The sequence below is a fragment of the Planomonospora corallina genome (assembly GCF_042650625.1).
GTDB lineage: Bacteria > Actinomycetota > Actinomycetes > Streptosporangiales > Streptosporangiaceae > Planomonospora_B > Planomonospora_B corallina.
Map to the genome: position 1 here is coordinate 1 of NZ_JBHSBM010000011.1, position 52,738 is coordinate 52,738.

Annotated in this window: 38 protein-coding genes, 1 pseudogene and 2 CRISPR repeat arrays; of the genes and pseudogenes, 29 read left to right on the forward strand and 10 right to left on the reverse strand. The window is 71.6% G+C overall.

The features are described 5' to 3' along the window. Positions 1-26 precede the first annotated feature (26 nt). A CRISPR array of direct repeats spans positions 27-1,211; the repeat unit is 29 nt; unit sequence CGGCTCACCCCCACGGGCGTGGGGAGGAC. 209 nt (positions 1,212-1,420) lie between these two features. From cas3 to ACFOWE_RS05000, 11 genes and pseudogenes are all read left to right on the forward strand, one after another. Further along, positions 1,421-4,141: a CRISPR-associated helicase Cas3' gene (gene cas3 / locus ACFOWE_RS04950; protein WP_377285692.1), complete on the forward strand. Its 2,721-nt coding sequence runs from the start codon at positions 1,421-1,423 to the stop codon at positions 4,139-4,141. A 36-nt stretch (positions 4,142-4,177) separates the two neighbouring features. Further along, on the forward strand, positions 4,178-5,731 hold the full coding sequence (gene casA, locus ACFOWE_RS04955; RefSeq protein ID WP_377285694.1) for a type I-E CRISPR-associated protein Cse1/CasA: 1,554 nt from the start codon (positions 4,178-4,180) through the stop codon (positions 5,729-5,731). Beyond that, positions 5,728-6,375, forward strand: a complete 648-nt coding sequence (gene casB, locus ACFOWE_RS04960; RefSeq protein WP_377285695.1) for a type I-E CRISPR-associated protein Cse2/CasB — start codon at positions 5,728-5,730, stop codon at positions 6,373-6,375. The genes casA and casB overlap by 4 nt, the downstream gene beginning before the upstream one ends. After that, the gene (gene cas7e, locus ACFOWE_RS04965; RefSeq protein ID WP_377285697.1) at positions 6,372-7,493 is read left to right on the forward strand and encodes a type I-E CRISPR-associated protein Cas7/Cse4/CasC; all 1,122 of its coding nucleotides are present in this window, start codon (positions 6,372-6,374) and stop codon (positions 7,491-7,493) included. The genes casB and cas7e overlap by 4 nt, the downstream gene beginning before the upstream one ends. Next, entirely contained in the window at positions 7,490-8,230 is a 741-nt protein-coding gene (gene cas5e / locus ACFOWE_RS04970) for a type I-E CRISPR-associated protein Cas5/CasD (RefSeq protein ID WP_377285699.1), read from the forward strand. Before cas7e ends, cas5e begins: the two co-directional genes overlap by 4 nt. After that, on the forward strand, positions 8,227-8,853 hold the full coding sequence (gene cas6e / locus ACFOWE_RS04975) for a type I-E CRISPR-associated protein Cas6/Cse3/CasE (RefSeq protein ID WP_377285701.1): 627 nt from the start codon (positions 8,227-8,229) through the stop codon (positions 8,851-8,853). The genes cas5e and cas6e overlap by 4 nt, the downstream gene beginning before the upstream one ends. Beyond that, complete coding sequence (gene cas1e, locus ACFOWE_RS04980) at positions 8,850-9,824, forward strand: type I-E CRISPR-associated endonuclease Cas1e (protein ID WP_377285703.1); 975 nt, start codon at positions 8,850-8,852, stop codon at positions 9,822-9,824. Before cas6e ends, cas1e begins: the two co-directional genes overlap by 4 nt. Positions 9,825-9,836: 12 nt before the next feature. After that, positions 9,837-10,166: a type I-E CRISPR-associated endoribonuclease Cas2e gene (gene cas2e / locus ACFOWE_RS04985; RefSeq protein WP_377286440.1), complete on the forward strand. Its 330-nt coding sequence runs from the start codon at positions 9,837-9,839 to the stop codon at positions 10,164-10,166. 13 nt (positions 10,167-10,179) lie between these two features. Then, positions 10,180-15,147: a CRISPR direct-repeat array (repeat unit 29 nt; unit sequence GTCCTCCCCACGCCCGTGGGGGTGAGCCG). 47 nt (positions 15,148-15,194) lie between these two features. Beyond that, positions 15,195-15,845 carry an HAD family hydrolase gene (locus ACFOWE_RS04990; protein ID WP_377285705.1) on the forward strand — a complete coding sequence of 217 codons (651 nt, stop codon included), beginning with the start codon at positions 15,195-15,197 and terminating at the stop codon, positions 15,843-15,845. A 516-nt stretch (positions 15,846-16,361) separates the two neighbouring features. Next, entirely contained in the window at positions 16,362-16,898 is a 537-nt protein-coding gene (locus tag ACFOWE_RS04995) for a hypothetical protein (RefSeq protein ID WP_377285707.1), read from the forward strand. 166 nt (positions 16,899-17,064) lie between these two features. Then, positions 17,065-17,226, forward strand: a pseudogene (locus ACFOWE_RS05000) (hypothetical protein); the annotation flags it as partial. Between the two features lie 1,131 nt (positions 17,227-18,357). Here the strand turns inward: ACFOWE_RS05000 and ACFOWE_RS05005 are convergent. Further along, on the reverse strand, positions 18,358-18,768 hold the full coding sequence (locus tag ACFOWE_RS05005; RefSeq protein WP_377285709.1) for an STAS domain-containing protein: 411 nt from the start codon (positions 18,766-18,768) through the stop codon (positions 18,358-18,360). A gap of 665 nt (positions 18,769-19,433) precedes the next feature. On the opposite strand from ACFOWE_RS05005, the gene ACFOWE_RS05010 reads away from it, so the two are divergent. Both ACFOWE_RS05010 and ACFOWE_RS05015 read left to right on the forward strand, forming a co-directional pair. Beyond that, on the forward strand, positions 19,434-20,618 hold the full coding sequence (locus ACFOWE_RS05010) for a cytochrome P450 (RefSeq protein ID WP_377286441.1): 1,185 nt from the start codon (positions 19,434-19,436) through the stop codon (positions 20,616-20,618). A gap of 16 nt (positions 20,619-20,634) precedes the next feature. Continuing rightward, positions 20,635-20,835 (forward strand): ferredoxin, encoded by a 201-nt coding sequence (locus tag ACFOWE_RS05015; RefSeq protein WP_377285710.1) that lies wholly within the window; start codon positions 20,635-20,637, stop codon positions 20,833-20,835. A gap of 134 nt (positions 20,836-20,969) precedes the next feature. On the opposite strand, the gene ACFOWE_RS05020 is transcribed toward ACFOWE_RS05015, so the two are convergent. The 7 genes from ACFOWE_RS05020 to ACFOWE_RS05050 all read right to left on the reverse strand — a co-directional run bounded on the left by ACFOWE_RS05020 (position 20,970) and on the right by ACFOWE_RS05050 (position 29,027). Continuing rightward, entirely contained in the window at positions 20,970-21,971 is a 1,002-nt protein-coding gene (locus tag ACFOWE_RS05020; protein WP_377285711.1) for a LacI family DNA-binding transcriptional regulator, read from the reverse strand. Further along, entirely contained in the window at positions 21,962-23,125 is a 1,164-nt protein-coding gene (locus tag ACFOWE_RS05025) for an alpha/beta hydrolase family protein (RefSeq protein ID WP_377285713.1), read from the reverse strand. The genes ACFOWE_RS05020 and ACFOWE_RS05025 overlap by 10 nt, the downstream gene beginning before the upstream one ends. A 3-nt stretch (positions 23,126-23,128) precedes the next feature. Further along, entirely contained in the window at positions 23,129-24,415 is a 1,287-nt protein-coding gene (locus tag ACFOWE_RS05030; protein WP_377285715.1) for a Gfo/Idh/MocA family protein, read from the reverse strand. A gap of 137 nt (positions 24,416-24,552) precedes the next feature. After that, on the reverse strand, positions 24,553-25,827 hold the full coding sequence (locus ACFOWE_RS05035; protein ID WP_377285717.1) for an ABC transporter substrate-binding protein: 1,275 nt from the start codon (positions 25,825-25,827) through the stop codon (positions 24,553-24,555). Positions 25,828-25,895: 68 nt separating this feature from the next. Continuing rightward, a complete protein-coding gene (locus tag ACFOWE_RS05040; RefSeq protein ID WP_377286442.1) occupies positions 25,896-26,738 on the reverse strand; it encodes a carbohydrate ABC transporter permease in 843 nt (280 codons plus the stop codon). A 4-nt stretch (positions 26,739-26,742) separates the two neighbouring features. Next, positions 26,743-27,738, reverse strand: coding sequence for a carbohydrate ABC transporter permease (locus ACFOWE_RS05045; protein ID WP_377285719.1), 996 nt, complete (start codon positions 27,736-27,738; stop codon positions 26,743-26,745). A 332-nt stretch (positions 27,739-28,070) separates the two neighbouring features. Further along, positions 28,071-29,027 carry an aldose epimerase family protein gene (locus ACFOWE_RS05050; protein ID WP_377285721.1) on the reverse strand — a complete coding sequence of 319 codons (957 nt, stop codon included), beginning with the start codon at positions 29,025-29,027 and terminating at the stop codon, positions 28,071-28,073. Between the two features lie 495 nt (positions 29,028-29,522). Here ACFOWE_RS05050 and ACFOWE_RS05055 point away from each other — a divergent pair, with 495 nt between their 5' ends. The 7 genes from ACFOWE_RS05055 to ACFOWE_RS05085 all read left to right on the forward strand — a co-directional run bounded on the left by ACFOWE_RS05055 (position 29,523) and on the right by ACFOWE_RS05085 (position 40,507). After that, on the forward strand, positions 29,523-30,410 hold the full coding sequence (locus ACFOWE_RS05055; protein WP_377285723.1) for an NAD-dependent epimerase/dehydratase family protein: 888 nt from the start codon (positions 29,523-29,525) through the stop codon (positions 30,408-30,410). A 23-nt stretch (positions 30,411-30,433) separates the two neighbouring features. After that, on the forward strand, positions 30,434-31,318 hold the full coding sequence (locus tag ACFOWE_RS05060; protein WP_377285724.1) for a 5-dehydro-4-deoxyglucarate dehydratase: 885 nt from the start codon (positions 30,434-30,436) through the stop codon (positions 31,316-31,318). Continuing rightward, a complete protein-coding gene (locus ACFOWE_RS05065) occupies positions 31,315-32,367 on the forward strand; it encodes a mandelate racemase/muconate lactonizing enzyme family protein (RefSeq protein WP_377285725.1) in 1,053 nt (350 codons plus the stop codon). The genes ACFOWE_RS05060 and ACFOWE_RS05065 overlap by 4 nt, the downstream gene beginning before the upstream one ends. Then, entirely contained in the window at positions 32,355-34,364 is a 2,010-nt protein-coding gene (locus ACFOWE_RS05070; protein WP_377285726.1) for a DUF6807 family protein, read from the forward strand. Before ACFOWE_RS05065 ends, ACFOWE_RS05070 begins: the two co-directional genes overlap by 13 nt. A gap of 7 nt (positions 34,365-34,371) precedes the next feature. Continuing rightward, a complete protein-coding gene (locus ACFOWE_RS05075; RefSeq protein WP_377285727.1) occupies positions 34,372-36,534 on the forward strand; it encodes an aldehyde dehydrogenase family protein in 2,163 nt (720 codons plus the stop codon). 229 nt (positions 36,535-36,763) lie between these two features. Continuing rightward, positions 36,764-39,031 carry a pectinesterase family protein gene (locus ACFOWE_RS05080; RefSeq protein WP_377285729.1) on the forward strand — a complete coding sequence of 756 codons (2,268 nt, stop codon included), beginning with the start codon at positions 36,764-36,766 and terminating at the stop codon, positions 39,029-39,031. 222 nt (positions 39,032-39,253) lie between these two features. Next, positions 39,254-40,507, forward strand: coding sequence for an ATP-binding protein (locus ACFOWE_RS05085; RefSeq protein ID WP_377285730.1), 1,254 nt, complete (start codon positions 39,254-39,256; stop codon positions 40,505-40,507). 18 nt (positions 40,508-40,525) lie between these two features. Here the strand turns inward: ACFOWE_RS05085 and ACFOWE_RS05090 are convergent, their stop codons facing one another. Continuing rightward, positions 40,526-43,276 carry a cation-translocating P-type ATPase gene (locus tag ACFOWE_RS05090; RefSeq protein WP_377285732.1) on the reverse strand — a complete coding sequence of 917 codons (2,751 nt, stop codon included), beginning with the start codon at positions 43,274-43,276 and terminating at the stop codon, positions 40,526-40,528. A 65-nt stretch (positions 43,277-43,341) separates the two neighbouring features. Beyond that, positions 43,342-43,659 carry a hypothetical protein gene (locus ACFOWE_RS05095; RefSeq protein ID WP_377285733.1) on the reverse strand — a complete coding sequence of 106 codons (318 nt, stop codon included), beginning with the start codon at positions 43,657-43,659 and terminating at the stop codon, positions 43,342-43,344. 178 nt (positions 43,660-43,837) lie between these two features. On the opposite strand from ACFOWE_RS05095, the gene ACFOWE_RS05100 reads away from it, so the two are divergent. The 9 genes from ACFOWE_RS05100 to ACFOWE_RS05140 all read left to right on the forward strand — a co-directional run bounded on the left by ACFOWE_RS05100 (position 43,838) and on the right by ACFOWE_RS05140 (position 52,696). Next, a complete protein-coding gene (locus ACFOWE_RS05100; protein WP_377285735.1) occupies positions 43,838-44,935 on the forward strand; it encodes a glycosyltransferase family 2 protein in 1,098 nt (365 codons plus the stop codon). Between the two features lie 18 nt (positions 44,936-44,953). Next, positions 44,954-46,900 (forward strand): glycosyltransferase family 2 protein, encoded by a 1,947-nt coding sequence (locus ACFOWE_RS05105; protein ID WP_377285737.1) that lies wholly within the window; start codon positions 44,954-44,956, stop codon positions 46,898-46,900. A gap of 68 nt (positions 46,901-46,968) precedes the next feature. Next, the gene (locus tag ACFOWE_RS05110; RefSeq protein ID WP_377285738.1) at positions 46,969-48,066 is read left to right on the forward strand and encodes an energy-coupling factor ABC transporter permease; all 1,098 of its coding nucleotides are present in this window, start codon (positions 46,969-46,971) and stop codon (positions 48,064-48,066) included. 40 nt (positions 48,067-48,106) lie between these two features. Continuing rightward, the gene (cbiQ, locus tag ACFOWE_RS05115; RefSeq protein WP_377285740.1) at positions 48,107-48,871 is read left to right on the forward strand and encodes a cobalt ECF transporter T component CbiQ; all 765 of its coding nucleotides are present in this window, start codon (positions 48,107-48,109) and stop codon (positions 48,869-48,871) included. Between the two features lie 49 nt (positions 48,872-48,920). Then, on the forward strand, positions 48,921-49,652 hold the full coding sequence (locus ACFOWE_RS05120; RefSeq protein ID WP_377285741.1) for an energy-coupling factor ABC transporter ATP-binding protein: 732 nt from the start codon (positions 48,921-48,923) through the stop codon (positions 49,650-49,652). Between the two features lie 120 nt (positions 49,653-49,772). Beyond that, a complete protein-coding gene (locus tag ACFOWE_RS05125; protein ID WP_377285742.1) occupies positions 49,773-50,111 on the forward strand; it encodes an STAS domain-containing protein in 339 nt (112 codons plus the stop codon). 110 nt (positions 50,112-50,221) lie between these two features. After that, the gene (locus ACFOWE_RS05130) at positions 50,222-50,995 is read left to right on the forward strand and encodes an SDR family oxidoreductase (RefSeq protein WP_377285743.1); all 774 of its coding nucleotides are present in this window, start codon (positions 50,222-50,224) and stop codon (positions 50,993-50,995) included. 8 nt (positions 50,996-51,003) lie between these two features. Then, positions 51,004-51,792, forward strand: a complete 789-nt coding sequence (locus tag ACFOWE_RS05135) for a crotonase/enoyl-CoA hydratase family protein (protein ID WP_377285744.1) — start codon at positions 51,004-51,006, stop codon at positions 51,790-51,792. A gap of 250 nt (positions 51,793-52,042) precedes the next feature. Continuing rightward, complete coding sequence (locus ACFOWE_RS05140; protein WP_377285746.1) at positions 52,043-52,696, forward strand: rhomboid family intramembrane serine protease; 654 nt, start codon at positions 52,043-52,045, stop codon at positions 52,694-52,696. Positions 52,697-52,738: the final 42 nt, after the last annotated feature.

Here is a 52,738-nt window from a genome sequence, read left to right on the forward strand (position 1 = left end):
CGGATGCCCTTGCGGTCGCGCTTCGACGGCTCACCCCCACGGGCGTGGGGAGGACTTCGCCGTGTACAGCTTGACCGCGGCGTCGGCCGGCTCACCCCCACGGGCGTGGGGAGGACCGGCGTCGTGACGGTGAGCGGAGGCCATTCGGCGGCTCACCCCCACGGGCGTGGGGAGGACGGCCTCTAGACCTAGAGGCTCGTAAGGCCACCGGCTCACCCCCACGGGCGTGGGGAGGACCTCCAGGAGGCCATGACCACCTCCGACTTCAGCGGCTCACCCCCACGGGCGTGGGGAGGACTGAGCGGCCAGCACCCGGAGCCGGGTTGCTTGCGGCTCACCCCCACGGGCGTGGGGAGGACGGAGGGGCGGGGGCGTCGTCGCGTCAGGAGGTCGGCTCACCCCCACGGGCGTGGGGAGGACGGACATGGAGCGACCCCTCCGCCTGCCTACGCCGGCTCACCCCCACGGGCGTGGGGAGGACGACCCGGCACACTTCGGAGATGCGCAGCAGGCCGGCTCACCCCCACGGGCGTGGGGAGGACGTCGCGGAGGTGCCGTTGAACGAGACGCGGATCGGCTCACCCCCACGGGCGTGGGGAGGACTGCCCGACGCCGATCCCGGCGTCCTTCGCCGACGGCTCACCCCCACGGGCGTGGGGAGGACCGCCTAAGCGATAACGTCCGGGGACGATATCGCGGCTCACCCCCACGGGCGTGGGGAGGACCTCCTCTCGTAACGGCGGACGGGGATGCCCGCCGGCTCACCCCCACGGGCGTGGGGAGGACGGCCCGGCGGCAGGACACCGCCCTGGTCGAACGGCTCACCCCCACGGGCGTGGGGAGGACTTGACGAAGTTCCCCAGCGATGACGCGGACGACGGCTCACCCCCACGGGCGTGGGGAGGACCGGGGCCGGGGGGATCAGACGGTCCGGTCGTGCGGCTCACCCCCACGGGCGTGGGGAGGACACGGAGCCCGGCCGCTTCCGGCCGGGCTCGTGCGGCTCACCCCCACGGGCGTGGGGAGGACTTCTTGAGCTGGTCTGTCATCTGGCCCGCTTCTGGCTCACCCCCACGGGCGTGGGGAGGACGCCGCGGACGTCGGCGGCATCCTGTCCGGGGTCGGCTCACCCCCACGGGCGTGGGGAGGACGGCCCCCGCTCCCGGGAAGGGAGACGGGGGCCGGCTCACCCCCACGGGCGTGGGGAGGACACTTCGCGACCTGCGACGTTACAACGACGACACCAGGTTCCCAGTCCTTGCCTTGAGCACAAGGCGAGGAGTCCAACCGAGAAAAACTTTCATATTGACCAATCTCACATGAAATGTCGTCCTGTCACTCTACAGTGATGTCTCGCCTGATGATCTAGCCGTAGGCCTGCTGTTCTTCGGTCTTCTCTCGAGAATTGCGAGGTGTTCGAGTGGACGAACCCCCGGACGTCGACTTGATGCTGTGGGGGAAGTCTCGAGGGCTTCCGGCGCGGTATCCCCTGGTGTGTCACCTGCTCGACGCGGCCGCCGCCGTGGAGGTGTTGTGGGATGACTACCTTGCACCGGGTCTGCGTACTGCCCTGGCAGGCGAGCTGGTGGTGGGAGAGGAACGCGCGCGCCGCTTATTGGCGTATTGGGCGGGATTGCATGATATTGGCAAGTGCATGTCCTGTTTCCAGGAGCAGGACGGAGATGGTTTCAGCGGGCTTGTCGGCTACCCCGAAGTGGATGGCGAGGCGAAAAGTCATGCGTTCGCCGCTCATGTCTGGCTGGGGCGGATGCTGGCCGGCTCCGGTTACACGGCGAAAAGGAAGTGGTCTGCAGCCATCCGGGTCGCTCAACTGCTGGGCGGCCACCACGGCGCGTTCTCCTCATTCCACCATCTCGAGTTCCGCGACCCGCTGGGCGCGCTGCCGGCCCTGGGAGAGGGCCGGTGGGAAGAACAACGCCGGGCCATCGCTACTGCGGTCCATGAACTGATGGATCGTCCTGAACCACCGCCAGAGGTATCGGCCGCAGGTGGGGCGCTGGCCTGCGCCGTGGTGATCCTCGCCGACTGGCTGGTGAGTCAGGATGCCTTCCTGCGCCGGCGTATCGATGCCGGTCTGCCCAGGCATGGGGACATCACCGATCTTCAGCGCCACCTGGCAGGCAGCCGGGCCGCCGTCGTTCCGCTACTACGGGAGGCCGGTCTAGGCCGGCTGACTTTCAAGCCCGGAGGGTTCAGCGAGGACTTCCCTTTCCAACCGAACGATCTGCAACGCTCCATCAGCGAACGCCTGCCGGTTCTCGTCGGCGGAGAACCTGGGCTTTTGCTGATCATGGCACCGATGGGGGAAGGCAAGACCGAGGCCGCGCTGCACGGGGGACGGCTGATGGGTGAAGCCGCAGGGATGCCGGGCTGCTTCGTCGGATTGCCGACCATGGCCACCTCCGACCAGATGCTGCGACGGGTCGATGACTTCCGCGCCCGCCGGGCGGAAGGTGCCGACTCGCTGACTCTGTTGCACGGGATGGCCTGGCTGAATACGGCTTACTCGCCCGATGGTGGGGAGGCCCGTGTTCTGACGGACGACCCGATGGCGACCCGGTGGCTGCGAGGAAGCAAACGTGGCCTGCTGGCCAACCTCGCGGTGGGCACGATCGACCAAGCGCTGCTGGCGGTCCTGCGCGGCCGGCACAACGTGCTGCGGATGCTCGGCCTGGTCGGCAAGGTACTCGTCATCGACGAGGTACACGCCTACGACGCCTACATGCAGGGCCTGCTGAAGGTGCTGCTGGAGTGGCTGGGCGCGTTGAAGGTACCGGTCGTGCTGCTGTCGGCGACTCTGCCGGTGGCGGTCGGACGGAGGTTGGCCGAGGCCTACCTGAAAGGCGCCGGCTGCCGGGAACAGAAGGTACCCGAGGTGACCTACCCCGGGTGGATCTACGTCAGCCCGCAGGCTGCGCAGGCTACGGCGGTGGCGAGCCGGGAACGGATCCTGCGGGTGGAGAGCCACCGCGTGCCGATCGGCCGTGACGGGCGCCTGGACCGGTCGGCCGCCCTGCAGAATGTTCTGACACCGGTGGCGGACGAGGGCGGGTGCGCGGCGGTCATCTGCAACACCGTCGCCGAGGCCCAGCACACCTATCTGGCGTTGCGCGACTGGATCCGGCAGCGCGGTGGCGCGCAGGTTCCGGAGATCCGGCTGTTGCACTCCCGATTCCCGGCCTATCGCCGCGAGGAGATCACCCAGGAGATGGTGGGCTGGTTCGGTAAGGACGCCGCCGGCCACCGGCCTCGGGCGGCGATCTTGGTGGCGACGCAGGTGATCGAGCAGTCCCTGGACCTGGACTTCGATGTCGTGGTCAGTGATCTGGCGCCGATCGCGTTGCTGCTGCAGCGCGCGGGTCGCTGCCAGCGGCACCCGGTGAACGACACCAGACGGCCCGGCTGGGCTGTGGGCATGCGGCTGGTGGTGCTGACCCCCGCCGACGCGCGCGGTGAGCTCGTCGTGCCGCGGGCCTGGCCGTTCGTCTATCCCACGTCGCTGCTGCGCCGCACCCACGATGCGCTCATGCGTCTGGACGAGGGCGCGGTGGCCATTCCCGGCGCCATCCAGGCCTTGGTCGATGAGGTCTATGACGAAGATTTCGGTAACGAGGTCGCGCCGCTCACCGACGATGACGTGTCGCGGTTGGCTGATGAGCAGACCAAGGACCTGTATGCGCGCATGGCCGCCATCCCGGCGCCCGAGGACGTCGAGGAGCTGAGCCAGCTCAGCGGGGATGACTTCATCAACGAGTTCTCGACCCGCCTGGGCGCCGAGTCCGGGAGGGTCGTTTGCTGTACCGTCGGCGCCGACGGCCGGTTCCTGCTCGATGGCGAGCGCCTTCCCGAGACCGGAACCAGTGGTTCCGGGAACAAGCGATGGTTTTCCAAGGAGCAGGTCCGGCTGGTGATGCGCCACACCATCCCGGTGCCGGGAACGTGGCTGCGAGGCCTGTCAGCGGACAACGCCCCACCAGCGGCGTGGGCCGACAGTGCTCACCTTAGCGATCTCACCGTGGTCACGATGTCCGGCCAGCAGCCATCCGGGCAGCTCGGCCAGCGGCAGGTGTGGCTGTCGCCGGAGCTGGGGCTGGCGGAGTTTCCCGCAACACCGAGCTGATGAGTGGCTCGTACCACCGTGCAAGAAAGGAGCGCGATGACGTATGACCTGCTGACGCGTGACTGGGTGCCCGTCCGGATCGGGGACGTGCGGCGGCAGATCGGACTGCGGGAGCTGTTCGAACACGCTCACGAGCTGACTGACATCGAGGCCGCGCCGCCGCCGGGCGCCTCGGGCTTGTGGCGGGTGCTAACGGTCATCGCGGCCCGGATCACCGGCCTGGACGACATGAGCCTGAGCGCGAAGGCGTGGGGTGAGCGCCAGGAAGCGGTCTTGGAGGCCGGATACTTCGACTCGGATGAGGCGGATAAGTATTTCGCCCGGCACGCTGGCCGGTTCGACCTGTTCGACACCGACCGGCCGTGGCTGCAAGATCCCCGTCTGCGCGAGCAGTGCCCGTCGAGCTCTGGTGTGAACAAGCTCGTCATGTTCCGGTCCGCCGGCAACAATCAGGTGTGGTTCGACCACGCGACCACGTTGCAGGTGCGGCCGATCTCCGCTAACGAGGCGGTCTTCCACCTGTTGACGCAGCTGTACTACGGCCCGTCCGGCCAGTGCACACCCCGCACTGTCGGCGCCACCCGGGGCGGCAACAGCAAGGCCGGGCCGCTGCGCAGGACGATCTCCTTCCACCCGCTGGGCCGCAACGTTTTCGAGTCGCTGGTCGCCGGGATTCCTCCCGCCTACCGGTACAACACCGGTGGAGTCGATCTCGCCCCCTGGGAGACCGATGAGCTGCCCAATCCGTTGGGAGTGCCGCCGCGGCCCAGTGGCCTGGGCGGAGTGCTGTGTGGCCGGTTCCAGCACGCGGTGCTGCTGGAGAGTTCCGACGACGGCGAGTCGGTGGCGGATGCGTGGATCACTTGGGCGTGGCGCGATCGGGAATTCCCGGCCGAGGACCCGTACCTGGTCTACCAGCAGAACAAGGAAGGCGGTTTCTACGCCCGGCAGGCCGATGCCGGGCGGGCGCTGTGGCGGGACTTCGACGCGCTGATCCTGGAAGACGCCGGAGACGACCACCGCCGCCGCCCGGCTGTCCTGGTCACAGTCGAGGACCTGCGCGGGCTGCTGCTACCGGTGCTCCGGGTGCGGGCGTTCGGGTTCGATCAGGACGGCCAGACCCGTGACAAGGAATGGACAACCGCAGTGACCCCGGCGCTGCTGGCGCTGGCGAACGAGACGCAGGTGGCGCGAGCCGTCAGCGAGATGCGGCAGACGGCCGAGAAGACCGAGCGGCACCTGCGCTGGGCACTACGCGATGTGTGGATCGCGATCAACGACCCGTCTAACGGTGACGGCAGGCCCCAGCGCAAGGACATCTCGGAAGGGCCGTGGCCAGCCCAAGGCTCGGCCCGGTACTGGCCGCGAGCCGAGCGGATCTTCTGGCAGCGGGTGCGTGAGCGCCGTTTCGACCGTGCGGCAGATGCCTTCCTGCACCTGGCACTGGAGGTCTACGACGAGGTGACCGACAGCGCGAGCGCGCGGCCCCGGATCAAGCGGGCCGTCGAACTCAAACGAGGGCTGATCTTCGCCGCGCGCGGGTCCCGCACCGCGACCGGTAAGGCGAGCAAGGTGAAGGAGCGTGCATGAATGTGATCCCGTCGATCCGCACAGCCGACAGATACGTGGCCTATCTCGACCGGGTGATCCGCACCGATCCGGGGCGCCGGGCCGCTCTCCGTCGCGGACTGGGCCGACCGGTGGACGACGCCCTGGTGCGCAGGAGCCATGCCGTCGTCGCGCGATGGCTGCCGGTGGACCGGCCGGGCCGCGCGGTCGAAAGCGCCTACTACACGGTGGCGGCGCTCATCGCCGCGCAGCCAGCCCGCCGCCAGGAGCCCGAACCGCTGCCAACGGCTGAGGCTGAGTCGGTCGATCCTCCGATCGCATCCGAGAAGCAGGAAGAGGCGGAGCGACCCACGACCAGCCTGGGCGGCACCCTGGGCGTCGCCGTGCGCGACGACAAGCTCAACCCCACCTCCGTGGAGGAGCGCCTGCATCTGCTGTGCCGCCAGGACATCAGCGGCCTGCACCGTCACCTGCCCGGCCTGGTCCGCCAACTGGCGGCCAAAGAGATGGCGCCGGACTGGGGGCGGCTCCTGGTCGACCTGAGCGGGTGGGGACACCGGCGCGACCAGATCGGCAAGTGGTGGCTGCAGGACTTCTACCGCGCTACGAACCCCGTAACGACTACTTCCGCGACTGACAACGACGCAGAGGGCGAGGACCAGTGACCATCCCCCGATACCTTGACGTGCACGTCCTGCAGACCGTGCCGTTCGCCAACCTCAACCGCGATGACCTCGGCTCGCCCAAGAGCGTGGTCTACGGCGGCGCCATGCGCACCCGCGTCTCCAGCCAGTGCTGGAAGCGCGCCGTGCGCCTGGACGTCGAACGGGCCATCGGAGATGCGGCGGTGCGCACCCGCCGCATCCCGGCCGAGGTCGCCGCGCGGCTGCGCGAGCGCGGCTGGAGCGAAGAGGCGGCGCTGGCGGCCGGAGCGCAGATCGCCCTGTCGGCCAACAAGAAGGACGGCCTGAAGCTGGAGGACAGCGGCAGCACCTCGGTGCTGGTGTACCTGCCCCAGGCCGCCCTGGACGCGCTGGCGGACCTGGCCGAGGCCCATCAGGAGGCGATCGAGCAGACCGTCGGCGTCAAGAAGCCCAAGGCGGTCCTGCCGATCGATGAGGTCGCCGCTGTGCTGACCGAACGCAACGGCATCATCAACCTGTTCGGCCGGATGCTGGCCGAGCTGCCCGGTGCCGGGGTCGATGGCGTTGTGCAGGTCGCGCACGCCTTCACCACGCACGAGGTCGCCCCGGAGATCGACTTCTTCACCGCGGTCGACGACTGCCTGCCCGCCGACGAGGTCGGCAGCGGTCATATGAACAGCGCCGAGTTCAGCGCCGGCGTCTTCTACCGCTACGCCAACCTCGACCTGCACGGCCTGCTGCACAACCTCGGCGGGGACGCGGCGATGGCGCGTGAGCTGACCGAGGCGTTCCTGCACGCGTTCGTCTCTTCTCTGCCCACCGGCAAGCAGACCTCCTCGGCCGCCACCACCCTGCCCGACCTGGTGCACCTGGCGGTGCGCGCCGATCGGCCGATCTCGCTGGCGGCCGCGTTCGAGGCGCCGGTCCGCGCCGAGAACGGCATCGCCGCCCCTTCCCGCCGCCAGCTGGCTCACCACGCTGAGCGGCTGGGCAAGCTGTGGGGGACCGGCGGCCTGCTCTACCGCGGATACGCGAGCATCGACGACAAGCCGCTCGACGGGCTCGGCGATCAGGCCGACTCCTTCGCCGACTTGATCGGCGGTGCGGTCACGGCAGCGCATCCCCAGAGCGTGGCATGAGCGGCCTGGTCCTGCGGCTGGCCGGTCCACTGCAGTCCTGGGGCGAGCACAGCGTCTTCACCCAGCGCGACAGCCTGCGCTTTCCCACCCGCTCCGGTCTGATCGGCCTGCTTGCCAGCGCCGAAGGCCTGCACCGGGGCCGCCCGCTGTCGGCGTATGAGGAGCTGCGCTTCACCGTCCGCATCGACCGGCCCGGCATCCGCATGATCGACTTCCATACCATCGGTGGCGGACTACCGCGCGGGGTTCCACGCCCGGACGGCACGCAACGGCCTCGCGACACCGCCACCATGGTCACCCGCCGCCAGTACCTGGCCGATGCGGTCTTCACCGTCGCCGTCGACGGCTCCGACCAGCGCATCGACGAGCTCGCCCAGGCGCTGCGCCGCCCGCACTGGCAGCCGTATCTCGGGCGGCGCTCCTGCCCACCGGACCAGCCGCTGCTGCTACGCCAGACCGACGACGCGGTGGCCCACCTGGAGACCAAAGTGCCGCTGGCACGCCGACTGCGCCAAGGCGAGGAACCGGTGGTCGAGTTCGTCGTCGAGGGCACCGCCGACGCCGCCGACGCGGTCACCGAAATCGCGGACGTGCCTGAGAGCTTCAACCGCTACGACCGGCGCTACCGCACCCGCAGCGTCAGCATCATCACCCGGACCTTGCCGGGACAGCTGTGCTCTGCCGGTGAGGAGTTCTGGGAGCGCCTCATCGCCTACGTCACCGAGGAGGAATCGTGACCGCCTGGCTGGTGCGGATCCTGCCGGAAGTACGACGGCGGGACGTCCAGTCCGATCTGGCCGACCCCGACCGGCTCCACAAGCGCCTGATGATGCTGGTACCCGACGAGATCGGCGAGAAGGCCCGAGCCCAGGGCGGGGTGCTGTTCCGGACCGAGGACACTCGGACCGGTCTGCAGATTCTGGTGCAGACCACCATGAAGCCCGAACTGTCGCGGCTGCCCGACGGCTACGGCGAGATCGCCGTGCGCGAGCTGGACGGTCTGCTGACGCGGCTTGTCTCAGGGACGCGGGTGCACTACCGCATCACCGCCAACCCGTCCAAGCGCCTGGGCAGGAACGCCGGCCCCAAGGCCGGAAAGATCCAGGCATTGCGGGGGGCCGCGGCCGAGGAATGGTGGGTGGCCCGCGCCGCCGCAGGCGGGCTCGCCGTCGCCACCGTGACGTCGCAGTCACAGCAGGACATCCGCGCCAAGGGCACCGTCCGGCACGCCGCCGTGCGCTTCGACGGCACCGCGACGGTCACCGACGCCGACGCCCTGCGCGCCGCTGTTCTGGGCGGTATCGGCCGCGGCAAGACCTACGGCTGCGGCCTGCTCAGCCTTGCCCTGGCCCGCTCATGACAAGTACGGCCCGGCGGAAACTCGCCGCCCCCACCCTGGCGATGCTGCCCCGCATCTCCGACTCGCTGTCGTTCCTGTACGTCGAGGCAGTCCGGATCGTCCAGGATGACACCGGCGTCTGCGCCCAGGTCGAATCCGCCCGCGGAACCGACCGGGTCTACCTGCCGACCGCGGCCCTGGCGTGCATCCTGCTGGGGCCCGGAACATCGATCACCCAGCCGGCCATGGCCACGATCGCCCGGCACGGCACCTCGCTGGTGTGCGTCGGCGCGGGCGGCGTACGCAGCTACGCCGGGATCATGCCCGCTTCACTGACCACGGCATGGCTGGAAAAGCAGGTCCGCGCCTGGGCGAATGACGAGAGCCGGCTACAGGTGGCGACCCGGATGTACGAAGCGCGCTTCGGTGCCGCCCCGCCCGGGGCGTCACTGGCCCAGCTGCGTGGCATGGAGGGCCAGCGCGTCAAAGCGCTGTACCGGCTCCTGGCGACGAAGCACGGGATCAAGCGCTTCAAACGCAACTACGACCCCGAGGCGTGGGACGACCAGGATCCCGTCAACAAGGCCCTGTCCGGAGCCAACTCCTGCATGTACGGCGTTGTTCACGCGGCCGTCCTGGCACTCGGCTGCTCTCCGGCGCTGGGCTTCATCCACAGCGGCACCCAGATGGCCTTCGTCTACGACGTCGCCGACCTGTACAAGGCCCGCATCACCATCCCGCTGGCCTTCTCCCTGCACGCCTCCACCGATCCCGAGCGGGAAGCCCGAAGACGCCTACGAGAGGACTTCAGGGCGTTCAAGCTCATGCCGCAGATCGTCGCCGATATCCAGGCATTGATCGACCCGTCCGCCGACCGGCCTGCTTCAGCTGAGCGCGGCAGCGACCTGGTGCATCTGTGGGACCCCCACGCCGGAGCACTGCCGGCGGGTGTGAACTACGGGTCCGATGCCTTCGACTTCTCTTTGGAGTGACCGATGGCTTCAATGATCGTCATCTCCACGACCGCGGTCCCTGATCACGTCGGAGGAGCGCTGTCGCGCTGGCTCATCGAGCCCTGCCCTGGCCTGTTCGTGGGTACGGTCTCAGCTCGCGTGCGGGACGAGCTATGGTCGGCCGTCAGTGCGAATGTGGGCGACGGCATGGCGGTTCTCGTCCATCCAGCGGACACGGAACAGGGCTTCCTGATACGGACGGCGGGACAACGCCGACGCCATGTGGTCGACTTCGACGGCCTACAGTTGATCAGATTCGCTGCCGATAGCTTAAGTAGCGGATCTTCGTCAGTGGAAACTTCAAGTGCGATTGTGAAGTAGCAGGTCAGGAAGTGTCCTCCCCACGCCCGTGGGGGTGAGCCGTCAAGCCTTGACTGTGGCGTGGTGAGGGGCTAGTCCTCCCCACGCCCGTGGGGGTGAGCCGTCGCGGTGGCCCTTGACCGCGCCGGCCACGCCGTCCTCCCCACGCCCGTGGGGGTGAGCCGGCGATGGAGAGCGGCGAGGGCCTGAAGGAGGTGTCCTCCCCACGCCCGTGGGGGTGAGCCGGTGACCCGCGACGTGCGGATCATCGCCCCCACGTCCTCCCCACGCCCGTGGGGGTGAGCCGCCGAAGTGTCGCGCCGCGCCAAGGAGATGGACGTCCTCCCCACGCCCGTGGGGGTGAGCCGGGATCGTTTGTCGTCATGCGAGGAGATGAGGCGTCCTCCCCACGCCCGTGGGGGTGAGCCAGAACGACGCAACGCCCAGACCTGCCTGCGCGAGTCCTCCCCACGCCCGTGGGGGTGAGCCGCCCCGCAACGCGCGTGAGGCGGAGTGGGGTGAGTCCTCCCCACGCCCGTGGGGGTGAGCCGCCGGGATGACGCTCGCCGAGCTGGCCGCGTTCGTCCTCCCCACGCCCGTGGGGGTGAGCCGGGACCCCAGCCCATGACGACCGTGACCATCAGTCCTCCCCACGCCCGTGGGGGTGAGCCAGCATCGTACGATGCTTTGTGTCGTACGACGCAGTCCTCCCCACGCCCGTGGGGGTGAGCCGCCCGCGACCGCGCCCTGGACGACGCCATCCGCGTCCTCCCCACGCCCGTGGGGGTGAGCCGTACGTCCCGGAGGCGAAGGGCGGCGAGCTGGCGTCCTCCCCACGCCCGTGGGGGTGAGCCGCGTCACCCGGACCTGGGCCTCCGCCGGGGGAGGTCCTCCCCACGCCCGTGGGGGTGAGCCGGCACCCTGCCCTCCCCCCTAGTAGACGAGCGCGTCCTCCCCACGCCCGTGGGGGTGAGCCGCCGCTCGGCGCCCCGACTCTGTCGGGCGGGCAGTCCTCCCCACGCCCGTGGGGGTGAGCCGGCTCTGCATGCGCGGATCGACGTCGGGCGGACGTCCTCCCCACGCCCGTGGGGGTGAGCCGTAAATCGAAGTAAATCATTGTCATGACTAGTCGTCCTCCCCACGCCCGTGGGGGTGAGCCGTCCGGACCGGCGATGTCGTCGCTGCCGCCGCAGTCCTCCCCACGCCCGTGGGGGTGAGCCGCGGCCGGGCTCGGGGCGGTGGGCTGGTCAGGCGTCCTCCCCACGCCCGTGGGGGTGAGCCGGCCATCGAGCTACTCCAGAGCCAGGGCCTTGTGTCCTCCCCACGCCCGTGGGGGTGAGCCGCAGCTGCGCGCCGCCGCCCTCCGCGCGCTCGAGTCCTCCCCACGCCCGTGGGGGTGAGCCGCCGGCGGATGACGTGCGGGGTGAGTGGCCGATGTCCTCCCCACGCCCGTGGGGGTGAGCCGGCCGATGAGGACCGCGACGAGCTGGTCATGGTGTCCTCCCCACGCCCGTGGGGGTGAGCCGGCACTGGCGGCGGCCGCCGGAGCCCTGATCCAGTCCTCCCCACGCCCGTGGGGGTGAGCCGGTGGGGAGGATGGCGGGCTGGTCGTCGCTGCCGTCCTCCCCACGCCCGTGGGGGTGAGCCGACCGGCGCGCCTGTCACCCAGTCGTCCGGGGCGTCCTCCCCACGCCCGTGGGGGTGAGCCGCGGACACCTCTGCCCAGGACCACGCGGGGGTGGTCCTCCCCACGCCCGTGGGGGTGAGCCGCCTCAGCCGACCAACATGATCGCTGGTCATGCGTCCTCCCCACGCCCGTGGGGGTGAGCCGATCACGTTCGGGCCGGACCGGCCGGAGATCAGTCCTCCCCACGCCCGTGGGGGTGAGCCGACGGACCCGCTCGTCTTGGCCAGCTTGACGGAGTCCTCCCCACGCCCGTGGGGGTGAGCCGCCGTCCATGTCGATCGAGTGTGGGTCCGGTTTGTCCTCCCCACGCCCGTGGGGGTGAGCCGGGCTTCAGCGGGGAGCGCTCGGACATCGTGCAGTCCTCCCCACGCCCGTGGGGGTGAGCCGGCGGAGGGCTTCCTGGTCAGCCGGGCCGGAGCGTCCTCCCCACGCCCGTGGGGGTGAGCCGCCACCTTCACCGTCAACAAACCGGCGGGCACGGTCCTCCCCACGCCCGTGGGGGTGAGCCGCTCGAAGCGGCCACGAGAGCTCTGCCGAAGATGTCCTCCCCACGCCCGTGGGGGTGAGCCGGCGCAGGAGCGCGAGGCCACGCCGCTTGAGGCGTCCTCCCCACGCCCGTGGGGGTGAGCCGTCGAACGCGGCGGCGGAGCAGCTGAAGGAGAAGTCCTCCCCACGCCCGTGGGGGTGAGCCGCATCGCTCTGCGCGCGAATGTCGCGGGCTTTGGTCCTCCCCACGCCCGTGGGGGTGAGCCGTCGGCGAAGGAGGCCGGGATCGGCGTGCAGCAGTCCTCCCCACGCCCGTGGGGGTGAGCCGGCGTTCACGGTCGCCGGGTCGTCGCAGTTGTTGTCCTCCCCACGCCCGTGGGGGTGAGCCGCCCGGCACCTGCTGCGAACAGGTCCGGGCGTGGTCCTCCCCACGCCCGTGGGGGTGAGCCGATCGAGATCGATGCGGACTCCGGCCCGGCGGAGTCCTCCCCACGCCCGTGGGGGTGAGCCGCACTTCGGCGTTCCGCTTGCGGTCGATGGTCTGTCCTCCCCACGCCCGTGGGGGTGAGCCGTCGTCGTCGGCGTAGGCGGCGGCTTCGACCCAGTCCTCCCCACGCCCGTGGGGGTGAGCCGACAAGGAGTAGGCCGTGAAGCGTTTGACCGACGTCCTCCCCACGCCCGTGGGGGTGAGCCGCAGGCCGACAACCGCGCGACCCGCGCCGAGCTGTCCTCCCCACGCCCGTGGGGGTGAGCCGCCGGTGCGCGTCACGGTCGACCTGGCCCCGACGTCCTCCCCACGCCCGTGGGGGTGAGCCGTTCAGTGCGTCGCGGGGGTCGGCGAGCTTCCCGTCCTCCCCACGCCCGTGGGGGTGAGCCGATCCTCGACCAGGCGGTCATTCAGGACAATACGTCCTCCCCACGCCCGTGGGGGTGAGCCGATGATGGTCACGGTCGGTGTGACCGTGCTGTGGTCCTCCCCACGCCCGTGGGGGTGAGCCGGTTGAGGTGGCGCGCAAGACGTATCCGGTCGTGTCCTCCCCACGCCCGTGGGGGTGAGCCGCAGAGCAATGTGTCCGACATCGTCGTCAGGAAGTCCTCCCCACGCCCGTGGGGGTGAGCCGTCAGCGAAGGACGCCGGGATCGGTGTCGGGCAGTCCTCCCCACGCCCGTGGGGGTGAGCCGCCGAAGTGTCGCGCCGCGCCAAGGAGATGGACGTCCTCCCCACGCCCGTGGGGGTGAGCCGCCCGCCGCGGACTTCACGGACGACGACCTCGAGTCCTCCCCACGCCCGTGGGGGTGAGCCGGCCCGTCTCGATGCTGTCATGGGCGATCCGAAGTCCTCCCCACGCCCGTGGGGGTGAGCCGTTCGCCACGCGGGCGGAGTCGTCGGCGCCCCAGTCCTCCCCACGCCCGTGGGGGTGAGCCGACGTCCGCGAGAGCGACAGGACCAAAAGGAGAGTCCTCCCCACGCCCGTGGGGGTGAGCCGAACACCGCCTGGTCCAGGGTCCGGCCGAACGCGTCCTCCCCACGCCCGTGGGGGTGAGCCGACCCAGCGCGCCAAGAAGGACACCGCGGAGGCGTCCTCCCCACGCCCGTGGGGGTGAGCCGGAGGACGGGGGCGTTCTGTCGCAGGCGACGGCGTCCTCCCCACGCCCGTGGGGGTGAGCCGGTCAGCGAACCGGTAACCGGTTCCTGAGGGTCGTCCTCCCCACGCCCGTGGGGGTGAGCCGTCGGTTGTCGTGAAGTTCGAGGGCCGCGAGGGGTCCTCCCCACGCCCGTGGGGGTGAGCCGCCCCGGCCGCCGGAGTCTGAGGAGTAGTCGTGGTCCTCCCCACGCCCGTGGGGGTGAGCCGTCGTCCGTGCCGCCGGGCACGTCCGTGACCTTGTCCTCCCCACGCCCGTGGGGGTGAGCCGGAGATCATCATGCGTAGACTGCTCGACCGGATGTCCTCCCCACGCCCGTGGGGGTGAGCCGTCCGCGATGGAGCGGCTGCTCCTGCTCGCGGAGTCCTCCCCACGCCCGTGGGGGTGAGCCGACCACCGCCCGCGACTTCCTCGCCCAGCTGAAGTCCTCCCCACGCCCGTGGGGGTGAGCCGGAGACCGCCATGCAGCTCCACGCCACCCAGCTGTCCTCCCCACGCCCGTGGGGGTGAGCCGGACGTCCGCGCCAAAATCAAGGCGGAACTCGAGTCCTCCCCACGCCCGTGGGGGTGAGCCGCGCACGGCTGGCCCGTCGCCGCCGTCTACACCGTCCTCCCCACGCCCGTGGGGGTGAGCCGTAATGTCGCGACTGCTTGGAGTGCTTGCGGCGGTCCTCCCCACGCCCGTGGGGGTGAGCCGCCGAGCAGACCAGAACCGGGGGCGCCAAGGTCGTCCTCCCCACGCCCGTGGGGGTGAGCCGCCGCAGGCCGTCATGTGGGAGCGGCTCGGTCAGTCCTCCCCACGCCCGTGGGGGTGAGCCGCCGGGGAACACGATCGATCGGGCGACGTCCTCGTCCTCCCCACGCCCGTGGGGGTGAGCCGCAGACCGGTCAGCTCGCCGCGATGCAGGCGACGTCCTCCCCACGCCCGTGGGGGTGAGCCGCAGGGACGGAAGCAGAGCCGGACGCCCTTCGAGTCCTCCCGACGCCCGTGGGGGTGAGCCGATCACCGAGGAGGGGAAGATTCACGGCCGCAAGTCCTCCCCACGCCCGTGGGGGTGAGCCGGCGGTGCGCAACTCGGCGCGGCCCGGCCTGGTGTCCTCCCCACGCCCGTGGGGGTGAGCCGCCCAGGGCCTGACCACGTGCGTCATGACGTTCGTCCTCCCCACGCCTGTGGGGGTGAGCCGTCCATGCTGGAAAGACCTTCATAGAGGAGGCTGCATAGGGTGTTGCTGTGCAACGGCTTGCGCTCTTCGACCTAGACAACACGCTCGTGAGCCTGGACGAGGCGTTCCAGGCGTGGGCCGTGGAGTTCGTCGACGACCATCGGCTTGGACGTGAGGTGGTTGACTGGTTGATCGCTTTCGACCAGGAGGGTTATCCGCATCGTGAGGTCTTCTTCGGCAAGATCCGGGAGCACTTCACCCTGTCCGAGTCGGTAGAGGAACTGTGGAGCCTTTACCGCAGGCGCATGCCGCACCTCGTCCGCTGTCGGCCCGAGGTGATGGAAGGGTTGGGGCGGCTCCGCGCGGCCGGGTGGAAGGTGGCCATCGTCACCAACGGGACGGCGGACAACCAGCTCGGCAAGATCCAGCGGACGGGGCTTGCTGAAGCCGTCGACGCCTACGCGCTCTCGGGACTTGAAGGCATCCGCAAGCCGGATGTCGGGCTGTTCGAGATCGCCGCCCGGCGGTGCGGCATGAGCCTGGCCGACGGGGGATGGATGGTCGGGGACCATCCCGTCAAGGACATCGGTGGAGGACGAACCGCCGGCCTCCGTACGGTCTGGGTAGATCGGAGGAATCGGCAGGACCAGGAGCACAGGGCCGACCACGTTGTCAGGGACGTGCTCCAGGCGATGGAGATCCTGCACGGCGAGCGCTGACCGAGGGCGCGCCGTGGCTGGTGGGGGAGTGCTGTACAGCAGCGCCGTACAGCAACACCGCCTTACGCGATCACACGCCACCGGCCCGCATCTACCACCTGACCAGGACCCGGGTCGCGTGACGTGCATGCCGCCCTTCCCTTGTAAACAGAAGGTCAGGGGTTCGATTCCCCTCGTCGGCTCTGTAACGGAAAGGCCCCTGAACAGGCGATACGCCGTCAGGGGCCTTTGCTTGTTCGGATGATTCCGCGATTTCGACGGTCGTGTGCGGCCGGTCCCGGTCATGCCCCGGCTCTCCGTTGGGAGTCGGCAACGCGGTCTCGTCACCGGGCACCTGCAGCGTGGATGCCCCGCCCTTCAGGGCGGGGAGGAAACGCGGAACGGCCGGACACTTCGATCTCCTGATTCTGTCGGTGGTGCTCGATAGATTGATCGGGATGTCCCGCTACCGGCTCCAGCCCACGCCCGCCCAGGAGGCGATGTTGCTGGAGCACTGCGGACGGACACGCCCGATTCGTGTGGAACCTCGCCGTCGAGCAGCACGCTCACTGGAGATCGGGCCGAAAAAGTGCTCCGGCCTTCGCCGAGCAGTGTCGCCAGCTCACCGAGGCCCGCGCGGCGTCCGACTGGCTGCGCGCCGGGTCGATCATCGTGCAGCAGCAGGCGCTGAAGGACTTCGCCCAGGCCGTGGTGAACTTCTTCGGCGGCACCCACCGCCGCCCCACCTGGCGCAGGCGCGGCCGTGACGAGGGGTTTCGGATCGTCGCGGTCAAGCCCGGCCATGTGCGCCGCGTCTCGCGCAACGTCGGACAGGTGAGGGTCCCGAAGGTCGGGTGGGTGCGGTTTCGCTGGTCGCGGGCCGTCCCTGAGGGGGCGAGGTCTTATCGGGTGACCCGCGACGCCTGCGGCCGCTGGCATGTGGCGTTCGCCGCGATCCCGGCGCCGGTGCCCGGGCCGGGCACCGGCGGGATCGTCGGCGTGGACCGGGGCGTGGCCGTCTCGGCGGCTCTGTCCACCGGGGCTGCTGAACGCTCCCGGCCTGCGCGCCACTGACAAAGCCCGTCTGCTGCGCCTGCAGCGCCGGCTGGCCCGCGCCCGGCGCGGCTCCGGGCGGCGGGCAAAGGCTTTCGGCCGGGTCGTTCCGGTCGATCCGCGCTACACGTCGCAGACCTGAAACGCCCGCGGGCATCGCGCTGCGGAGTCGAGAGAGAGCCAATCCCGGTTCCGCTGCGTGGCCTGCGGGCATCGGGCGCACGCCGACGTCAACGCGGCCTGCAATGTGCGTGACACGGCGGCAGGGCATGCCGTTGCTGCGCGGGGAGGCTCGCCGTGGGGCGGGCCGGTGAACCGCGAACCTCAACCTGTCCTCCTCTGCGTGTAGGAGCGGGTTGGAATCCTCCGCCTTCCAGGCGGGGGAGGATGTCAATCGCACGCTCCTACGGCTCGCGGTAGCGTCGGTGCCGATATGTCTGCACGAAAGTCGGAGGTGATCACGGTGCATCCGGTCTTGTGACGGCCCCAGCCCGGGGCGTCACGGAGCCGAAAGGTGACCGTATGAGCAAGACCGACAAGACCCGGCCCCGGTGGGTGCGGATGGCCGACGCGCCGATGGTGACCTGCGTGCCCGTGCACGATCACAGGGTCGGGCCGTGCACGCTGCCGGACGAGATCACTGCCGGCAGCGCGTCCCTGAACCACCGCACGAGCGGCTGTCACTGGCGTGCCACCGCCTACTACCTGTTCGACTGCGGTGGTGTCGGCGGGGGCCGCGAGGGGGTACCACCTCCGGCGCCAAGAGCGTCGCCGCAGCCGGCACCAGGCACGCTGCGAGCTGCGCACCTGGCACGGCGAAGACTGAGGGAAGGGGCGGGGCTCGCATATCGGCGGGCCCTGCCCCTGTTCCTGCCCGCCGGCCGATCAATGTCTCAAGTTCGCCGGCCGAACCGCGCGGTGAGCGACCAGCCAGAATCGCTGTCTGCTCGTCCCTGCGCCACAGCGTCCTCTTCAGAGATCGAGGTGCTGCGACGACCAGTTGAACCCAGGCAGAAATCCGTTTCCCGCGCAGCGGTCGGAGACGGCTCGCCCAGGGGGATCAGAGTGACGAGAGGCCGACGGCAGGCCGCCCGCGGCCGGCCCGACGTCATCGGCCGGAGGGCCCGCGACCCGGACTCCGCGATCATTCCGGCTCCCAGATTTATCCGCTCGGTGTGCATGGCAGGGCTCCCGCCTCCGCTCATGGGCGGGAAGCATAGAGTCCCTCCACGACGATTCCGGCTGCCGGGGCCGCACCGCCGGGCTGCTCGCGAACGGTGGACGCCGTACGGCCTAGCCGGTTTCTCGCGGGCGATGGACGCCGCGCGAGCGGTGGACTCCGTACGGCCTCCGTGCCGGAGCAGGCGGGACCAGCCGGGATTCACCGGGTGGGTGAACGTCTTCCCCGCTCCGGTGGTGTCTCGGTAGGCGACCCGGCGGCCGGGATCCGCCATGGGGAACCGTGGCCAAGGGGAGTGCCTCACGCGTCGGAGAAGGCCGGCGCCCGGCCGTCCGAGTCCCAGCCGTCCACCTCGTCCAGCGCCGACTCCAGTGTCTCGCGCACCTCGAACACCGAGATCAGGCCCGTGGTGGTGAGCATGCGCCGCAGGAAGACGGGCAGGGCGGTCAGGACCAGGCGGATCCCGTGCTCCCGGCACTCGTGGCGGGCCATGGCCAGCGTGCCGATCGCCGTGGAGTCGCAGAACGTCAGCGCGGTGAAGTCCAGGATCAGGCAGCCGCCGCCGAGGAGGCCGCGCAACTGCTCCACGACGATCCGCAGCGAAGGGGAGGCCGCCCAGTCGAGCTCTCCCCTGACGCGCACCACGGCGCACCTGCCGCGGGCACCGAGCTCGATGTCGAAGACATTCTCCTCCGGAGGCACCGAGACCACCGCCCCTCACCGTCCAGCGTCACCGACTCGCCGGTTGAACCTCGCCCACACGGTACGGCAGTGCTCCCCGATCCGTCACCATGCCGTCGCCCGGCGGTCGTTCCCTACCCGTCTCCCGTCATGTAAGCCTCCGGCGGTTCCCGTGGTGGCCGGGAGGGTGCCCGGCTCCTCGGCCGCCCCCGGTGGGCGGTACGGTCACCGGGGGGACGGCCGTGCGCCCGGTGGCGCCCGCGAGCGGCGACCGGAGCCGGGCCGCGCCCGTCAGACCGGGTCTCCTCCGCCGGACGGATCAACGAGGGAGCATTCCAGGGGAATGATCCGGGTCCTCCGCGGCCGTGGGGAATTCTGACGTGGTTCTTCTCTTATCGGGAAAATGCCATGACCGAAATCATGCAGACAGTTTTCGGTCCTTTGCCGACCGGATTCTTTTTGCTTCCGGATGGCCCGTACGGAGATGGGGAGGACGGCTATCGTAGGAACCGGACATGGCTATCCGGTCTTCTCCGGCGGTCTTCTCGGAGGCCACCGCCTGCCGCCGCGGCAGGCATGACGAGGCGGTCGCGGGCACGGCCCGCGGCGGAGACCGCGGACCCGCCTGGGGCCGGATCCCGACCGGGGCTGTTCCCTGCCAAGGAGGCGAAGTGAGTGAGCCCGGCCGCAAGGCGATGGACTACCCGTTCCGCAATCCCACCGCGCTGGAGCCGCCGCCCGAGTGGGCCGAGCTGCGGCAGGCGTGCCCGGTGGCGCCGATCCGGCTGCCCAGCGGGGACGAGGCGCTGGTGCTGACCCGCTACGACGACGTGAAGCAGGTGCTGTCGGACCCCCGCTTCACCCGCGAGCTCTCCGCCGCCGACGCCCCCCGGATCACCGCGAACGAGTCCGGCGGCGTGTTCGGCGCCAGCGAGCTCAACATGACCGGGGAGGAGCACCGGGCCTGGCGGCAGTTGCTCGGCAGGGCGTTCACCGCCAAGCGGGTCACCGCGATGCAGCCCCGGATCCAGGCCATGGCCGAGCGGCTCGTCGAGGAGATGGTCGCGCGGGGGCAGCCGGCCGACCTCGTCTCCGGCGTCGGGTTCCCGCTGCCGGTGTGGGCGATCTGCGACCTGCTCGGCGTGCCCGACTCCGACCGGGACCGGTTCGCGTACTGGTCCGACACCATGCTCAGCCTGACCAGGTTCTCCCAGGAGGAGATCGACGCGGCCCAGGCCGAGTTCGACGCCTACCTGATCGCGCTGGTCGAGGCCAAGCGTGCCGAGCCGGGTGACGACCTGGTCAGCGAGCTGCTGTCGATCGTCGAGGGGCTGGACGGGCGGCTGACCGAGCAGCTCATGCTGGGCACGGCCAAGGGGCTGCTGGTCGCCGGGCACGAGACCACCGCCAACATGATCGGCAAGATGATGGCGATGCTGCTGTCCGACCGGAGCCGGTGGGAGGCGCTGCTGGCCGACCGCGCGCTGATCCGGCCGGCGGTGGAGGAGGTGCTGCGCTACGACGCCAACCCCGGCTTCGGCATGCCGCGCTACCTCAGCGAGGAGGTCGAGGTGGGAGGCACGGTCCTGCCGAAGGGCACCACCGTGGTGTGCAGCATGGGTGCGGCCAACCGGGACGAGCGGCAGTTCGAGCAGGCCGGCGTCATGCGGCTGGACCGCTCGCCCAACACCCACGTCGCCTTCGGCGTCGGCCCGCACTCCTGTGTCGGCCAGGCGCTGGCCCGCACCGAGCTGCAGACCGTGCTCAGGGTCCTGCTGGAGCGGCTGCCCACGCTGGAGCTGGCCGTGCCCGCCGAGGCTCTGGCCCGCCGCGAGGGGCTCGTCGTCGGCGGCCTGGAGCAGGTCCCGGTGCGCTGGTGACCACTGGAGGCGATCGATGAACGTCACCGTCGACCGGGACAGGTGCTGCGGCGCCGGGCAGTGCGTGCTGCTCGCGCCGGAGGTGTTCGACCAGGGGGAGGACGACGGCGTCGTGGTGCTGCTCGACCCGTCCCCCGGCGAGCCGCTGCGCGCCGCCGTCCGCGAGGCCGCCGGGGTGTGCCCCACCGCCGCGATCACCGTGGACGAGCGCTCCTGACGGGCGCCGCGGGCCCGGCGGCCACCCGCGCCGCCGTGCTCCGGGCCTGCGCACGCCCGGGCCCGGTGGCATGCGCGGGCCCGGCACGTCCGGCACGCCGCCGTGCTCCTGCCCGGCGGCGTGAACGGGCCGGGCTACGCGGGCAGGGGCGCCCCGGCGGCGGCCGTGGTGGACTCGCGCACGATGAGGCGGGTCTCCAGCCGGGCCAGTGTGGGCGTCCCGGTGTCCCCGGCGTTGACGGCGGCCAGCAGCAGGTCGACCGCCATCCGCCCGGCGGCCGCGGTCGGCATCGTGATCGTCGTCAGCTTCGGCCGGTTCAACCGGCCCGGCAGGCTGTCGTCCACGCCGATGACGCTCAGGTCGCCGGGCACGGTCAGCCCTCGTTCGCGCAGGCCCTCGATCAGGCCCAGCGCGACCAGGTCGTTGTAGCAGAGCACGCCCGTCGCGCCCGACTCGGCGACCGCCGCCGCGGCGGACAGGCCGCCCCGCTCGGTCGGGTCGTTCGGCCGGAGCACGTCCAGCTCCACGCCGGCCCCGTCCGCGGCGGCGGTGGCGGCGTCGTGCATCTCCTCGCTGGTCCACGAGCCGCTCGGCCCGGACAGCAGGGCGATCCGGCGGTGTCCCAGCGCCGCCAGGTGCTCCACCGCGGCCCGCACCCCCTGCCCCACGTCCATCAGCACCGTGGGCAGCCCCTTCACCTGCCGGTTGACCACCACGAACGGGACCTGCGCCCGCAACCGCTCGATCATCCGGTTCGACAGGCGCGGGCTGCACAGCAGCACCCCGTCGACCTGCTTGGAGAGCATCTCGATCAGTTCCTGCTCCAGCAGCGGGTTCTCGTCGGTGTCCGCCACGAACACGTGGTAGTCCCGCTCCCGCGCCTGCTCCTGCGCCGCTTTGATCAACGGGGGGAAGAACGGGTTGGCGATGTCCGCCACGATCAGCCCCAGGTTGTGGGTGCGTCCCGTGGTCAGCGCCCGCGCCGCCCGGTTCGGCCGGTATCCCAGTCCCTCCGCCACCGCCAGCACCCGGTTGCGCGTCTCCGCGCTCACCAGGTGGGGGGCCGAGAACGTCCGGGACACCGTCGAGACGTGCACCCCCGACGCGCGTGCCACGTCCCTGATGGTCACCGCCATGGATCATCTCTTTCTGCGTTCAGATGGCGGGCGAGCCAGCCGAAGACGTGCTCCTGCGCGGCCAGGCCGAAGTCGTGGCCCGCGTCGGCGAACACGCCGGTGTAGTTCGCCGGGGTCCGCCGGTAGTGGTCTTTGATCGTCTCGTGGGCGCGGCGCATGCCGCTCAGCGGGAGGATGGGGTCGTGCTCGCCGTACCAGACGAGCAGGGGGCGGGGTGCGGCGCAGGCGACCAGGTCGGGCAGGTCGCAGAGCCTGGACAGGCCCGGGGGGTAGAGCATCCAGGTGTGGCCGGCGACGTACCCGTCCAGCAGGTCGCGGTAGGAGGAGACCATCGCCACCACGGCGACCGCGGACAGGCCGGGGTCGAAGGCGCCGAGCAGGGCCGCGCGCAGGCCGCCGCCGGACAGTCCCGCGCAGCCGACGGCCCCGACGTCGGGGCGCGAGCGCAGGTAGGCGGCCGCGGCCAGGTCCTCTCCCGCGACGACGCCCGCGTAGGAGACGCCGAGCACGGTGCAGTACTTGGCCAGCACGTGCTCGTGGCGGGCGGCCGCGGCGTCGTATCGGTCGGCCTCGCCGAGAGCGGGGTCGGGGACCCCGCGCACGCCGTCGGGCATGTCGGCGAGCGGGATCCGGCGGCTGCCCCAGCCCAGCGCGTCGGGCACCAGCACGGTGAACCCGCGCGCGGCCAGTCCCTGCGCCCAGGCCCTGCCGTCGTAGATCGAGGCCCGCAGCCGGGCGACCTCGGCGGAGTGGCCCTCCGGGCCGTCGGCGATCTTCTCCTTGCCCGCCCACTTCATGCCGGCGTGGCAGTGCAGGGCGAGCACGCCCGGCAGCGCCGCGTCGCCCGCCTCGCGGGGGCGCAGCACGTAGGCGCGGGTCCGGGGGCCGAACCCGACGTCCCAGGAGACCTCCTCGCCGCGGATCCCGCCCGCCGCCCAGGTCCGCTCGGTGCGCACGTCCGCGGCGGTCAGGTCGAGCACGCCCAGCAGGTCGCGCGCCCGCCCGCGCAGCTCGGGACCGGGCGGGGGAAGCGGGAACAGCCCGCGCTGCGCCGCGGCGATCTCGGCGAGCGGGGAGAACTCGCCGAGATGCCGCAGCCGGCGCGGGCCGCCGGCGGGGTCACCGGTGGGGTCACCGTCAGGATCGGGCCGCACGGCTCAGCTGTCCGCCATGCGGGTGCCGCCGTCGGCCAGGTGGACCGGCCGCCCGGTGCGGATGGACTCGTTGGCCGAGGCGCCCACCATGACGCTGCGGATGCCGTCGAGGTAGCCGGCCTGCCGGGCCAGCGGGTCGTCGCCGGGCCCGCGGAAGACGTCGTCCAGCAGGAGCCGGTCGCCGCCGCCGTGGCCGCCGGCGCCCTGCTCGATCGGGATCTCCCGGGCCTCCTGCCAGTGCTGGTGCAGCAGGAGCCGCTCCCAGGCGCCCGTCGCGTGCTCCTTGGAGGCGGCGGTGGGGTCGATCGCGGCGTGCGGCGGGGTCCAGGCCCGCTCGCAGACCTCCAGCTCGATCCGCCCGCCGGTGCCGTTGAAGACGACCCGGTAGCCCTCGTAGGGGGCGTGCGCGTTGAGCGAGTAGGTGAGCACGGCCCGGTTGTCGTAGCGGACCAGGACCGCCATGTTGTCCTCGATCGTGACGCCCTCGGTGAAGACGTCCTGGTCGCGGATGTAGCCGTCCTCGTGCTCGGCGTCCAGGTAGAGGCGCTTGAGCCGGGGGTCGGCGGAGATGTCGAGGATGAACGGGTCGCTGCCGAGGCCGGGCGCGCCCTGGCCGCGCGCGGGCCGCGCGTCGAGCTCGCGGGCACGGGCGTTCTCGGCGCCGTAGAAGCGCAGGTCGCCCTGGGCGTACACGGTCCGCGCGGAGGCGGCCAGCCACCAGTTGACCAGGTCGAAGTGGTGGGTGGACTTGTGCACGAGCAGTCCGCCGGAGTTGGCCTTGTCGCGGTGCCAGCGGCGGAAGTAGTCGGCGCCGTGGATGGTGTCCAGGGCCCAGTCGAAGTGCACGGAGGTGATCTCGCCGATCGCGCCCTCCATGATGAGGCGGCGGACCGCGGAGTTGCGGGGCGAGTAGCGGTAGTTGAAGGTGACGACCAGCGAGCCGGTGCTCCGCTCGGCGGCGGCGGCGATCGCGGCGCAGCTGGCGGCGTCGATCGTCAGCGGCTTCTCGACGATCACGCGCTTGCCCGCGTCCAGCGCCGTCACGACGTAGTGGGCGTGCGTGGCGTCCACGGTGGCGACGACCACCGCGTCGCACAGCTCGAGCATCTTGGCGTAGTCGTCCGGCGCGAAGCGGGGGACGTCCCGGCCGATGAGCTCGGCGTAGTAGTCCATCCGGGTCCGGTTGGTGTCGCACAGGGCGACGATCTCACCGGTGTCCCGCCAGTCGCCGAGCAGCGCGTCGACGTACATCTGGGCGCGGTGGCCGAGCCCGACGAATGCGTATCTCATCTCGTCTCATCTCCCCGATTGGTGTGCCGTACGGCTCGCGCGTGCGGTCCGCACGAGCCGTACGGCAGGCGTGAGGGCCTCTCTCAGCCGGTGCGGCCGGTCGGCGACGGCTCAGGAGTCGCCGGCCGGCCGGCGGGTCAGCCGGAGATGGCCGCGTTGGCCTCCTCGAGGAACTTGGTGGCCGCCTCGTCGGCGCTCTGCTGCCCGGCGGTCACCGCCTCGGTGTAGCGCTTGATGATGTCCTCCATCTGAGAGGCGCCCTTCGGCGGGACGATCGCCTGGGTGAGCTCGCCCCTGATCTGCTCGATGAAGTCCACGCTCTGCTGGTCGGCCGGGGTCAGCTTGCCCTTGATCGCCTCCAGGACCTTGGAGTTGATCGGCAGGCCGCGGTCGCTGAGCAGGATGCCGCCGGCCTCCGGGTCGTTGAGCAGGAAGTCGACGAACTTCTGCGCCTCGGCCGGGTGCTCGGACTTGCTGGAGACCGTCCAGTGCATGGCGGGCTGGAGGAACATGCCGTTGCCGCCGGAGGCGTCCAGCTTCGGCATGCGGAGCATGGTCAGCTCGGAGCCGGAGACCTTGCTCAGGGTGCCGAGCTGGTTGCTCCACCACATGCCGAACGCGCCCTTGTTGGTGCCGATCAGCGACTGCTCGACGCCACCGGCGATGATCTCGTTCATCTTCGCGGCGTCGGGCGAGGCCTTGGTCTCGATCATCTGGGTGAAGTTGCCCCACCATGCCTTGAGCGTGTCGGCGGTGATGCCGATCTTGCCGTTGTCGTAGAGCTTCTCACCGCGCTGCGCGGCGTAGATGGTCGGGTAGGTCGGGTTGTTGGAGGTGTACTCGGTGCCGTAGTACTCGCCCTTGCCGGCCTCGGTGATCTTGGCGGAGAGCTTGATGTACTCGTCCCAGGTCCAGGTCTTGTCGTCCGGGAGCTCCACGCCCGCCTTGTCGAGGACGGACTTGTTGGCGTACATCGCGAAGACGTTGACGCCGGTGGGGATGGCGTACTGCTTGCCGTCGACCTGGTTGGCCTTCAGCACCTCCTGGTCGAGGTCGGCGGTGTTGACCTTGCCGGTGAGGTCGAGGAGGGCGCCCCGGCCGGCGTACTCGGCCAGGCCGCGGATCTCCAGGGTCATGACGTCGGGCGCGTCGTTGGCCGCGACCTTGGTGGCCAGCGACTCGTAGTAGCTCGGCCAGTCGGAGAACTCGCCGACCACGTCGATGTTCGGGTTCTTCTTCTCGAACGCCGCGATGACCTGCTCGGTCAGCTTCTGCCGGGAGTCGGAACCCCAGTAGGAGAAGCGGATCTTGACCTTGCCGTCGGCGGACTCGCCGCCGTCGCCGCCGCTGCCGCAGGCCGTAAGGGTGAGGGCCGCCACCGCGAGCAGGGCCGCCGCCTTGAGAGAGCGCATCTCTCGGTCCTTCCTCTTGATCATTATCAGGGGGGTTGAAGAGGACTACTCAGGGATATGGGGAGGGCTTACTTGAGACCCGTGGTGGCCATACCGCGGATCAGGTACTTCTGACCGGCCAGGAAGAATCCGAAGATCGGTCCGAGGGCGATGATCGACATGGCGAACATCGGTCCCCACGACGACTCACCGCTGGAGTCCAGGAAGGTGCGCAGCGCCACCGGGACGGTGAAGTTGTCGGGGTTGTTCAGGTAGAGGAGCTGGCTGAAGAAGTCGTTCCACGTCCAGATGAACGTGAAGATCGCCGTGGTGGCCAGCGCCGGGGTGCAGAGCGGGAGGATGACGCGGAAGAACGTGCGCCAGTAGCCGGCCCCGTCGATCGAGGCCGCCTCGTCGAGCTCCCGCGGGAGCGTCCTGATGAACTGGACCATCAGGAAGATGAAGAACGAGTCGTGCGCCAGGAACTTCGGCAGGATCAGCGGCCAGATCGTGTTGATCATGTCCAGCTGGGCGAACATGATGTACTGCGGGACGATCACCACGTGCAGCGGCAGCATGATCGTGCCGAGCATGAGGGCGAACCAGAGCTTCTTCAGCGGGAAGTCCAGCCGGGCGAACGAGTAGGCCGCCAGCGAGCAGGCGACCAGGTTGCCGATGACCGACAGCACCGTGATGAGCGCCGAGTTCCACAGGTAGTAGCTGAACGGGTGGGCCAGCGCGTCCCAGCCCTTGGTGTAGTTGTCAAAAGTGATCTTGCTGGGGATCAGACCGGGCTCACGGAAGATCAGCTCCTCCGGCTTGAGCGAGCTGGAGATCATCCACAGCAGCGGGTAGAGCATGACCAGGCCGAAGCCGATCAACATCAGGTGCTTGGCACCCCTGGAGACGCGGCGCCGGTACAGGACCGGCATCCGGCTACTTGCTGTCGCCATAGAAGACCCAATACTTGGACGCGAGGAAGTTGATCCCGGTCAGACCGGCGATGATGACCACGAGCACCCAGGCCATCGCCGAGGCGTAGCCCATCTCGTAGTGCTTGAACCCCTTGGTGTAGAGGTAGAGCGTGTAGAAGAGCGTGGAGTCGTTCGGGCCGCCCGTGCCGTTGCTGACGATGAACGACTGGGTGAACGACTGGAACGACTTGATGATCTCCAGCACGAGGTTGAAGAAGATGATCGGCGTGAGCAGCGGCAGCGTGATCGACTTGAACTGCTGGATGGTGCCGGCGCCGTCGATCGACGCGGCCTCGTAGTAGCTGCTCGGGATCTGCCGCAGGCCGGCCAGGAAGATGACCATCGGGGCGCCGAACGTCCACACGTGCAGCAGGATCAGCGTGCTCAGCGCGGTGTCGGGGTTGTTGACGTAGCTGGTGCCCTCGATGCCGAAGATCGCGAGCACCGCGTTGACCAGGCCGTCGGCGCCGAAGATCTTGCGCCAGAGGATGGCGATCGCCACGCTGCCGCCCAGGAGCGAGGGCAGGTAGTAGATCGACCGGTAGAACGACAGGCCCCGCAGGCCGCGGTCCAGCATCAGCGCCAGTGCCAGCGCGAAGCCGAGCTGGAGCGGGACCGAGACCACCACGTAGATCGCGGTGACCTTCAGCGAGGCCCAGAACCGGGGGTCCTCGGTGAACAGCTTGAGGTAGTTCTCCAGCCCGACCCACTCGGCCTCCTCCAGGAGGCTGTAGTTGGTGAAGGACAGGTAGAACGAGGCCACGATCGGACCGACCGTGATCAGGAACAGGCCCACGAACCATGGGGCGAGGAATGTGTAGGCGGCCAACGCCTCACGGCGAGAGCGCTTCACGGCCGGCCCGCTTCCCTGGACGGGGGCGGGGGGCGTGGCCACCGGCTTCTTCAGCGACAACGAATCAACCACGGCGGAACCCCTGTGTGGATCGGGCCCGGACATTTCCTGATTCAGTCGTCATCACGGGACCTCCCGATGTGACGTGATTGGATGGCGCTTTCCTATAGGTCTGGGAAAGCCACGTCAACCCTTTGCATGCGTTACCTGCTTGTTATCGATATATCGTTATCGATGTTTGTGCAGGTCGTAGGGTTAACGACAGGTTTCGCGAAATAAAGGATCTTGTAACTATCGCTTCGTTGCTACAAGCGGTTGCAGAAAGAGGAGTGGAGATACGGTCATGGGATGATTGGTTTTCTTTAGGAAAGATCGAGGGGTTGCCACATCTCGGCAACCAGTCATATCTCGCTTTTTCTGGACAAATCAGACAGTGGTCAGTATGTGAAACGGTAGGCCGTGACCGAGGTGTGCTCCTGTCCCGGCCGGAGCACGGTGGAGGGGAAGTCGGGCCGGTTCGGCGAGTCGGGGAAGTGCTGCGTCTCCAGGCAGAGCCCGGCGTACCTGCCGTACGGCGTGGCGACCCCGTCCAGCATGTGCCCGGTGTAGAACTGGACCCCCGGCTCGGTGGTCGTCACCTCCATCGCCCGGCCGCTCACCGGCTCCACCACCCGCATCACGCCGCCGGGGCGCAGCACGTAGCAGTGGTCGTAGCAGCCCTCGAGGCGTGCGCCCACCGCCGCCGGCCGGGTGAAGTCGTACGGCGTGCCCGCCACCGGAGCCGGCTCCCCGGGCAGCGGGATCTTGCCCTCGTCGACCGGCAGGTAGTGGTCGGCCTCGAGGGTGACGACGTGGCCGAGCACGTCACCGCCGCCGGCGAGGTTGAAGTAGGAGTGGTTGGTCAGGTTGAGCACGGTGGGCGCGTCCGTGGTGGCGCGGTAGTCGATCCGCAGCTCGTCGCGGTCGGTGAGGGTGTAGGTGACCGAGGCGGTGAGCGTGCCCGGGTAGCCCTCCTCGCCGTCCTCGCTGACGTAGGTCAGCCGGACGGCCCGCTCACCGTCCGGCTCGGCCCGCCAGACCCGCTTGTCGAACCCGGCCAGCCCGCCGTGGAGGCTGTGCCCGTTGTTGTTGAGCGGCAGCCGGTACTCCACGCCGTCGAGGGTGAAGCGCCCGCCCGCGATGCGGTTGCCGTACCGGCCGACGACCGCGCCGAAGTAGCGGCTGCGGGTCAGGTAGTCGTCCACGGTGGGCAGGCCGAGGACGACGTCGGTGCCGTCGGGCAGTTCGAGTGACTGGACGGTCGCGCCGAGGGTCAGGACGCCCGCGCGCACCCGGCCGTTCGACAGGACGTGCCGGTCCACGGGGTCGCCGGCGGGGGTGGATCCGAATCTCACGGTGAGCTCGCTCTCTGTCGGTCGGTGCTGTGTCGGTTTCGGGTCGGTGTCGGGCCGGTGCCGCGCCGACGTCACGCCGATGCCGTGCCGTACCGGTACGGCACGGCGCCGGCACTGTACGACGGCGCTGTACGACGGCGCTGTGTGACGACGCTGTGCGGCGGCACTGTGCGCCGGGACCGCGCGGCGGCGCCTCGGCGGTCCGGGCGGGCTCCCATCGGGTGGGTACCCGGTGGCCGGCCCGCCCTTCGGGCGGCGGGCGAGGGTACCCCGCCCGCGGCACCGTAACGCAAACGGTTGCATCCCTACTAGGCGCCGCAGGCGGGTTTCCTGCGACCGGTTGTGACGGAAAACGATGATCTTTATGAGAAAATCGCAGGTCAGAGAGGTGCCTAAAATTGACGCCTTGACGTTTCCGCGAGATGACGCCACTGTTTGGCGCAACTGGTTGCAGTCTCTGAGCGTGCTCGTGACTGCCAGAAGGGAAAGACACCCGTGAGCAGAACTCTTGTCACCGGGAGCGCCGGGCGCCTCGGGCGCAGCGTCGTGTCCGCGCTCGCCGCGGCGGGGCACGAGGTGATCGGCGTGGACAACATGCCGGGCACTCCCGCCGACGCCGCCGAAACCCTCCCCGCGGACCTGACCGATCTCGGTGAGGCGTACGAGGTGATCGCCCGGTTCCGGCCGGACGCCGTCGTGCACCTAGCCGCCATCGCCACCCCGTTCAGCCGCAGCGACCAGGTGATCTTCCGCACCAACACGCAGCTGGCCTTCAACGTGTGCGACGCGTCGGTGGCGCTGGGCGTGGGCAAGGTGGTCGTGGCCAGCAGCCCGACCGTCATCGGGTACGGCCGCCCGGGCGGCTGGACGCCGTCCTACCTCCCCCTCGACGAGGACCACCCGGCCGAGCCGTGGAACGCCTACAACCTGTCCAAGCACGTCGCCGAGGAGACGATGCGCTCCTACGCCCGCGCCTCCGCCACCACGAAACTGGCCGCGGTGCGGCCCTGCTTCGTGATCGCGCCGGAGGAGTGGGAGGGCGCGCCGACCCAGTCCGGCCACACCGTCACCGAGAGGCTGGACCGGCCCGAGATCGCCGGGGTCTCGCTCTTCAACTACATCGACGCCCGCGACGTGGGCGACCTGTTCATCGCCCTCCTCGACAAGCTGCCCGGACTGCCGAACGGCGAGACCTTCTTCGCGGGGGCCGCGGACGCGCTGGCGCGTGAGCCGCTGGCGGACCTGCTGCCGAAGGTCATGCCCGGAACCGAGGGCTTCGCGGACGGCCTGACCGGCACCGCGCCGGCTTTCTCCTCCGCCAAGGCCGAGCGCCTGCTCGGCTGGCAGGCCAAGCGCAGCTGGCGCACCGAGCTCTCCTCCTGAAGCCTCTCGAAGGGAAAACGATCATGAATCTCAGCGGCGTCCTGTTCTTCCCGGTGACCCCGTTCGACAGTGAGGGCGCGCTCGCCGCCGACGTCCTGGCCGAGCACATCGGCCGCAACATGGAGCACGGCCCGGGCGGCGTCTTCGTGGCCTGCGGCACCGGTGAGTTCTCCGCGCTGTCCCAGGCCGAGCACACCCGCGCCGTCGAGGTGGCGGTCAAGACCGTCCAGGGCGCGGTGCCGGTGCTCGCGGGCGCGGGCGGCCCGCTCGGCGCGGCCTTGGAGCAGGCCCGCGCGGCCCGCGCCGCGGGCGCCGACGGCCTGCTGCTCATGCCGCCCTACCTGATGCTGGGCAGCCGGGCCGGCTTCGCCGAGTACGTCCGCGCGGTCGCCGCCGAGCTGCCCGTGATCGTCTACCAGCGCGGCGCCCTGGTGCTGGAGCCGGACGCGGTGGTGGAGCTGGCCCGCATCCCCGGCGTGATCGGCCTCAAGGACGGCCTGGGCGACATCGACCGGTTCCAGCGGACCGTGCTGGCTGTCCGGCGGGAGATCGGCCCGGACTTCACGTTCTTCAACGGCCTGCCGACCGCCGAGCTCACCATGCCGGCCTACCGCGGCCTCGGCGTGGAGCTGTACTCCTCGGCCGTGTTCGCCTTCGCCCCGGAGATCGCCACCGCCTACTTCAACGGCGGCGAGCTGAGCGAGCGGCTGCTGACCGAGTTCTACGCGCCGCTGGTCGAGCTGCGCGGCAAGGGGCCGGGCTACGCGGTCGCCCTGGTCAAGGCGGGCCTGCGCCTGCGCGGCCTGGACGTCGGCCCGGTCCGGGCGCCGCTGAGCGACCTCGCCCCCGAGCACGAGGCCGAGCTGGGCGCGCTCATCGAGCGCGGCCTCGCCCTGGTGTCCGCATGATCAAGGATCTGAGGACCACCCTGCGGTCGGCGCCGCTGCGCCGGCCGTGGGGCGCGGACGTGCCGTACAACCACGTGATCGTGTGCGAGATCACGCTGGAGGACGGGCGGGTCGGCACCGGGTTCTCCTGGACGCCGCAGATCGGGGCGCATGCCGTCAAGGCCCTGCTCGACCACGACATCCGCGAGGCCGTGCTCGGCATGCCCGCCCACCCGGAGGTGGTCTGGGACCGGCTGCGCACGCACCTGAGCGAGGCCGGGCGCGGCGGGCTGGCGACGGTCGCGATGGCCGGGGTCGACCTGGCGCTGTGGGACCTGCGCTGCGGGGAGTCCTCGCTGGTGGACGTCCTCGGCGCGCGCCGGGCGGGCGTCCCGGTGTACGGCAGCGGCGTCAACCTGCACTACTCCCTCGAGGAGCTGGTCGAGCAGGCCGGGCGCTGGAAGGCCGCCGGGTATCCGGCCGTCAAGATCAAGGTGGGCCGTCCCGACCTGGCCGAGGACGTCGAGCGGGTCGCCGCGGTCCGCGAGGTCGTCGGCCCCGGCGTGATCCTGATGATCGACGCCAACCAGCGCTGGGACCTGCACCGGGCCCGCCGCGCGATCGCCGCGCTGGAGCCGTACGGCCTGCACTGGATCGAGGAGCCGCTGCCCGCCGACGACCTCGCCGCCCACGTGGAGCTGCGGCGGAGCATCGGCGTGCCGGTGGCGGTCGGCGAGAACGTCTACACCGTCCACGGCTTCCGCGACCTGCTGACCGCCGGCGCGTGCGACGTGGTCCAGCCGAACGTGGTACGGGTCGGCGGCGTCACCCCGTTCCTGCGGATCGCCGAGCTGGCCCGCGCCTTCGACGTGCCGGTCTACCCGCACCTGCTGACCGAGCTCTCGGGCCAGCTCGCCCTCACCCTGCACCACCCGGTCATGGTGGAGCTGGTCGAGGACGCCTCCCTGAGCGACCTGGGACTGCTGGCCGAGCCGCACCCGGTGGAGATCGACGGAACCGAGCTGCGCACGGCCGGCCGGCCGGGGCTGGGGATGACATGGGCGAGCTGAACGGCGGGCCGGTCCGGGTCGTGCTCGCGGGCGCGTACGGCCACGGCCGCTCCCACCTGGAGAACCTGCGCGACCTGACCGGGCGGGGTCTGGTGGAGCTGGTCGGCGTCTGCGACGTGCGGCCGGTGGAGGCGGAGTGGCTGCACGGCCTGGGCACCCCGGAGCAGGCCCGTCCGGACGACCTGGCCGGGCTGATCGGGCGCACGGGCGCGGAGGTCACCATCCTCTGCACGCCCATCGACACCCACGCCGAGCTCGCGGTGACCGCGCTGCGCGCGGGCTCCCACCTGCTGCTGGAGAAGCCGCCCGCGGCGTCGCTGGCCGACTTCGAGCGGATCGCCGCCGCGGTCGAGGAGACCGGCCTGGCCTGCCAGGTCGGCTTCCAGAGCCTGGGCTCGGCCGCGATCCCCGCCGCGCGCAAGCTCATCGCCTCCGGTGAGCTCGGCGCGATCCGCGGCATCGGGGTGGCGGGTGCCTGGGAGCGGCCCGCCGAGTACTTCACCCGCTCGCCCTGGGCCGGCCGCCGCCGGCTGAACGGGCGGGACGTGGTGGACGGCGCGCTCACCAACCCGTTCGCGCACGCGACCGCCACCGCGCTGGCGGTCGCCGGGGCGGAGGAGCGCGGCGCGATCACCTCGGTCGAGCTGGAGCTGTTCCACGCCAACCCGATCGAGTCCGACGACACCTCCGCCGCCCGGATCCGCCTGGCGGACGGCCGGGTGATCACCGTGGCGGTGACGCTGTGCACGACGGGGCGGAACGAGCCGTACCTGCTCCTGCACGGCTCGGCGGGCACGGCCAGGCTCACCTACACCACCGACGACCTCGACGGGACCGTCCACCCCCGGGCGAACCTCCTGCAGAACCTGGCCGAGCACGTCAGGACCGGCGCGGACCTGCTGGTCCCGCTGGCCCGCACCGGCGCCTTCATGGAGTTCATGGAGGCGGTGCGGCTGGCGCCCGACCCGCTGCCGATCGCCGACGAGCACCAGACGATCCATCCGGACCGGCGCGAGCTGCCCGGGATCAAGGAGCTGACGGACACCAGCGCCGAGCGGCTGGCCCTGTTCTCGGAGCTGGGCGCGGCCTGGGCCGGCGGGTCCGCCGGGACCGCGGCGGGCCGGGGCGCGCGCGAGCTGAGGGTCGCGGGCACGCCGGTGGCCTCCTACGTGTGGGAGCCGGACCTGCCGGCGAGCGACTCGCCCCGGCCGTACCTGCACCCGGTGCGCACGCTGGGCGGTGTGGAGGTCACCGAGCACCGCCCGGACGACCACGTCCACCACCTGGGCGTCAGCCTGGCGATCTCGGACGTCGGCGCGGTGAACTTCTGGGGCGGCCGGACCTTCGTCCGCGACCGGGGGCCGAGCTGGCTGGGCGACCACGGCCGGCAGCGGCACGACGCCTTCGAGGAGCTCGGGAGCGGGTTCGCCGAGGAGCTGACCTGGCTCGGGCCGGGCGGCGAGACCGTCGCCCGCGAGCGGCGGACCGTGCTGGCCGAGGCCCTGCCTTCCAGTGGGCCCTCCAGCGGGCCCTCCGGCGCGTCCGGCGACGTGCTCGGCGCGGGCGGCGGCGCCTGGACGCTGGACTTCGCCTTCACGCTGACCGTGCGCGAGCCGCTGGAGATCAAGAGCTCGGCGTGCAAGGGACGGCCGGGAGCCGGGTACGGCGGGTTCTTCTGGCGCGCGCCCAAGTCCGCGCCGGACATCTCCGTCTTCACCGGTGAGGCCGAGGGCGAGCAGGCGGTCCACGGCAGCGTCACCCTCTGGCTGGCGCTGGTGTCCGGCGCCTGGAGCCTGGTCTTCGTCCAGCTCGGCCACGCGGACCCGTGGTTCGTGCGGGTCGCCGAGTACCCCGGCGTCGGCCCCGCGCTGGCCTGGGACCGGCCGCTGGCCGTCGCCGACACCCTGAGCCGGCGCGTGGTCACGGTCGTGGCGGACGGACGGCTCGACCGGGCCGCCGCCGAGCGGCTGGCCGAAGCCGCGCGGGCACGGGCGTGAGGGCCGCATGAGGGTCTTCGTCGCCGGGGACTCCACCGCCGCCTCCTACCCGGCCGCGCTCGCGCCGCAGGCCGGGTGGGGGCAGGCGCTCCCCCTCTTCCTGGACGTGCCCGTGGTCAACGAGGCCGTCCCCGGGGCCAGCGCGCGCAGCTCCGTCGAGCGCCTGGGCATGTTCCAGCGGATCATGGACGCGCTCGCGCCGGGGGACCTGCTGCTGGTCTGCTTCGGCCACAACGACGGCAAGCACGACCAGGGCCGCTTCGCCGCGCCGTACGGCGGCTACCAGGACTTCCTGCGCCGCTACCTCGACGGGGCCCGGGCCCGGGGCGCGACGCCCGTGCTGGTCACCTCCGTCGAGCGGCGCCTGTGCGGCCCGGAGGGCACGCACGGGGACCATCCCGGCGCGATGCGGGCCCTGGCCGAGGCCGAGGGCGTGCCCCTGGCCGACCTGCAGGCCGCCAGTCTGCGCCGCTGGCGGGAGCTCGGGCCCGAGGCGGCCAAGGAGCTGTTCCTGTGGCTCGGCCCGCACCCGAACTACCCCGAGGGCAGCGCCGACGACACCCACTTCACCGCGCGCGGAGCCGTCGAGGCCGCCCGGCTGCTGGTCGAGGCGGCGGGCGGCCTGCTGCCCCGAGCCGCCGGAGAGCCCGATCCCGGCCAGGTGGAGTGGGCGCCCGCCGAGCCGGTCTGGAGCGTCGACGCCCGCACGGGCGAGCGCCGCGGCCGCTACGGCTCCACCTCCCCGATCGAGGTGGGCGTCGCCTGCCGCAGGGCCGAGGAGCTGCTGCCCCGGCTGGAGGAGGCAGGACCGGCTGGACGGGCCGCGCTGCTGGAGGCCATGGCCGGCGCGCTGGACGAGCGGGCCGGCGCCCTGGCCGCCGCCGCCGACGCCGAGACCGCCCTGGGCACGGCCCGCCTGGCCGGCGAGATCACCCGGACCAGCGGCCAGCTGCGCCTGTTCGCCGAGGTGCTGCGGGAGGGCTCCTTCCTCGACGCGCGGATCGACACCGCCGACGGGACCAGGCCGGACCTGCGCCGGATGAACGTCCCGCTCGGCGTGACCGGGGTCTTCTCCGCCGGCAACTTCCCCTTCGCCTTCAGCGTCGGCGGCGGCGACACCGCGAGCGCCCTGGCCGCGGGCTGCCCGGTCGTGGTCAAGGCGCACCCGCTGCACCCGGAGACCTCCGAGCTGACCCTGGCCGCCCTGCGGGAGGGCGCCCGCCGTGCCGGGTTCCCCGCCGAGGTCGTCCAGCTCGTCCACGGCCACGAGGCGGGCATCGCGCTGGTGCGCGACGCCCGGGTCAAGGCGGTCGGGTTCACCGGGTCGATCCCCGGCGGGCGCTTCCTGCACGACCTGGCCAAGTCCCGGCCCGACCCGATCCCGTTCTACGGCGAGCTGGGCAGCCTCAACCCGCTCGTCGTCACCCCCGGCGCGGCCGCCCGCCGCGCCGAGGAGATCGCCGAGGGGCTCGTGGCCTCGGTGGCGCTGGGCGCGGGCCAGTTCTGCGTCAAGCCGGGGCTGGTCCTGGCCCCGTCGGGCGGCGGGCTCGTCGAGGCGATGGCACGGCACGTCGCCGCGCTCGGACCCCAGGTGCTGCTGGGCGACGGCATCCGGGAGAGGTTCGAGGCGGGCGCGGCCGACCGGGAGGCCGTCGCGGGCCTGCGCGTGGTGGCCACCGGGCAGGCGGGGGGCGGGCGGCGGGTGGCGGCGCGGCTGCTGGCCGGGCCGGTCTCCCTGCTGGAGACCTCCGAGCTGCTGGTGGAGGAGTGCTTCGGGCCGATGGCCGTCGTGCTCACCTACGACGACGAGGACGAGCTGCTCCACGCGCTGGCCGCCACCCCCGGCAACCTGACGGCGACCCTGCACTGCGAGCCGGAGGAGGAGAAGCCGGCCGCCCGGATCACGGCGGTGATGCGGGAGCGGGCGGGACGGCTGGTCTTCGACGGCTACCCGACCGGGGTGGCGGTCGGCTGGGCGCAGCAGCACGGCGGGCCGTACCCGGCGACGACCGAGCCGGCGTCCACCTCGGTGGGCGCCGCGTCGATCCTCAGGTTCCTGCGCCCGGTCGTCTACCAGAACTGCCCGCGGCACCTGCTGCCCGAGGCGCTGCGGGACGGCAACCCGTGGCGGCTGCCGCGCCGGGTGAACGGCGTGCTCACGCCTCTCTGACCCGGCTGTGGGCGGCCGGGGCGCCCTGCACCGCCCCGGCCGCGCACAGCCGGCCGGCCCCGGGGGATCCTGCGTCCCCGGGGCCGTCGGCATGCCCGTGATCCGGCACGGTTATGCAACCCTTTGTAGCAGGGAAAGCCTTTTCCTCCAGGACTATTGACGTTAACGGTGGATTGCGCCACCGTTTCTTGCAACCGATTGCCACACTCCCCCCACGCAAGGTTGCAGCATGCGACTTCTGTTATCCGTACCGGTGATCGCTCTGGCCGTCGCCGCCACGGCCGCACCGGCCCTGGCCGAGGTCAAGCCGTCTCCCGCCACCATCGTGGTCGCCGCCGACGGCTCCGGGGACCACAGGACCGTGCAGGACGCCGTCAACGCCGTCCCCGCCGGCAACGCCAAGCCCGTCACCATCCTGGTCCGCGAGGGCACCTACAAGCAGCAGGTGGTCATCCCGGCGGACAAGCCGTACATCTCGCTGGTCGGCGACACCTCCGACCCGCGCAAGGTCGTGCTCACCTACGACGCCGCCGCCTCCACCCCCAAGCCGGACGGCTCGGGCACCTACGGCACCTCGGGCAGCGCCTCCTACGTGATCAGCGCGCCGGACTTCACCGCCCGCAACCTCACCTTCGAGAACTCCTACGACGAGGCCGCCAAGGGCAACAGCCAGGCCGTGGCCGTGCGGACCACCGGCGACCGGCAGGTCTACGAGAACGTCCGCTTCATCGGCAACCAGGACACCCTCTACGCCAACACCGCCAGCGCCACCACCACGGCCCGGCAGTACTACCGCGACTGCTACGTCGAGGGCGACGTCGACTTCATCTTCGGCCGCGCCACCGCGCTCTTCCACAACTGCGTGATCAAGTCTCTCAGCCGGGGCGCCGCCGACGGCAACAACGGCTACGTGACCGCCGCCAGCACCGAGCTGTCCAACCCCTACGGCTTCATGATCTACCGCAGCCACCTGGTCAGCGACGCCCCCGCCAAGACCGTCCACCTGGGCCGCCCGTGGCCGGCCGGCGGCTCGGCCACCGCCCGGGGCCAGGTCGTGATCCGCGAGTCCTGGCTCGGCCAGCACTTCAAGGACGCGCCCTGGACCGACATGTCCGGCCTGAACTGGCGCGAGGCCCGCCTGGCGGAGTACCTCAACCGCGGTCCCGGCGCGGCCGTGAACGACGACCGGCCGCAGCTGACCAGGGAGCAGGCCGGGCAGCACGACCCGGAGGACTACCTGAGGGGGAACGACGGCTGGGACCCCTTCCGCAGCTTCCCCTCCTTCTCCGACAAGCAGCTCGGCCGCCAGGTGCTGCCCGAGAACGACGGCTGGGCCGCCGAGGGCGCCGGCACCACCGGCGGCTCGGCCGCCCGCCCGGAGAACGTCTACACCGTCTCCACCCGGGCGCAGCTGCGCGCGGCGCTCGGCGACCCCGCCGACAACACCCCGAAGATCATCTATGTGAAGGGCGCCATCGACGCCGACACCGACGACGCGGGCAACCCCCTCACCTGCGCCGGCTACGCGGTGAACGGCTACAGCCTGGCGGCCTACCTGGCCGCCTACGACCCGGCGGTCTGGGGCAGGGACAAGGTGCCCTCAGGCCCGCTGGAGGACGCCCGCGTGGCCTCCTACAACAAGATGGCCGAGCACGTCACCATCATCCTCGGCTCCAACGTCACCCTGGTCGGCCTGGGCCGCGACGCCGCGCTGAAGAGCTTCGGCATCCGGGTCGCGAACGCCGACAACGTCATCATCCGCAACCTCACCATCACCGACACCTCCGACTGCTTCCCGCAGTGGGACCCGACCGACGGTGAGCAGGGCGCGTGGAACGCCTCCTTCGACAACATCGAGATCTCCGGCTCCACGCACGTCTGGCTGGACCACAACACCCTCAACGACGGTGACAACCCCGACTCCGGCCAGCCGAGCTACTTCGGCCAGCCGTACCAGGTCCACGACGGCCTGCTCGACGTGGTGCGCGGCTCGAACTACGTGACGATGTCGTGGAACCACCTGAGCAACCACGACAAGGTGACGCTGATCGGCAACACCGACAACGGCACCCGGTACAACGAGACCGACAAGCTCAAGGTCACGCTCCACCACAACTTCTTCGAGGGCCTCGGCCAGCGGACCCCGCGGGTGCGCTTCGGCCAGGTGCACATCTACAACAACTACTACACGGGTGGTGACGACTACCTGTACAGCGTCGGCGTGGGCGCCGAGTCGAAGGCCTACGTGCAGGCCAACGCCTTCAGCGGCATCCCGGCCGAGAAGGTCCTGTCGGTCTTCAAGGGCACCGCGGTCACCGCCAGGGACAACCTGGTCGACGGCAGGCCGGTCGACCTGGTGGCCGCCCACAACGCGGCCACCGGCGCCTCCCTCGGCTCCGACGCGGGCTGGACGCCCACCCTGTTCACCAAGATCGACCCTGCCCAGAAGGTCGCCCAGACCGTCCCCGCGAAGGCGGGAGCGGGCCACCTCCGCTGATCCGCCGGAAACCCCCCGCGGCCCGCACCCGACCCCACCCGGGTGCGGGCCGCGGGCGTGAACCGTCCGCTGACGGATCCGTCGAATGTCGGTCGACAGGCCGTGGACTGTCGGTTGCAGTTCCCGTCAAGTGTCGATTGGACGTCTGTACTCTGTCGGTTCGAAGCCCCGTGAAATGTCGGCCGGACGTCGGGGCGATCTGACGGCGGAAGGTGGATCACCATGTCGGAGCTGGTCGCCCGTCATGTGACAGGGCATGCTGAGGAGTTCCTCGACGCCTTCAGGGTGGTGATCGTCAACGGCCCCAGGCAGTCGGGGAAGACGACCTTGCTCCAGCAGCTCAACAGGGGAAGGCGGGGAACCTACCTCACGCTGGACGACGGTCCGCTGAGATCGGCCGCCCAGGCCGATCCCTTGGCCTTCATCGCCGACGGTTCCCGCCCGATGATGATCGATGAGATCCAGCGGGGTGGAGACGACCTCATCCTCGCCATCAAGGCGGAGGTCGATCGGGAGACCGGGCGAGGACAGTTCGTCCTGGCCGGCTCGACGAGATTCCTGTCCACGCCCTCGCTGAGCGAGTCGCTCGCCGGCCGCGCGGGCATCCTGGAGATCTGGCCCTTCGCCCAGGAGGAACTCGCGGGGTCGGGCGAGCCCTTCCTCGTCACGGCATTCGACGACCCCGAGTCGCTGCGGTCCCCGTCGCTCAGCGAGTACGGCCGGCGGGACTACTTCGAGCTGATCTGCCGGGGGTTCTATCCGGAGGTCGTCGGAATGCGGTCGGAACTCACCCGGGACGGGTGGTACCGCACCTATGTCCAGTCGATCATCGACACCGACGTCCGGGAGATGGCGCGGATCGAGGAACCGAGCAACCTCCGGCAGCTGCTCGGCATCGTCGCGGCGAGCACAGCGCAGGAGCCGAACATGGCCAAGATCGGCAGTGATCTCCAACTCCACCGCACCACGGTCACCCGCTACCTCGGCCTGCTGGAGACAGTCTTCCTGGTCCGCCAGGTCCCGGCCTGGTCCCGGAATCTCGTGGCGCGGGCGATCCGACGCCCCAAGCTGCACGTCACCGACACGGGGCTGGCCGCCCACCTGATCGGAGTGGACGCCGACGGCCTCGCCGCCCGGGTGTCGCCCGCGCGGGGACCGCTCGTCGAGTCGTTCATCGCGAACGAGATCGCCAAGCAGGCCACCTGGGCGCCGTTCCGCGTCGGGCTCCACCATTGGCGGATCAGCCAGGGCGCAGAGGTGGACCTCGTCCTCGAACGGAACAACGGCCGCGTCGTCGGCGTGGAGGCGAAGGCGACCGACTCCATCGACCAGAGGGACTTCCGGGGGCTCGCGGAGCTCCGCGACAACCTCGGCGAGGACTTCGTCCACGGATTCGTCTTCTACACCGGGGCGAGGTCGCTGTCCTTCGGGGACAGGCTGACCGCCCTGCCCATCAGCGCTCTCTGGGACAGATAGCCCATCGTCCCGGCGCCGTCACGCGGGGGAGGCCGCGGCGGGCAGGTCCCGGCGGTGGATCCTGCGGAGCACGACCTTGACGAGCTCGCCGGCCCACAGGATCACCGAGCCGACGGCCGCGCAGACCAGCCACTGCTCCGAGGAGAGGTCGGTGGTGCTGAAGAAGCCGTGCAGGACGTCCATCTCGACGACGAGCACCAGCAGGACGACGACGGCGGCGGTGGCGACGAAGGCGGAGGGGTTCTCGAAGGTCTCGCGGCTGAAGACGGAGCGGAGGTCGTTCCGCACGTTCAGCAGGTTGAAGGCCTGGAAGAACACGAAGGTGACGAAGGCCATCGTGCCCGCCACACTGGCCTGGCCCAGGCCCGGCACGGGGCCGGGCGCCAGGGCGAGGACGGCGAGCGTGCCCGCCGCCATCACGGAGCTGGCCAGCAGGATCCGGACGAGCCGCTCCGTGGTGAGGATCCGCTCCCGCGCCGGGCGGGGCGGCCGGCTCATCGCGTCGTGGCTGACCGGATCGACGCCGAGCGACATCGCCGGGGGGCCGTCCATGACCAGGTTCACGAAGAGGATCTGCAGCGCGGTGAACGGCGCGCCGCCGGCGATCCCGGCCGCCGACGCGACGAGGAACGTCAGCACGAACCCCAGCGCGGTCGAGACCTGGAACCGGGTGAACTTGACGATGTTGTCGTAGATGCCGCGGCCCTCGCGGACGGCGCCGACGATCGTGGCGAAGTTGTCGTCGGTCAGGACCATCGTCGCCGCCTCCTTGGTCACCTCCGTCCCGGTGATCCCCATCGCGACGCCGATGTCGGCCTTGCGCAAGGCTGGGGCGTCGTTGACCCCGTCCCCGGTCATCGCGACCACGTCCCCGCGGCCCTGCAGGGCGCGGACGATCCGGATCTTGTGCGCGGGGGAGACCCGCGCGATGACGCCGACCTCGTCCAGCCGGCGGGCCAGCTCGGCGTCGTCGGAGATCCGGTCGAGCTCGGCGCCGGTGACGGCCCCGCCCGGGATGCCCAGTTCGCCGGCGATGGCCCCGGCCGTCACCGCGTGGTCCCCGGTGATCATCCGGACCCGGATGCCCGCGTCGTGGCACTCCGCGATGGCCTGCCGCGCCTCCGGGCGCGGCGGATCGACGATGCCGACCAGGGCGAACAGCCTGATCCGGTCGAGCAGCAGCTTCGGGTCGTCGCCGGGGTCGAAGCCCTCGGCGGGGAAGTCCTCCCCGCCCACGGCCATGACCCGCATGCCCTGCCCGGCCAGCTCGGCGTTGGCCCGCTCGTACCGCTCGCGGGCCGCCTCGTCGAAGGCGGCCGTCCCCTCCTCCCCGAGGTGCAGGGTGGCCCGCGCCGCCAGGACGTCCGGGGCGCCCTTGACGAAGCAGCGGACGATCTCGCGGCCGTCCTCGTCCGTCCAGCGGTGGAAGGTCGCCATGAACTTGTGGTCGGAGTCGAACGGGATCTCCAGCAGCCGGGGGCGCTCCTCGCGCAGGGCCGCGACGTCGATGCCGCCCTTCTCCGCGAGCACCACCAGGGCCCCCTCGGTGGGGTCGCCGACCACCTCGCCGTCGCGCAGCACCGCGTCCGTGCACAGGGCCATGGCCAGCAGCGCCTCGTCCAGGGTGGCCGGGAGCGGCGTCCCGTCGGTGGTCCGGATCCGCCCCTCGGTGGAGTAGCCCCGGCCGGAGACGGTGAACCGCCGGCCGGCCACGATCAGCTCCCGGGCGGTCATCTCGTTCAGCGTCAGGGTGCCGGTCTTGTCGGTGCAGATCTGCGAGGTGCTGCCGAGGGTCTCCACCGAGGCCAGCTTCTTGACGATGGCGCCGCGCCGGGCGAGCCGGCCGGTCCCCATCGCGAGGGTGAACGCGACCACGGCGGGCAGTCCCTCGGGGATGGCGGCGACGGCGAGGGAGACGGCGGTGACGAACAGCTCCCCGAACTCCTGCCCGCGCACCACTCCCAGGACGGCCACGACGAGGACGACGACGCCCGCCACGAGCGCCAGGGTCCGGCTCAGCGTGTCGATCTGGCGCTGCAGCGGGGTCGGCTCCGGCTTGGCGCCGGTGAGCATGCCGGCGATGTGACCGGTCTCGGTGGCCATGCCGGTGGCGGTGACCAGCATCTCCCCCCGGCCCCGGGTGACCGAGGTGTTCATGAAGACCGCGGTCGCCCGGTCCGCCAGCGGCGCGTCCGCGTCGACCCGCGAGCCCGCGGACTTGTGGGCGGCCAGCGCCTCCCCGGTGAGGGCGGACTCCTGCACCTCCAGGGAGGCCGAGGAGACCAGCCGCCCGTCGGCGGGGATCCGGTCGCCGGCCTCCACCACCACGACGTCGCCGGGGACGAGGTCGTGGGCGTCCAGGCGCAGGGTCCGGCCGTCGCGCCGGACGGTCGCCGTCGTGGTGCTCATCTTCCGCAGGGCCTCCAGCGAGGCCTCGGCGCGGGACTCCTGGACGAACCCGATGGTCGCGTTGAGCAGCACCACCAGGACGATCGCGGCGGGGGTCTCCCACTCGCGCACCACCACCACGCTGACCACGGCGGCGACCAGCAGGATGATGATCATCAGATCCTGGAACTGCCGCAGGAAGGCGTGCCAGCGCGGCTCGCGGGGCGCCTCGGCGAGCTGGTTGGGGCCGTGCCTCTCCAGCCGCCGGGCGGCCTCCGCGGAGGAGAGCCCGGAGTGCGGGTCCACGCCGAGCTCGGCGGCGACGTCGGAGGGGGGAAGCGCGTGCCAGGGGGGCGGGGCGGAGCCGGCCGGTCGGGTCATGGTCATCATCATCTCCGGTGCGGGACGCGGGTGGCCCGCGGCACCCCCTCGCCGCGGGCCCGCCCCTATTCGTCCCGGTTCCGCCGGGTGGGTGTCCGCCGGTCGGCCTCGTCCGCGAGCTGGCTCTCGACCACGGCGCACCAGCGGTGCCACTCCTCCAGGTCCCGGTGCTCGGCGACGTCCCCGGCGCGGGCCTCGGCCAGCATCCGGTGGGAGTCGGCGGCGGACCTGTGCGCGTTGGCCAGGGCGTGGTGGCCGTGGTTGGCCAGCGCCTCCGAGATGGCCAGGCCGACGGCCAGTTTGTCCAGGTCCCCGCGCCGGTGCCCATGACCGTTCCCGAAGTCGTCCGCGCTGACGTCGAAGTCCTCTGAACGCTCACCCATGCATGGCCGCATGCCCGATATGTGCTAGATCTATCTCGCGAATTCGCCGTGGAACGCTCCGCGGTCGTCCTGCGCCCGTCCTGGCCGCGCCGAGGAGGTTCCCGGTTCGGTCATGACGGGGATCGCCGTGCCGCGCCCCGGGCACCCCGACGTACGGAAGCGGTCGGGGGGTGAGGGCGTGGACGTTCCCGTGGTCTCGGTGGTGATCGCCGTCCGCGACGTCGAGGCGTACGTGGGGGAGTGCCTCGACTCGGTGGTCGGGCAGAGCCTCGGGCTGGAGAACCTCCAGGTCGTCGCGGTCGACGACGGCTCGACCGACGGCAGCTACGCCGTGCTCGACCGGTACGCGGAGAAGTACCGCGAGATCACGGTGGTGCGCCGGCCGAACTCCGGGGGGCCCGGCGGGCCCCGCAACACCGGGCTCGGCCTGGCGCGGGGACGCTACGTCTTCTTCCTCGACTCCGACGACTACCTGGGCCCGCAGGCGCTGGAGCGCATGGTGGCCGCCGCCGAGCGGAACGGCTCGGACGTGGTGCTCGGCCGGATGGCCGGAGTGGGCGGGCGCCGGGTGCCGAGGGCCGCGTTCACCCGCAACCGGGAGCGGGCCGACCTGTTCCGGGACGGCGTCTACTACACGCTCTCGGCGCAGAAGCTCTTCCGGCGCGAACTGGTCGAGCGCTGCGGCCTGCGCTTCCCCGAGGGCGTGCGCACGGGCGAGGACCAGCCCTTCACCGCGCTGGCCTACTTCAACGCCCGGGCGATCTCCGTGGTGGCCGACTACGACTGCTACTACCTGACCTACCGCGAGGGCGTGCGCAACGTGACGAGGTCCGGGCCGCGCCCGCTGGAGCGGCTCGCGCAGGCCGCGGAGATGATGGAGCTGGTCGAGCGGCACACCGCGCCGGGCGCCGACCGGGACCGGCTGATGCGGCGGCACTTCAGGTGCGAGGTGTTCGGCGCCTTCGGGCCGGGGTGGCGCGACCTCGACCGCCGGACGAGGCGGCGGGCGGCCGAGGCGGCCCGGCCGATCGTCGAGCGCTGGCTGACCGGCTGGATCCTGGACCGTCTCCCGCCGAGGGAGGTCCTGCTCGCCCACTGCGTCCGCCGCGGTCTCCACCGAGAGTTGGACGCCGTCACGGGCGCAACCCGTACGAACCGGCTCTTTCCCGCCGGGCGCGGCGATCCCGGCGTCCGGGAGGGCGGGCCAACCGGATGGATCGCCCACGCGCGAGCCGCTCTTCGTCACATACTGAAGCGCGGTGTAAGCGCGATGTGACCGACGAGGAGCACGGCGGTGGCGCGAACGATCCTCCAGCGAGTCCGTACGGGGCGTGGCGGCGGGACGGCGGAGGTGGTCGAGGCGCGCACCGTGCGCCCGGCCGTCGACGTGAGCGTGATCGTCCCCCTCCACGACTGCCGCCCCTACCTCGACCGCTGCCTCACCTCGATCCTCGTCCAGCGGGTCGCCAAGGAGATCGTCGTGGTGGACGACGGCTCCACCGACGGCGGCGGCGAGCTGGCCGACCTCTACGCCGCCTGCCATCCGGGGACCGTCCGGGTCGTGCACCAGGCGGCCTCGGGAGGCGCCGGCCGCCCGCGCAACACCGGCCTGTCCCTGGCCCGCGGGCGGTACGTGTTCTTCTGCGACGCCGACGACTACCTCGGCGAGGAGGCGCTGGAGCGCATGCTCGCGATGGCCGAGCGCAACGGCTCGGACATCGTCCTGGGGAGGATCGCCGGCCACGGGCGCCGGGCGCCGGCCTCCATGTTCGGTGAGAACGCCGAGCGGGTCTCCCTGGACGACAGCGCCGTCTACAACAGCCTGTGCTGCTTCAAGCTGTTCCGCCGCCGGCTGCTGGAGCGGCACCGCATCCGCTTCGACGAGACGCTCCTGGTCGGCGAGGACATCGTCTTCACCGCCCACGCCTACTGCCACGCCGAGGTGATCTCCGTGGTGGCCGACTACGACTGCTACCACCTGGTCGACCGGCCCGACGGGACGAGCATCATGCAGCGGAAGGGGAGCCGCGACCCGGTCTCCTGGATGCGGATGATCCGGCGGCCGATCGAGCTGGTGGCCGCGCACGTGCGGCCGGGCCCGCTCCGCGACCACCTGCTCCGGCGCCACCTGCGGCTGGACGCCCTGGCCCACCTCGGCAGGCCGTTCCTGGCGGCCGGCGAGGTCGAGCGCAAGGAGATCGCCGCGGAGGTGGCCGAACTCTGCGAGGACTGGCTGACCGACGGGGTGCGGGAGCGGCTCGGCCCGGTCGACCGGGGCCGGCTCGCCGCGCTGGAGGACATCGACCGCCTCGTACGGCTGGCGCACATCGAGTCGGCCGCGGTCCGCAGGCAGCTGCTGGAGCTGCGCTGGGAGGCCGGCACGACCCGCCTGGCCCTCGCCGGCCGCCTGGCCCTGGAGGCCGCGGACGCGGCCGTCCGGCTCGCCGTGGACGGCGTCACGCTGCTGCTCCGCCCCCGCCGGGCCGAGGGGCCGCCGGGGACGCCGGAGGTTCCGGAGCCGTCGGGGCCGCCGGGGCCGCCGCCGGCCGAGATCACCGTCCCGGTGGCCTGGGACGGCGCGGAGTTCGCCGGAGTGATCGACGTCGCCGCGCTGTCCTCCGGCGTCTGGGACGTCCACGTGGCCGTCGAGTGCGAGGGGGTCGTCCGTACGGCGCGGCTGGGCGCGGAGCGGGACCGGCGGATCGTCCGGCCGGAGCCCCGGATGGCCGGAGCGGTGATCGCCCTGCCCTATTTCACCCGCCCGTACGACAACCTCAGCATCGACGTGGGCGGGCACGTGGTCGCGGCCCCCGCCCTGGCCCGGCTGACCGGGACGCGCTGGGCGGCCGGGCACCGGCTGGTGGTCGACGGCCGGGCGGCGGTCTGCGCGGCGCCCGCCCCGCCTGGGGCCGTACGCCGCCTGGTGTGGCGGGAGCGGCGCTCCGGGCGGGAGCGGCACGTCCCGGTCGAGGCCCGGGTGGACGGCTCGTTCACGGCCCGGCAGGCGCTCGCCCGGCTGGGCCCGGGCACCTGGGACGCCTGCCTGGAGCTGGATCTGGGCGGCCCCGGGGCGCGCCTGCGGATCGAGGCGGCGACGGAGCTGGTCGCGCCGGCGCGGGCCTGGTGGCGCGGGCCGGTCCGGTGGACCGCCAAGCCCTACGCCACGGTGGGCAAGGGGCGGCTCAGCGTGGTGGTCAGGGCCGTTCCGCTGAGTGTCCTGCTCGGGAGGATCGTCCGTTAATGCCACTTCGTTGCAACAACAAGCCCATGGCTTAAAGTGGGGGCACATACCCCCACCGGAGGCTTGTCGTGCACGTTCCTGACGGTTTCTTCAACGTCGCCGTATCCGTCTCGACGGCGGCGGTGGCCGCCGCCGGGGTCGCGGTCTGCCTGCGGGGCGCCCGCCGCGAGCTCGACGACCGCACCGCGCCCATGGTCGGCCTGGTCGCCGCCTTCGTCTTCGCCGTCCAGATGCTCAACTTCCCGGTCGCCGCGGGCACCAGCGGCCACCTCCTCGGCGGGGCGCTGGCCGCGATACTCGTCGGACCGTACGCGGCGGTGCTGTGCATGGCGGTGGTCCTGCTCGTGCAGGGCTTCTTCTTCGCCGACGGCGGGCTGACCGCGCTGGGCGTCAACATCACGCTCATGGGACTGGTCACCGTCCTGACCGGCTGGGGCGTCTTCCGCCTGATCACCAGGGTCGCGCGGGGCCGCGCCGCGGTCACCGCCGCCTCGTTCGCCGCCGCGCTGGTCTCCGTGCCCGCCTCGGCGCTGGCGTTCACGCTGCTGTTCTGGATCGGCGGCACCGCGCCCATCGAGATCGGCACGGTCGCCGCCGCGATGGGCGGCGTGCACGTGCTCATCGGCATCGGCGAGGGCCTGATCACCGCCGTCACCGTCGGCACCGTGCTCGCCACCCGGCCCGACCTGGTGTACGGCGCGCGCGGCCTGGCCGCCCCGCTGGTGCTGCGCGGCGCCGGCGGCGAGAGCACGGTGGTCCCCGCCGCGCCCGCGCCGAAGGCCTCCCCGAGCCCGGCGCGGCCCTTCCTGCTGGCCGGCACCGCGCTGACGCTGGTGCTGGCCGGCGCGGTCTCGTTCTTCGCCTCCGGCGACCCCGACGGGCTGGAGAAGGTCGCCGACGACCAGGGCTTCCTCGACCGGGCGGGCGACCACGCGCTCGGCACCTGGTCGCTGGCCGACTACGGCGAGGCAGGCGGCGTCCCGGTCGGCGTCGCCGGGGTCATCGGCGTCGTGATCACGCTGGCCGTCTCCGGGGCCGTCGCGTACGCCGCGCGCCGCCGGAAGGCCGCCGCGCCGGCCGGGACCCGCGGGGCCGACAAGGCCGACGGGACCCGCGGGGCCGACGGGGCCGACAAGGTCGGCGAGGTCGACGAGGTCACGGCCTGATGCCCGCCCTGCGGCAGGCGGGTGCGGGAAGCCGCTCCCGATGAGCGCCGGCCACCACCACCGGATCCACCGGCCGGGCGACACGCCCGTCCACCGCCTGGCGCCCCAGTGCAAGCTGGCGGCGGTCGCCGCGTTCGCCCTGACGGTGGTGGCCACGCCGCGCGAGTGGTTCGCCGCGTTCGCGGTGTACGCGCTGCTGCTGGCGGCGGTGGCCGCCGTCGCGCGGATCCCGCCCGGCTTCGTGCTGCGCCGGATGGTGATCGAGCTGCCGTTCGTGGTGTTCGCGCTGGCGATCCCGTTCATCGGCACGGGCGAGCGGGTGGCGGTCGCCGGGCTCTCGCTCAGCCTGCCGGGCCTGTGGGCCGCCTGGAACATCCTGGCCAAGGCCACCCTGGGCGTGGCCGCGAGCATCCTGCTGGCGGCCACCACCGAGCCCCGGCTGCTGCTGCTGGGCGCGCAGCGCCTGCGGTTGCCGCCGCTGCTGGTGCAGATCGCCATGTTCATGGTGCGCTACCTCGACGTGATCGCCGGAGAGATGCGCCGGATGCGGGTGGCCAGGGAGGCGCGGGGCTTCACCGCCCGCGACGTCCGGCACGTCCCGGTCGTCGCCCGCTCGGCCGGGGCGCTGTTCATCCGCTCCTACGAGCGGGGCGAACGGGTCCACCTGGCCATGCTGAGCCGCGGCTACACCGGCACGATGCCGGTGCTGACCGACCTGTCCGCCCCGGCGCGGCAGTGGCTGCTGGCCGGTACGCTGCCGGGTGCGGCGCTGGCGGCACTGCTCGGCGCGTGGGCGCTGGCATGACGGGGCACGGCAGGCCGCGGCAGGACACGACGGGGCACGAGGGGGCGGCATGGCGGCGTCGCTGGAGGTGAGCCGGCTGGCCTACGCCTACCCCGACGGGACGCAGGCCCTGTTCGGAGTGGACCTCCGGATCGAGCGCGGGGAGCGGGTCGCGCTGCTCGGCCCGAACGGCGCGGGCAAGACCACCCTCGTGCTGCACCTCAACGGCATCCTGACCGCCGGGCACGGCACGGTGACCGTGGCGGGCCTGCCGGTCGGCGGGGACTCCCTGATGGAGATCCGGCGCAGGGTCGGCCTCGTCTTCCAGGACCCCGACGACCAGCTCTTCATGCCGACCGTCCGCGAGGACGTCGCCTTCGGCCCGGCGAACATGGGCGTGCGCGGCGAGGAGCTCCAGCAGCGGGTCAAGGACGCGCTGGAGCGGGTCGGCATGCTGGAGGCGATCGACCGGCCCCCGCACCACCTGTCCTTCGGCCAGCGCCGCCGGGTGGCGGTGGCGACCGTCCTGGCGATGGAGCCGGAGATCCTCGTGCTGGACGAGCCGTCGTCCAACCTCGACCCGGCCTCGCGCCGCGAGCTCGCCGAGATCCTGCGGAGCCTCGACGTGACCGTGCTGATGGTCACCCACGACCTGCCGTACGCCCTGGAGCTGTGCGAGCGCTCCCTCATCCTCTCCGGCGGCGTGATCGCCGCCGACGGGCCGACCCGGGAGATCCTGGCCGATGCCGAGCTGCTGGCCGCGCACCGGCTGGAGCTGCCGTACGGTTTCACCGTGGGCTGAGGGGCGGACGGCACGGGCGGGTCCCCGCGGGAGCCGATGCGGATCAGCGGGTCGTACGAGCACGCATGGGGCGATGCCGAAGTAAAGTAGGTCTGCCTCTTACGGCGCTGAGGAGGACAGATGAAACTACGGCTGGCTCGCCGGACGGTCGGCGACGCCGTGGTGGTGGCGGTCGAGGGGGAGCTCGACCTGTTCACCGCGCCCTTCCTGCGTGACGAGGTCCGGGAGGCGATCAAGCTCGACGGCGCCCGGCTGGTGCTCGACCTGACCGCGCTGTCGTTCATGGACTCCAGCGGGCTGTCGGTGCTGATCGAGGCGTGGCGGCTGGCCACGGGCCAGGGCGGCGGCGTGGCCCTCGCCGCGCCCCAGCCGCCGGTGGCGCGGATCCTGCGCACGACCGGTCTCGACCGCCGCATCAAGGTCTATCCCGACGTCTCCACCGCCGTGGGCGAGATCTGACCCGTCCCCCGCGTGCCCGGCACCGGGAAGATCCAGGCGTGCGCATTCCGCGGACGAGATTTACCCACCCCGAGTAGAACTTCATTCGGTATCCGCGTTAAAGTCCGCTCATGGACCTGAACGGAGCAGCAGCAATCATCTCGGGCGGTGCCAGCGGCCTCGGCGAGGCCACGGCCCGCGATCTGGCCGCGCACGGCGTGACCGTCGTCATCGCCGACCTGAACGAGGAGCGCGGCAAGGCCCTCGCCGACGAGCTGGGCGGCGTGTTCGTCAAGACCGACGTGTCCGACGAGGAGCAGGTGCAGGCCGCGGTGGACGCCGCGGTGGCCACCGGCAAGCCGCTGCGCGTCGTGGTGAACAGCGCGGGCATCGGCTGGGCCACCCGCACGGTGAACCGCGACGGCTCGCCGCACGACCTGGCGTCCTACCGCAAGGTGATCGACGTCAACCTGATCGGCACCTTCAACCTCATGCGCATCGGCGCCGCGGCCATCGCCAAGACCGAGCCGGTCGACGCCGACGGCCTGCGCGGCGTGGTCATCAACACCGCCTCCGTGGCGGCGCTGGAGGGCCAGACCGGCCAGGTGGCGTACTCCGCCTCCAAGGGCGGCATCGTCGGCATGACCGTTCCGGCCGCCCGCGACCTGGCCGCCGTCGGCATCCGGGTCAACACGATCTGCCCCGGCATCATCGACACCCCGATCTACGGCTTCTCGGGCAACGCCGACGAGTTCAAGGCCAAGCTGGTCGCCCCGGTCGTCTTCCCCAAGCGCATGGGCCAGCCCGCCGAGTTCGCCCACCTGGTGCGCGCGCTGATCGAGAACGACTACATGAACGCCGAAGTCATCCGCTTCGACGGCGGCATCCGCTTCCAGCCCAAGTAGGAGTCCCGGTGTCCGACACCTCTCCCGCAACGGCCTCCGACGAGGTCCTCGTCGAGGTCGACGGCGGCGTCGCCGTCATCATGATCAACCGTCCGAAGGCCAAGAACGCCGTCAACGGCGTCGTGGCCCGTGCCATCGCCGCGGCGCTGGACGAGCTGGAGGAGCGCAAGGACGTCTCCGCCTACGTCCTGACCGGCGCGGGCGGCACGTTCTGCGCGGGGATGGACCTCAAGGGCTTCCTGAGCGGCGACTTCCCGGTCGTCGAGGGCCGCGGGTTCGGCGGCATCACCGAGGCCCCGCCGGCCAAGCCCGTCATCGCGGCGATCGAGGGGTACGCCCTGGCCGGCGGCTTCGAGCTGGCGCTGGCCTGCGACATCATCATCGCCTCCGAGGAGTCCAAGTTCGGGCTCCCCGAGCCCAAGCGCGGCCTGGTGGCCGGGGCGGGCGGCGTGATGCGGCTGCCGCGGCGCATCCCGTACCACATCGCGATGGAGATCGCCCTGACCGGCGACCACTTCCCGGCCTCGCGGCTGTACGAGGTGGGCCTGGTCAACCACCTCACGCCGGCCGGCGGCGCGCTGGAGCGGGCGGTGGAGCTGGCCAAGCGGATCGCGGCGAACGCCCCCCTGGCGCTCGCGGCGACCAAGCGGGTGATCGTCGAGTCCGCGGACTGGAGCCTCGACGAGATGTTCAAGAAGCAGGGCGAGATCATCACTCCGGTGTTCGGCTCCAAGGACGCCATGGAGGGCGCGGCGGCCTTCGCCGAGAAGCGCGCTCCGCAGTGGAGGGGCGAGTAGCCGCTTGCCGTCCGCGGGTCCGCGGAGACCTCCTCCCGGGCCCGCAGGGCCTCCCCTGTGCTTCGGCCGTACGGGCCGGGTGACGCGTCGCGAGGCGCGCCACCCGGCCCGTCCGCGTCTTCGCGGGCGGATGACGCTTCGCACGGGCGCGTACGGCGGGCGGGCAGTGCGTACGGTGAAGGTGTGGGCGCGTGCGGCGTGGGCACGGGAGATGGGCCCACGAGACGGCTTCGCGAGGCCAGGAGAGCGCATGTACGACCACCCGGGCACGACCCCGTCCAGCCGATCCTCCGGTGAGCGCCTGCGGCGCAGCCTGGGCAGCCTGGCGGCCGGGGCCCTCGGCGCCGCGCTGCTCGTCGCCTTCCTGGTCGCGGGCATGTGGGCGGTCGAGATCGCCGACTACCTGATGCCCGGCAGCTTCGACGTCTACGGCATCCGCGCCTGGGACGAGGAGGGCCTGGCCGGCATCTTCCTCGCCCCGTTCCTGCACGCCGACTTCGCCCATCTGATGGCCAACTCGCTGCCCCTGCTGGTCCTGGGCTTCCTGGCGGCGCTGCGCGGGGTGGGCCGCTTCCTGGCCGCGAGCCTGATCATCATCGTGGTCAGCGGGGTGGGCGTGTGGCTCACCACCGACCCGCGGTTCGTCACGGTCGGCGCGAGCGGCCTGGTCTTCGGCTACTTCGGGCTGGTGGTGGCCCGCGGCCTGTTCGACCGCCGCCCGCTCGACATCGTGATCGGCGTCGGCGTCGCGGTGGCCTACTACTCGATCATCTGGGGCGTGCTGCCCACCCAGCCCGGCGTCTCCTGGCAGGGCCACCTGTTCGGCCTGGTCGGCGGTGTCCTGGCCGCCTGGGTCCTGCGCCGCCGCCGTCCCGCGGTCGAGCCGTACGGCTCGCCGTACTGATCCCGTACGGCTCCGCATGGGAACGGCCCCGCGCCGCCCGGA

Excerpts from the sequence above, each read along its gene's own strand:
- ACFOWE_RS05090 (WP_377285732.1), bottom strand. The coding sequence starts at position 43,276 with ATGACCCGACCGGCCGGCTCCGCCCCGCCCCCCTGGCACGCGCTTCCC.
- ACFOWE_RS05015 (WP_377285710.1), top strand. The coding sequence starts at position 20,635 with ATGAACGTCACCGTCGACCGGGACAGGTGCTGCGGCGCCGGGCAGTGC.
- cbiQ (WP_377285740.1), top strand. The coding sequence starts at position 48,107 with ATGAGCGCCGGCCACCACCACCGGATCCACCGGCCGGGCGACACGCCC.
- ACFOWE_RS05095 (WP_377285733.1), bottom strand. The coding sequence starts at position 43,659 with ATGGGTGAGCGTTCAGAGGACTTCGACGTCAGCGCGGACGACTTCGGG.
- ACFOWE_RS05130 (WP_377285743.1), top strand. The coding sequence starts at position 50,222 with ATGGACCTGAACGGAGCAGCAGCAATCATCTCGGGCGGTGCCAGCGGC.
- ACFOWE_RS05010 (WP_377286441.1), top strand. The coding sequence starts at position 19,434 with ATGGACTACCCGTTCCGCAATCCCACCGCGCTGGAGCCGCCGCCCGAG.
- ACFOWE_RS05060 (WP_377285724.1), top strand. The coding sequence starts at position 30,434 with ATGAATCTCAGCGGCGTCCTGTTCTTCCCGGTGACCCCGTTCGACAGT.
- ACFOWE_RS05045 (WP_377285719.1), bottom strand. The coding sequence starts at position 27,738 with ATGTCCGGGCCCGATCCACACAGGGGTTCCGCCGTGGTTGATTCGTTG.
- ACFOWE_RS05085 (WP_377285730.1), top strand. The coding sequence starts at position 39,254 with ATGTCGGAGCTGGTCGCCCGTCATGTGACAGGGCATGCTGAGGAGTTC.
- casA (WP_377285694.1), top strand. The coding sequence starts at position 4,178 with ATGACGTATGACCTGCTGACGCGTGACTGGGTGCCCGTCCGGATCGGG.
- casB (WP_377285695.1), top strand. The coding sequence starts at position 5,728 with ATGAATGTGATCCCGTCGATCCGCACAGCCGACAGATACGTGGCCTAT.
- ACFOWE_RS05070 (WP_377285726.1), top strand. The coding sequence starts at position 32,355 with ATGGGCGAGCTGAACGGCGGGCCGGTCCGGGTCGTGCTCGCGGGCGCG.
- ACFOWE_RS05075 (WP_377285727.1), top strand. The coding sequence starts at position 34,372 with ATGAGGGTCTTCGTCGCCGGGGACTCCACCGCCGCCTCCTACCCGGCC.
- ACFOWE_RS05040 (WP_377286442.1), bottom strand. The coding sequence starts at position 26,738 with ATGCCGGTCCTGTACCGGCGCCGCGTCTCCAGGGGTGCCAAGCACCTG.
- cas2e (WP_377286440.1), top strand. The coding sequence starts at position 9,837 with ATGATCGTCATCTCCACGACCGCGGTCCCTGATCACGTCGGAGGAGCG.
- cas5e (WP_377285699.1), top strand. The coding sequence starts at position 7,490 with ATGAGCGGCCTGGTCCTGCGGCTGGCCGGTCCACTGCAGTCCTGGGGC.
- ACFOWE_RS05030 (WP_377285715.1), bottom strand. The coding sequence starts at position 24,415 with ATGAGATACGCATTCGTCGGGCTCGGCCACCGCGCCCAGATGTACGTC.
- ACFOWE_RS05080 (WP_377285729.1), top strand. The coding sequence starts at position 36,764 with ATGCGACTTCTGTTATCCGTACCGGTGATCGCTCTGGCCGTCGCCGCC.
- ACFOWE_RS05035 (WP_377285717.1), bottom strand. The coding sequence starts at position 25,827 with ATGCGCTCTCTCAAGGCGGCGGCCCTGCTCGCGGTGGCGGCCCTCACC.
- cas1e (WP_377285703.1), top strand. The coding sequence starts at position 8,850 with ATGACAAGTACGGCCCGGCGGAAACTCGCCGCCCCCACCCTGGCGATG.
- ACFOWE_RS05120 (WP_377285741.1), top strand. The coding sequence starts at position 48,921 with ATGGCGGCGTCGCTGGAGGTGAGCCGGCTGGCCTACGCCTACCCCGAC.
- ACFOWE_RS05020 (WP_377285711.1), bottom strand. The coding sequence starts at position 21,971 with ATGGCGGTGACCATCAGGGACGTGGCACGCGCGTCGGGGGTGCACGTC.
- ACFOWE_RS05065 (WP_377285725.1), top strand. The coding sequence starts at position 31,315 with ATGATCAAGGATCTGAGGACCACCCTGCGGTCGGCGCCGCTGCGCCGG.
- ACFOWE_RS05140 (WP_377285746.1), top strand. The coding sequence starts at position 52,043 with ATGTACGACCACCCGGGCACGACCCCGTCCAGCCGATCCTCCGGTGAG.
- ACFOWE_RS05125 (WP_377285742.1), top strand. The coding sequence starts at position 49,773 with ATGAAACTACGGCTGGCTCGCCGGACGGTCGGCGACGCCGTGGTGGTG.